The organism is Ensifer meliloti (assembly GCF_030064585.1).
GTDB lineage: Bacteria > Pseudomonadota > Alphaproteobacteria > Rhizobiales > Rhizobiaceae > Sinorhizobium > Sinorhizobium meliloti.
The window spans coordinates 285,323-342,281 of record NZ_CP120366.1 but is presented as its reverse complement, the minus strand read 5'-3'; the positions used below and the strand labels follow the sequence as shown (position 1 = coordinate 342,281).

Sequence of the window (56,959 nt, the reverse complement as noted above, 5' to 3'; positions counted from 1 at the left end):
CTCAACAAACGGGGGAGTTTGATGGGCGGGGCGGGTGGGATGCACCCGGAAGCCGAGCAACCTGGCCCTGGAAATAATATCTCCCAAAACTAAGTCTTTAATAAGTTCGTTCTAAAAAGTAAGCGCTAGCCTCGGTCCTATAACTCTCGATTGCGCAAGCCACAGGACATTATTGCGCTCGTCGTTGACGCGAAAGCCACCGCACGAATATAGAGGGCCGTAGAGCGGCCTTTAAGGAGGCGCTAAACTGCCGGCATGACCCAGCGATACGAATTGCATGACGACAGCAATGGCTTTTGGAGCGTGATTGATCGCTTCACTGGCTGGCCTGCTCGATGGGAAGGCATATCGCAAACCGGCCTCGATTATTTCGATGCGGACGATCTCACCGATTTGCTCAATCTGCTGGACGAACGCAGACGAGCAAAAGGCAAGCCGGAAAGCGGCGAGCTAAAGTGAACGGCTTGCGAATCGTGAAGGGCGGAGAAAGTGAGTGCCCGCACGAGGAAGGGGTGCGGGCACTCTGAACAGGTTGGGGGACCTGGTGCCGCGGCAATGCGCGACGCCGCGGTAACGCGTCTCGTGCAACCTTGTTCCAGGCTTCAGCATTTATTTGCCGGGCTTGGTCTTCCTCGGTGTGGATCAAGGCGGGGCGCGTCGTGTTCATGCCGGCTTCTGAAGGCGACAAACGGCGAGGAGCGGCCTAAGTGCCTGGCAAACGCACGTCGGTGCGTCGCATCCTATGAGGTCATCAAATCGATGATCCGCATGATCGCGACCGAGTTGCTCGTGTTCTGGGTGCCTTCTGTTGTATCGGCTTTGGCGCACGTCCAAACATCACCCTTCTTGACTGTGAATTTTTTTTCGTTCTGAACGACCGAAAGTTCTCCCTCAGTCATGTGGCAAAGCATGTCGTTCGTCATTACGTTGTCCGGCGTCTTCGCACCTGCTTGGATAACGACATCCCGCAGTTTGACCATTTTATAAGCCGGGATGACCGAAGCTCGCTCACCAAGCGCAACAACTCTGACACCGGGACCGATCTCCTCACCCTCATCGGGGCCGTAAGTCTGGGCGGCTGCTGGTGTCACCCAAGCGATCAAAGGTGTGGCGGCCATTGTAAGACCGAGTGCGAGTGTGGATCTACGATTGACGGCTTCCATTGCTTTCCTCCCTAATCAACTTGTTTCTGAATAAGTGGGAAACCGAACAGTGTTGAGCCGCTGCCACCGAGAGTCAATAGGTCCGTCCTATTAGGCATGCCTGCTAGCAGGCTTACCTGTCCTGGATGCATGAACATGACTGTGACTTCCGCGATCCGCCGACCGAGGGTGATACACGGCGAGGGGCCGCGTGAGGACCCGTCGCCTTATTCCATTTGTGCAGCTATTGCTGATGCGCTGTCTCCACTACGTTTAGCCGCCGTGGCAAGAAGAACAGCGAAAACGACCGATAAACCGCCCCCGATCCCCCGCCCGCGCGTGTCGACCCATGCGTTGCAACAATTGTCGACAAGCCGCCGAAGGCGCGCGACTGGGCCTCCAAGGTGAAATGGGATGGATGTCGGATTGCCCTGCATATCGAGTCCACCCGGGTGAGGGTGCTCACGCGCGGCGGCTACGGCTGGACGGAACGTTCCTCGACGATTGTCGACACGCGTGGCGGCTCGTGGCTGCTGCCGCCCAATACAGACATTGCCGTCAGCGGTCCGAACGACGGAACCGGATGATGACGTCCACCTGGAACTTCACGAAGAGAACCATTCCGCGTGCTGGCACATGATAAACGTCCTGCCAAACGTGATCCGCAAAGTTGTCATCGACCTAGAAAACATACGCCTCGATCTCCGGCGATCGTTCCACAACACTCGCCCGGTCGAACCCGTGGCACCTCGTAGCGCGGTTTAGGTCATCGCAAGCGCTTCGACCGATCCGACCGTTACCTTGATTGCCTCGAGATCGTGGTCGCCCAATTTCTCCATGCCTCTATATGCCACTTAGTGGTGGCATTTGACGAGCTCGTATGAGGCTTCTGGACGTGCGCTGGTCTCGCTTCCCGTCAAGGCGAGGGATTCAGAGCCGGCTTTCCGTGTCGCTTGGGCAAGCGCCGATCGTCTCGAGCGGTGGAAGTTAACGCTGGGCTCATCTGCCAGCATGGCACGTTGTGCCGTATGCGGGCGTTCCGGCGTGCCCGGTCGAACTTGCTGATCCAGATAAGACAAAGCTGACGTTGTGATCGCCTATTACCTGCGTGTCGACTGGGAGTCGGCTCAGGGCTTGTCTCAATGTAGCTTGTCGAGCAACTGCCTGGCCTGGGTCAGGTCGCGCGTATTGAACCCTTCGGTGAACGACTCATAGAGCGGCCAGAGCAAATCCCGAGCTTCATCGCCGCGGCCGTGCTCAGCCCAAAGCTTAGCAAGGCCAAGCGCTGCGCGGAGCTCGAACGACTTGGCGCTCTGACGTCGCGCGGTTACCAGTGCCGATTGGAACCTAGCTTCACATTCCACAGTGGAACGCGCACACACCTCGAGCATCTCGGCCTCGATCCGCTCGACTTCGGCATCCCACATGTGCTCGCAGTGGCAAGCGGCTTGATCCTTCGCCTCAGCGACGACGGCCAAGGCAGATTCGGCTGCGCCGGACTTCTGCAATGTTGTTGCAAGCATGCAAAGATACCGGACATGATACCAACTCACACCCAATGCGGATCGAGCCCTCAAATTCTGACGCATAACCGCCAAGCCTTCCTCAACGGACGCGCCCTGGGCGATCGCCCAACCTCGCAGGAACAGGCCGTTCAGTCGCCAGTAGTGCAGACTATGTTGATCTGCCAAAGCAACGATAGCGTCGGCATGCCGGCGCACAGCAGATGTTTCACCAAGAAGCTCATGGAGTCCGGCGCCCGCGTATGTTCTGACGTGGGCGGTGAGGTTCGCCTGCTTCAATTCTTCAGCATACCGAAGCGCTTCGATGGCCAAACCCCGCGCGGTGTCCGATTGCCCGAGAATCCACTTGAGGATCGCCAAGTAGGCAAGCGCTGAAATTTTCGGATCATGGATGTACAGTACTGGTGGCGGACGGTGGCGGTCGGGATCATAGAGGCTCAGGATCATCTCAAACTCGTGGGAAGCCTCTATGAAGGACCCGTCGTACATCGCCGTGATGCCATCCATACGGTGCCCTGCCAACTGAAATGCATCGTCGCCCGTGCGCTCGGCAGTCCGCCGGGCTTCCTTCGTCAACCGCCGCATCATTGCGCGGTCACCACGAACGAAGTGGTAAACGAACTCGCCGCTCAGCGTCGCGTGCAGGGCAGCGGCGTCCCCGAATTTTTGGCAAAGAATGCGTGCGCGAGCGTATGCTGCGCCGGTCTGGGAGGCAGCATATCCGTGCACGGAAATCAGCGCCGTTCCGAGTGCCGTCTGTAGAGCGAGTTCCTTCCAGTCCTTCTCCGACCCTAACGGAAGCGCTTCCAGTGCCTTCAGACCCCTCGAAAAGTGATCGATTGCCTCTAGATTTGCGGAGCGTTGGGCAGCCTGCTTCCCCGCGATGAGCCAGTAGTCGATCGCACGGGCCGCTTGCCCTGCTTTTGCAAAATGATGGGCCAGGACCTCGGGTTCGCGGGCAGCCCGGCCTGGGAATAGCTCTTCCAAAGTCCGAGCGATTTTGCCATGTAACTGTTGCCTGGGACGACGCAGGAGCGTGTTGTAGGCTGCGTCCTGCACAAGGGCATGCTTGAAGAGGTACAATGAATCGGCCGCCGTTCCGCGCCGGAAGACCATCCCGGACGAGGTGAGCTGATCGATGAACGCCCGCAGCTCAGTTGCCGCATACGGTGCCACCGCGGCCAAAAGGTCATGCGAGAACTCCCGCCCGATAACCGCGGCGATCTGTGCCACGTTTTTCGCCGCGCCTAGTCGATCTAGCCGGGCCATGAGGGACGCGTGCAGGGTGGCCGGGATGCCAAGACTCGCCGACGATGCTGTCGACTGCGCGTGGTCTCCCTCCGCGCACATTTCTGCCACTGCTTTCGTGAACTCCTCGAGGTAAAGGGGCACTCCGTCCGTGCGCTCGACGATCCCTTGAATGGCTTCCGCAGGTAAGTCTTGTTGGCCAAGAACATGTTCGACTAGCGCGACTCCGTCGCGCTGTCCCAGGCGGCCAAGTGTCATCATTGACACGTGCGGCTGCCCGGACCAAGGCGGAGTGAACTCGGGCCGGAAAGTCACAACAAGCAGCACGGGCAGCATCCGAATGCGTTCGACAGTTCGATCCAGAAGTTCCAGGCTGGTCGGATCAATCCAATGCACATCCTCGAAGATCATCACGACGGGCTCCCGCCCGGCGAGGGCCTCCAACTGCCGTACGAGTGCCTGCAGGGTTCGCGATTTTCGCTGTTGCGGGCTGAGATCGAATGTCGGGAAGCGCCCGGAGCTGGGCAACGAGAGCAGATCTGAGACGAGGCTGCAATCTTCCGCCGCAGTCGACGTGGCCGCGAGCAGGGTTTCAAGCTTGTCGAGTTTCGTCGAGGTGTCATCATCTGGGCTCATTTCAGCGGCGCGCTCAAGCTGGCGGATGATAGGGTAGAGGGCGCTACCGCTATGATGTGGCGAGCAGAAATAGCAAAGATGCGTCCGCTGCTCGTTCGCAATCTCCTCCAGGACGGCAACAGTGATACGCGATTTGCCGATGCCTGGCTCTCCCACGAGAAGGATCACCTGACCCTCGATGCCCTTTGCGCGCTGCCAGCAGTGGCGCAGCGCTTCGATTTCGTTCTCGCGGCCCACCAGCGGGGTGAGCCGCTCGCCGTGCAATGCCTCGAAACGACTATCCAGAATGCTCGGTCGAAGCACTTGGTAGGCGCGGATGGGCTCGGAATAGCCCTTGACCTCGAGGGTGCCAAGGTCACGAAAATCAAAGAGATGGCCGAGGAGGTGGTGCGTTCTCTCCCCGATCACCACCGTGTCCGGTTCGGCCAAACCCTGCAGTCGCGCAGCAATATTCGGCGTCTCACCGATTACGCCTCGCTCGCGAGCCTCACCAAAACCGACAATGTCTCCGACGACCACGATTCCAGTAGCGATGCCGATACGCACTTGCAGCGGATCTGAGAGTTCAAGCTCATTGACAATGTCGATTAGCGCCAGGCCGGCCCTTACCGCCCGCTCAGCGTCATCTTCATGCGCCTGCGGATAGCCGAAATAGACGAGCACGCCGTCGCCCATATATTTGGCCACGAAGCCGCCGAACCGCTTGATCGTATCGGACACGCATTGCTGATAAGCACCGATAATCTCGCGAAGATCCTCGACGTCGAGGCGCGATGCCAAGGCTGTCGAGCCGACGAGGTCGCAAAACATGACAGTTAACTGCCGACGCTCTGCACCGGCCTCTGGCGAAGCAGCGGTCGGCGCTGGTAGAGGTCGATCCACCGATACGTTGCTTGAACGGGCATCCTCGTCTCGCAAGTCCGCAATCGCATCAATAAGCTTGCGACGGTGTCCGATCGAAGCAACGCCAAGTTCCTTGAGATCCTCGGCTTTCAGGTGCAGGAGAAGTTGTGCGTCAATGTCGTTGTCACGAAACGCCGACGCGTATTCCTCTAATCCCAAACTGCGCAACCAGGCAGCGATGTCCACCGCAGAATCCTCCGGCTTGCTTTGATCTTTTCAACAGCCAGGACGACGGGGCAATTCTACACGATTTGAATGAAACACGATGCGGAATGTCATGCGCGATTTCAGCAGGTGGCGGTACAAAAACGTCGGCTCTTCGTCCCGCTGCAGACGTCCAGGCAAGCCGACACAAAGCTCTGGAATGGTGCTTATTGAAAGGTCTTGGAGCGAGATCTAGACGGCCCTAGGGCAAGGTCATGAGCCATTTCGGGAATGGCCAGCGCCCGAAAGCTTTGTCGGGCGACGAAACTCCGCCGCTGACCCCGCGAAGTTGAGGGTTTTCGGAGACGAACCATGCCTGCGATTGGTACCTGTTTCGATGCACCGATCTTAGCCCTCAGTCAACAAAGGAAAAGGTTCCTACCGTTCGGCGCCGGCAGATCGCTTCTGCCTGTGACTGGGGTCGTCCTCCTAGCAGGGTGTTGAAAAGCCCTAGCGCCCGGGCTCTGGTCATGATTCACTCGCTGTATTGCGATTTGGAGCTGATGGATGCGCGGCGGCGATGTGAGGACAGGCGAACTCTTCAGCTATGTCGATCTTGAGGATCGTGTTCGAAAAGATCATCCTCTACGTGCCATCCGTCAGATCGTGAACGATGCACTCGTCTCGCTGGAACGAGATTTTGCAGCACTCTATTCGCCGATCGGACGGCCTTCGATCGCGCCTGAGAAGCTTCTACGTGCCATGCTTTTGCAAGCCTTCTATTCGATCCGTTCTGAACGGCTTTTAATGGAGCGGCTGGAATACGACCTTCTTTTCCGCTGGTTTGTTGACTTCGGCATTGACGATCCGGCTTGGGACCACTCGGTGTTTTCGAAGAACCGCGACCGGTTGCTTGATGGCGACATCGCTGCGAAGTTCCTGGGTGCAATCCTTTCCCAGCCCAAGGTAAAGCGGCTGCTGTCAACTGACCATTTCTCTGTCGATGGCACACTGGTCGAGGCCTGGGCGTCGATGAAGAGCTTCAAGCCGAAGGACGGCCCAAGGGGCGATAATGGCGAACCACCATCAGATAGCGGCGGTCGGAATGCGGGATCAGACTTCCACGGCGAAAGGCGTTCCAACGAGACGCATGCTTCAACGACCGACCCCGACCGGCCACAAGCGATCACGCTGGGTGCCGACAAAGCATATGACACAAAAGACTCCGTCAAAGATTTGCGATCGATAAAGGTGACACCCCACGTGACGCAGAACATCAACGGTCGCCGTTCGGCCATTGATGGGCGCACGACGCGACATTGCGGCTATAAGGCCAGCTTGCGTATCCGCAAGCGCATCGAAGAGGCGTTCGGCTGGATCAAAACCGTCGCGGGGCAGGATAAGACGAAGTTCCGCGGGCGCGACCGCGTCGGATGGGCCTTCACCTTCGCGGCCGCCGCCTATAATCTGGTGCGGCTGCCGAAGCTCATGACGGAGACAGGCTGATGGCGAGAGTTTCTCCCTTCGCCAAGGCCTTCGCCGGTCGTTGGCGCATCGTCGAGATGGACAACTGGGACAACGACGTCCTCGATCTCGTCGAAGAGGCGCATCTGACATTCCAGGGCACAGCGGACGGCGAAATCGCATTCGTCGCGCTCAAGGGCTTTCTCGATGTTCGCTATGGCGCACGCGATGGATCAGCCTGTGCAGAGTTCTCATGGGAAGGACAAGACGAGAGCGACCCGGTCTGTGGTCGTGGATGGGCAGCTCTCGGCTCCGCTGGACGCCTTGTCGGACACATCTACGTCCATAACGGAGACGATTCCGGTTTCGTGTGCGAACGCGACTGACTTCTTCAACAGCCTGCTAGGAGATGACCTCTTCCGCCTTGAATGTTGCAATCATATTTCAGCTGAAAGGGAGGCTTGCATGAGCAGGCGTATCATCAGGGGCAATGACGTCGAGATCGCCACCGGAGCTTTCGACGGCCGGCACATCCGTCGGTCCTCCTCGTCATGAGGGCACCCATGCCATGGTGGCCCGAGAGATTCTGCAGCCGGATCCCGGACAAGACCGCTATGGCTGAGCTTGTGCGCTCTTACTAACATCGCGCTCAAGTGGTGCATGCCAATCGAGGGCTGCAGTCTGACTCAAGATGTCATCCAGTTTCCTCGGCTCGCGCCAAGCCCTCGTGGCAATCACCGATGCAACTAGATGCTCCGGGATGCCGTCACTCAGCGACCATGTCGATTTTGGTCGTCGCGAAGCGCTTCCGCAACCATGTCGCCGCTGGGCCGCTGGGGCGTTGCTTGTGCCAGACCAGCTCTAACGCCACCGGATGCGCGCCGTCGTCGAATTGAAGCGCGGGGATCGCAAGATCCTGCGCCACCGGGGATCTCGCAAGGATATGCGCAGGGATCAGAGCCCAGCCAATACCCTGCTTTAGAATCTGCAGAATCACCCAATGGCTCTCGACCCACCAGACTTCCGCCGCCACCCGAAGGCGGTGCCGTTCCATACCTTCGGTGCGCACCGTCACCATAATTTGGCGGTGACGCTTGAGATCCTCCCAGCCGACGACCGCATTGGCAAGCGGATGGTTCCTGCCACAGACCAATTTCAACTGCACCCATCCGATCGTGTGAAAGCCCAACTCCGCGGGCAGATCCTCTTGCCGCCACATGACGCCGATATCCGCTTTCCCATCGAGGACCAGCCGGCTGACATCTTCCATCATCGGGAACAGCAGCTCGAGTTCGACGTGAGGAAAATGCACGGCAAACTCGGCAAACAGTTCGCCCAACGCGTGCTCGGGATAGAGTTCGTCGATAGCGACCACCAGACGCTTCTCCACATGCGCTTCAAAGCTGGCCGCCACGCCGATCAGGTGCTCACGCCTGTCGAGGATCAGCCTCGCTTCCGACAACAGGCGTTCGCCGGCGGCAGTGAGGGTCGGATTGCGCCCCTGCCGACTGAACAGCTCCAGTCCGAGATCCTCCTCAAGGTTCGAGACCTGCGTGCTGACGGCCGATTGCGCCTTGCGTAATGCCCGGCCAGCGGCCGAGAACGAGCCGTGTTCGGCCGCCGCAACGAAGGCCTCCAGCTGTTCCATCGAGACAGTCATCCATCTTATTTCCAGATAGGACCTAACTTCATGATCTCGGGAATACAGATATAAAGCGCTCTAATCAACATAACTCAAAAGGAGATGCGTCGTGAAGATGCGCACTTTCCCGGACCGGATTCGGCACGCATTGTTGTTTGAGGCCATTGGCTTGATGATTATCACTCCGGTTGCGGCCTATCTGTTCAACAAGCCCATCATGCATATGGGCGTCGTTGGCATCGGCTCCGCCACAATTGCAACGATCTGGAATTTCGTTTTCAATCTCGGTTTCGATCACGGTATGCGCCGGATGTTCGGGGACACCCCCAAAACCTTCAAAATGCGTCTGGTGCACACGGTGCTGTTCGAGATCGGCCTTTTGGCGATCCTGCTGCCGCCCATCGCCTGGTACCTGAACATGGGGTTGTTCGAAACGCTGCAGCTCGACCTGGCCATTGTAGCCTTCTATCTCGTCTACAATTTCGTCTTCAATGTCGCCTATGACCGCGTTTTCCCCGTCCCGGCGGGGCGGCGAGCCGAATATGCTACCTAGGGACAAAAATGCGCTCTGACAGCCGCCCGCATACATATGCGTTAGGGCATCACGGGTTTTCAGGGGAATGGGCGTCCCTCGGGTTTGTAGTGCATGATCCGTACGGAAGTGAACGGATGGATTTGGCGCTCAAGGGGGTAGATGGGCGCAGTGACCGAACATCATCGAGGACCTCTGACGGTGTTGATCGCGTCGCTGCGGACATCGTTGAAGCCGGTGGCGCGGCGATCGGCATTGTGTGCGAGGTGGGCGAGCTTGACCAGATCACCGCTGCAGTCGACCAGGTCGTCGCCGCTTACGGCCGGATTGACATTCTGGTGAACAACGCAGCCGGTCGCTCCGCAGTCTTGTCAACGATTCTCGACCTGTCGATCGAGCAACTGCAACGGAACTTCGATACCGGGGCGATTGCTTACATCCGTTTCATGCAATCCGGCGGGCTAAGGCTTTTGTGACGTCGCCCGCGAATGGATCGGGACCGGGGAGGCCAGCACGGCGCAGCGTGCTCACCATGCGCCTCCGCTCCCGGATGTTGTCCTTGATCTCCTTGTGGGCCTTCACCCGCTCCGTGATCGCCTCGTCGGAGTGTGGCCCGACATAGCTTCGCTTGTCCTTGCCTTGAGGGGTAGGGAGATCGAAATACCAATAGTCACGATCTTTGACGGTCACGGTCACGAACTATCCCTCTAAGGGGAAGTCCGCCGCGAATTGCGCGTCGAGCGTCCGCTGCGTTAGCTCCGCGAACATCGCTCGGTAGCTGATGTCGATCTCTTTCATCATTAGCGTCTCCTTCGCGAGTACGGCGGCCTCTCGGCGGCAAGTTCGGCCATCACCAGATCGAAGCGACGCTCCCTTCTACTGAACAAATCGTCTCAATCATTTCGCGCCCCTGTTATAAGTCTCTGCCAAAACCTTATAACGGTTTGGCTGTTGAGAAAAAACCTCGGGAGCCGAGATGCTGGGCGCTGTCCTCTGATCAGGATGGCGCAGGAGGGATCAAACCACCGTTCTTGCCGAATCACAGACTCCACCGGCCGCAGCAATCACAACGGAGAATGACTGGCTGTGCCGAAACCTCCGAGGCAGGAGAGTGTTCAGAACAGAAACGCCGACGGTCGACTCCAGACCTCCGTAGGATTGTTTCGAAGTGCTGAAAGCGCTTATCACCAGGCCTGCTGGACATCCGATACCCGCCAGAAAGGCCGTTTGATTTCGACGATTTGGCGGCGGGGATCGCCAGCCTTTGCTCTAGCGCGGATAAGCGCAATGAAGTCAGCTTTAACGGCGGGATTGGACAAGAAGTAGCTATGGCCAATGAAGCCGCCGCCTGGAAACTCGATGAAATCGACTAACTCACCCATCTGAGACCCTGCCCATCTGGACGCCGCTTCGCTCCTGTTTTCGGGAAGCCTGTCGACGGCGAGCTGCCCCAGCCGCAAGGCGCTACCGAAGAGCAGCGTTGATGCCCCCAGCGCTTTGTCCCTTGGAGACGAATAAACCGTGAGATGCAGAGGGCCTTGAGGCGGGACCGTGCTCGGCCTTGGTTTGTTGCCGAAGGCAAGGTCTGGATCCGATACCCACGCGAACATCTTGGAAGAAGCCACGTCGAGATCAATATCAGGCGCGAAAAACACCACGTTCGCGATCTTGTAGCGCTGCCACATTGAGGATTGGCTAACATATGCTTCAATGCTGAGTTGTTGGACCACACTCGCGAGCACATCGGTCCCGCGGCTATGCGCCAAGAGGTGAAGCCGCTCGAGCCCCTGAGTTTCGGCGATGATGCGAATGGCTTTCTTAAGATCCGCGACTGAAAACTCGCTCGACTCGCGGTCGATATTGTAGCCGAAGAAAAAGCCGCCGGAGCCTCCAGCAGGCCATGTCAGGACAATGCAGACAAACTGGTTCTGCAGCGACCTGCAAATCTCGCCTGTGGTGAGCGCGGCGGCGTCGAAGCTGTTGCCATAACCGTGAATGAAGACCACGACTTCTTTTCGATCACTTGTTGAGAGCCGACGAGCGACTTCGGCCTGCAGCGATGCGGCGGCCTGGTCGTGGGCCGTGACCGCCTCCAGCGAGCGGCTTAGCCCGTTTGCGGTCGCCTCAACGCCGTAAGGTGTCGCCGGAAACCGGCCAGTCTCTGAAACCGCGCTGACACGTAACTCATTTTTGCTGGTGAGAGGTTTGCGTGTCGACGCGATCGACACCGACCCGAAGCTCAAGAATATGGCTCTTTCAGCACCATAGGACAACGCGGTGTCCGAAGCGGTTATGGGTGCGCGGTCGGTAATATAGAGGAGGTCGAACGTTCCGGAACTTGGGTGTGACCGAACGGTCTGAGTCCTGTGCAACGCTGCGGACTCAGTGTTGGGCAGCGTTGGAGGCTCCACGTGCTGCGTAGCACAACCAGCTAGGCAAAAAAGCAAGAGGAAGCCTACCGCCGCCCAAAAAAAGTTTAACAATCCGACCTGTTTAATATAGCTGGTGGACGTGCGGCCAAGACCAAGTAAAGCGACGGGATGGCTATTCACCAAATGGTTTCCCCCTCTGAGTTAGTCTTCCGTGATTAGCAGCATGCGTAAATCGCTCCGGCGGAGCACCGATGCTCGCAACGAATTTGACATAGCCTATGGGAGCCTACTTGGCATCCAAATTTGGATTAGGCGATCGCATCAGTGCACACCAAAGTCGATCTTAGAAGTGCGGTGCACATCCTGCTCGTGGCCGTTGCCAGGCAGGGCTGGCCGGCCCGTGGCCGGGGCGTCAGGGCTGGGCTAGTGGCCTGCCGCCGTGTGAATAGCGGTAGCGCGGGTAGTGCTCGTCGCCACTCCCGAGATGGTCCGGCGGATGATCGCGGGCATCATCGCCGGCTCGCGGGAGCCGGAGGCGATCGTGTGAGCGAGCGCCTTCTGCTCATCGCCCTCCTGGCCCTCGGTCCGTTCCGAGCCAGCCAGCGGCATACCGGTCGTCCTGCTCTGCTACGGCGTGGCCCCCAATCGGCCGCCGGCGCGGTCGAGGAGCACTTCATCCAACTCCGCGCTCCGCTGTGGCTGATCACGCTCGGCGGTTTCAGCCACAGAGAGGCTCACGACGCTTGGTTCCGCGCCAAAGTTTTGCGGGCACTCGAGGACACTCGACCCGATGCGGACGACGCCGACGCCGATGCGCACTTTCAAGAGCGCCGCGCCGCAGCTTTGCGCAAGGCTGCGGCGGGTGATCGATGAAGCTCGTCTGGGCGCGATATGCGCTTGACGATCGCGACGCCATCTTCAGCTACATCGAACGAGAGAATCCGAGGGCGGCGGTCCACGTTGACGAGGAGGTCGTCAGCGCTGGTCGTCCGCTGGACTTTCCCGAAATCCGCCGCCCTGGCCGGATTGCCGGAACTCCATGAGCGGACAATAGGCTCTCCCTTGCTTTCCTAAGCCAGCAAGGACGAATGGATAGCTCAACCGGGTTTCGCCACCCGCTGCGTCTTATCTTCGCAAGTTCTAAATCCCCGACCCGTCGAGCTCTCGCTCGTCTTCCCCTTCCCAGGGTGAGGGCATCGAGGTGCGATTGAGATTGGCAGAGGGCATCGGCATCCAGCACTTCAATTCCGGCTCGGCGTATTCGATGATGCGGCCGGGCGAGGAATCAGAGGCGCGCCAGCCATCTGCACCGAACTGATCGCCATTCGACCAAAATACGAGATCAACTTCTGCCGCCCCCTGTTCGGACGGGCGAATCGTGACGAGGATCCGACTGCCGTCTTTCGGCGCGCTTGCCATGTGGCGCCAGGAGTCTGGCTCGGGCATCATTTTTCCTCCCGCCTTGCTGCAGGTTGAGTGTCGCCTCGCTATTTAAAACGGTCAACTCACACTTTGCACAACCCATCTTCTATCACTGTCCGGTCAGGTTGGGCGCTCCGAATTCAGGCGGACCATCGCTCCTCGGCGGCATTTGGTAGCGTGGGTCCGCCAGCACATCAAATGCAACCCAGCAAAACCAGTCGATGTGCGCGGACGACGGGAACGCGGTGTCAGCAGTGTCAGGCGAATCGAGGAATAGGGGGGGTCAGTTCTTCATTTCGCCTCAGCTCCGCCATCGGAGCATACATGACGAGCCGTTCGCCATCACTCATGCGTCTGCTCCCAGAGCTCGACCGGATTACCTTCGGGATCGTGAATGCGGGCAAATCGACCGACTTCCGAATTCCAATCGGCCCGAGTTTCCACCGCGATCCCGCTCGCCCTCAGTTTCGCCATGAGCCCATCGAGATCATCGACGCGGAAGTTGATCATCCACTGCTGTTCTGCTCGTCCAAAATAGTCGGTATTCTCGGAGAACGGCCCGAAAATTGTTGTCCCTGCCTCTTGCTGCCATACCGACTTGTGCAGGTCGTTGATTCCAAGATACTTCTCGTACCACTCGGCGAGCCCAGCCGGGTCCGCCGCCCTGAAGAACACACCACCAATTCCAACGACCTTCGGCATGGGGATTCTCCTCAGTCTAGGAGAGGACAATGCCGGTGTAGGCGCTCACATGCAACTCGAAGATCAAGCTTTGACACGTGCGCTTAGGACTCATTCGGGCCATTCGCGGTGCCGGACACCATGGCGGCAACCGAATTCTGATGCCACGCGACGAACGGCGACTTGCGGCAGAAGCGGTCACCCGGTGCGGTGGCATAGGACGAGACCGTTCCAGGCTTCGCCGGGAGTACGTTACGGGCATGCGCCCACAGGAGCCGGAGCTTGTTCGAAACACTCGATCAGCTCCGGCATGCTTTCACGATCTCGCCGTGGCCGCGCATACGCGTTCGTTATCATCGGCTGCAGGTACGGACCGAACGCGTACTTGGCATGATAGAGATCGTCGATCCTCTCATTTGCCGCCCCGGTCCTGGAGGAATATCCGTCGCCGCGCCTCTGTGGGGACTGACGAGCCGGCAAAAGACAAGGGATGCTCCTTGTCGGGCCGTGTTATGTGTGTTTTCCTGATGCCCCTTGGTTGTTTCCAAAGGACGGAGCCTCGGAACTCGCCGATGCAATTAGCAGACTTGCTACTTAAAACGAGGGACTTCTGGAATGGGTATAATCTGGACCATTATTATTGGCTTTGTCGCCGGTATCGTGGCGAAGCTCATCGTGCCCGGCGAAAACGAGCCGAAAGGCTTCGTCCTGACGACGATCCTGGGCATTGTGGGCGCTTTCGTCGCGTCATATCTGGGGCAGGCATTGGGGTGGTACAACGCCAACGAGGGCGCCGGGTTCATCGGAGCCATCGTCGGTGCCGTGATCGTTTTGCTTCTATGGGGCGCCGTCGCCCGGCGCGCTTAAGGGTTCACCAAGCAGAAAGGAACTGACATGGCCTCATCTCGCAACACCATGCCGTCGCTCGCGGCGCTATTGGGGCTGCTCGCGGTCGCTGGCTACCAGAACCGGGATAAGCTGGGACAGATCTTTCAGGACGCAAAGGGGGGCGCTCAGAACAGCGGTGGCATTCTCGGCGAACTCGGCAAGATGTTCGGCGACCCCGGGGAAGCTTCGCTCAGCAAAGGCCTGGGAGAACTTGTCGATGCGTTCAAGAACGGTGGGAACCGGGAGGCGGCAGACTCCTGGGTAAGCGCCGAAAAGCCGTCTCAGGGCATTTCGGCCGAACAGGTCGAATCGTCGATCGGCAAGGATACCCTTCAGGAACTGGCCGCGAAGACCGGGCTGGATTACAATGAACTGCTGAAGCGCCTTTCGACATCGATCCCGGACGCGGTGGACAAAATGACTCCGAACGGTCATTTGCCGCAGAACGATGAGGAAGTCCTTGGGCGCTCCGTAGGACCCGCTTCCGCATAGCCGGGTCGGCGGAAGGCAACGCGTCTCCCGATTTTGCGACTCCCACGCCTTGGCGCGCCCCTCGCGAACATTGACTGCATGCCGGCAACTATTTCGCATCAGGGCGTGGCAAGGCTTTCGCAAGCAACCTCGGCCGTCGCCGGCGACTTCATGAGCAGCGGATCCCTTGGCACCGTCGCGCCGACCATTGCGGACATCGTCCCATATGCGGGGTTCGGCGCGTTCTAGTTGCTGCGTTCCTCAGTCGAGTTTCTAGTCGCGCTGTATCGCAACGTGGATGCCAGCGTTTCCATGTTGATGGTCCACCGGTGTGGGCAGAAGCAGATCATGAGTTTTGGGTAAGCACACCATGGTACCGACACACGCTTACCTCTTCTTTCACAGTGTCTTCAGCACGTTGCCGAGTGCATCAACCAGCATGTCGGCATTCTCGCGCGAGAAGATGAGGGGAGGGCGGATCTTCAGAACGTTTGCATTCGGTCCCGAGGCGCTGATCAGGATTCGCCGCTCGCGCAGGCCGTTGACGATGCGCGTCGTGAGTGCCGCGTCAGGATGCTTTATGGTCGAGTCGGCGACGATCTCAACGCCGATGAAGAGCCCGGAGCCCCGCACGTCGCCGATTGCCGGATGGATGGCTGAGAGGCTCTTCACCCTTTCCATAATATGGCGACCCACCACCAGCGCATTCTGCTGCAGGCCTTCAGTGCGGATCGTGTCCAGCACGGCTTTGCCGGCGGCGGCAGCGACCGGGTTGCCGCCGAACGTGTTGAAATAGCGCGCCCGAGGACCGAACTCGGCAATGACTTCCGGCCGCAGAACGATGCCGGCCATTGGGTAGCCGTTGCCCATCGGCTTTCCGATCGTCACGATATCGGGCGCGACGCCGTGGCGTTCGAAGCCCCACATGGTCTCGCCCGTGCGGCCGAAGCCGGGCTGTACTTCATCCGCAACGAAGAGACCGCCTGCCTCGTGGATGGCGTCCACCGCCGGCTTCAGAAAACCTCTCGGCCCGTCGAAAATGCCGTCGCTCGAAAAGATCGTGTCGGTGATCAGCATGGCCGGCTTGATGCCGTGGCGCTTCAGGTCGGCAATCGCCGCGCGCACATCGCGGCCGAACTTCTCCATTATCTCTTCGGGGGAATGACGGTAGCTGTCGGGGGCGGACACGGTGCGCACATGCGGCCCAAGCGTCACGGATTCGCCGAGGGAGGGCGAGAATTCCGCCACGGCGCTCGTGAGCCCGTGATAGGCAAGCTCCGTCGCGATGATGCCGGTGCCGCCTGTGACGAAGCGCGCGATGCGCACGGCAAGGTCATTCGCCTCGCTGCCGGTGCATGTGAACATGGCCTGACTGAGTGCCTCCGGGAAGGTGGCCGTTAGCGCCTCGGCATAGTCGACAATTCCCTCGTGCAGATAGCGCGTATGGGTATTAAGCACGGCGGTCTGCCTGGTGATAGCCTCCACCACGCGCGGGTGGCAATGGCCGACCGAGGAGACGTTGTTGTAGGCATCAAGATATCGTTCCCCGGCCGCGTCATAGAGAAAGACACCTTCGCCGCGCACGAGGTGCAGTGGCTTTTCGTAGAAGAGGCGATAGGCGGGACCGAGCACTTTTTCCCGGCGCGCGATCAGCGCCCGTTCGGCCTTGTCGAGCCGTTCGAAATCTTCGCGCGAGAAAGCATTCACCATTGACATGATCAGACCTCGTAAAGGTTGGGAACGAGCTTTTTCAGCCCGGCCGGTGTCAGATCGGATATGTTTTGAAGTCCCCGCCAGGCAGTGGCGTGATTGCGCATGATGTAGTCGCGGTTTTCCGGAAAGCGTGCGGAGCGCCACTCGGCGATGATGAGGGACATCGCCAGCCGCGCCCGGGTCAACACCGGCAGAACCTCGATTTCCCCGGGCTCTAACGCACGTACCGAATGGAACCCCTCCAGGAAGGAGCCGGTGCGCGCCGTCCAGTTTTCCGTCCCCAGATGATAGGAAAGCGCGACGGCAAGGTCGTTGATGAGCGGCGCATGCACCATGTCGCCGAAATCGATGATGCCAACGACCGTGCTGGGTGAGGAGGGATCGAGCAGGACATTGTGCGGGTTGAAGTCGTTGTGGATGATCTGCCGCCGCTTGAGCCCGGTGATTGCGGGAAGCGCTCGCTCGAACTCCGCCAGCACGGCCTCCGCCTGCGCCCGCCGTTCCGGCGCGACATGGTCGACGACGGCGGTGAGATCGAGCGTATGGGAAATGTCCCACATCAGTTTTCCCGCCGGTGGGCGTCCGTGATAGTCCTCAAGGCCAAGCCCGAGTGCCGCAAGCGCCCTGCCGACATTCCGGCTTTGCGCCTCGGAAGCAGGAGTGCGGTACTGCAATTCGCCGCGCAAGAACGTAAGCAGGCGCATGACGCGCGGGCCATCTGCGGTGGAAAGCGTGTGGCTCTGCTCTCCGCTCTTCGTGCGTACGAGGCGCGGTACCGGCACAACGGGGGCGGCAGCCTCCAGATGCAGGAGTGCACCGTCCTGGAATTCCAGCGCGGCCGCGTCCTCGGCTGGATTGGCGATCTTGAGGATGAAGTCCCTTCCATCCGAGCGGGTGAAAAGAAAGGTCTCGTCCCGTTCGCTGGAAAGCCGCCTGACAGTGCCGCCCGCCCCATAGACCCGCATCACCGCGGCCGCGGCATCGGCAAGGGACGTCACATTCCATGTCGCCGACATGGAGTCCGTCTTCTTGGTGGCCGGCGTTGGCTCCGTCATGCTTGTTCCATTGGCGCAGTTTTCCGTCTTGTCTTCAATTGTCGCGTACCGTCTGTTGGCGAAAGGCGCTGGCTGCATTGCCGCGGAAACCGTTTGGCGGACATGATAGTTGAAACACCGCAGAAAAAGATGCATCAAGTATCTTAATATTCCATTTTCCGGACCAGTTCCATGCCTGATTTCGCAACACTGGAACATGAGAACCTCAACAGCGCCGTCTACGGCGCGTTGTGCGATGCCTTGATGCAGGGGCGGTTCCAGCCCGGCGATCGGCTGAAGATTCGCGATCTGGCGGAACAATTCGGCACGAGCGTCACACCAATCCGCGACGCCATCCTCCGGCTTGCCAATGACGAGGCGATCACCTTCCGCTCACCACGCGACATCCGCATTCCCGGCCTGAGCGAAACCCGCTACCGCGAAATCCGGGCAATCCGCGTCCGGCTCGAGGGACTGGCGGCGGAAACGGCCGCCCAGGTAGCGACGAGTAAGGATATTGAGGCGTTGGCGCGAATCCTACGCGAAAACGAACTGGCAATCGAGGCCGGCGACCGGCTGAAGGGCACGCAACTCAATCAGGCCTTCCATTTCATGCTGCCCCAGATCGCTGGGCTCCCAGTGCTGAACGGCATCCTGCGGCGGCTCTGGCTGCAAATGGGGCCGCACATTTCCGATGTCTACATCGAGGGAGGACGAGCGATGATCGACCATCACTACCCGGTCGTCGAAGCCCTGAAACGGCACGATTCCGCCGCGGCCTCCATGGCGATCGTCGACGATATCCTGCTCGGAGGCAAGCCGATCCTCGCGCGTATTGAGCGGGCTACGGAGCGGCAGGCACGTCCAGCCTGATCCCGCTTGGAAGAGGGGCTTGCTTTTCAGCCGCTCCAGATTACGATGTATCAAGCATCAAAAGAGAGCGCCCCGATGACAGAAGAATGCCGTTACATGTTGCTGACGGGGGCGAGCCGCGGCATCGGTCATGCAACTGTAAAGCTCTTCCAGTCGAAAGGCTGGCGCATTCTCACCGTTTCCCGCCAGCCCTTCGCCGAAGAATGCGCCTGGCCCTCCGCACGCGAAAGCCATATCCAGGCCGACCTGGCGGATCTCACCCAAATTGACCGCCTGGCGGCGACCGTGCGCGAACGCCTGCCGAACGGCCGTCTCCACGCGCTCGTCAATAACGCCGGCATTTCGCCAAAGGGGCCGGGCAAGAACCGCCTCGGCGTGCTGGATACGGATGCGGACGTATGGACGCAGGTCCTCAACGTCAATCTTGTCTCAACTGCTTTGATCGCCCGCGCGCTCATGTCGGAACTGGAAGCGGCGAAGGGCTCGATCGTTAATGTTACGTCCATCGCCGGCTCGCGCGTCCACCCCTTTGCCGGCGTGGCCTATGCGGCATCCAAGGCGGCGCTTGCCTCTCTGACACGCGAAATGGCGCACGAATTCGGCCAACGCGGGGTGAGGGCGAACGCCATTGCGCCGGGCGAGATCGAAACGTCTATCCTCTCGCCCGGAACCGATGAGCTGGTGGCGGCGGAAGTGCCGATGCGGAGACTGGGTGAACCGCGCGAAGTCGCGGAGACCATTTATTTCCTTTGCACCGAACCATCGTCCTACATCAACGGCGCGGAAATCCACATCAACGGAGGACAACACGTCTGACGATCGTCAACGAGGGGAAGCCCCGTTGACCGACAAGGACCGGAATGCATCATTCGGTAGAAAAGCGACCGGACAGTAATCATCGCGATACGGCAAGGCGGTGGCGAGTCAGCAGTTGCCTGAGATCGTTATCGGAGGCCGCTGACGTCGGATTCCTTCACAAACGAAGAAAAGGGGAGTGTAATGAAGACTATCTTCAAATCGGGCGTTCTGGTGGCCGCTGTCGCCGTGCTGTCGGCAAGCCCTGCCGCACCGGCATTCGCACGGGATCTGACCGTCGTCTCTTGGGGCGGCAACTATCAGGACGCGCAGCGCGACATTTATTTCAAGCCCTTCGCCGAAAAGTCCGGCAAGCCGGTGCTTGACGAAACCTGGGACGGCGGCATTGGCGTTATCCAGTCGAAGGTCAAGGCCGGCGCGCCGAATTGGGATGCGGTGCAGGTTGAGGCGGAAGAACTGGCGCTCGGCTGTGCCGACGGTCTCTATGAAACGATCGACTGGGACAAAATGGGCGGCAAGGGTAAGTTCCTCGAATCTGCGGTCAATGACTGTGGTGTCGGCGCAATCGTCTGGTCCACGGCGATTGCCTATGACGGCGACAAGCTGAAGGAAGGGCCGGTCTCCTGGGCGGACTTCTGGAACGTCGAAAAATTTCCCGGCAAGCGCTCGCTGCGCAAGGGTCCGAAATATACGCTCGAGTTCGCGCTGCTTGCCGATGGCGTCTCTAAGGACGAACTCTACGACGTGCTCGGGACCGACGAAGGGGTCGAGCGCGCCTTCAAGAAGCTCGGCGAGCTGAAACCGCACATCGTTTGGTGGGAATCGGGCGCCCAACCGCTGCAGTTCCTCGCTTCCGGCGAAGTGGCGATGACGTCGGCCTACAACGGTCGCATCACCGGCATCAACCGCACGGAAGGCAAGAACTTTAAGGTGGTCTGGCCGGGCAGCATTTACGCCGTTGATAGCTGGGTGGTGCTGAAGGATGCGGAAAACAAGGACGCTGCACAGGACTTCATCGCCTTCGCGAGCCTGCCCGAGCATCAGGCGAAGCTGCCGGAATTCGTAGCTTACGGGCTGCCGAACAAGGAAGCCGCAGCGAGGGTTCCGCCCGAATTCGCCAAGGACCTGCCGACCGATCCGGTGAATATGAAAGAGGCGATTTCGCTCAACGTCGACTTCTGGATCGATAATGCCGAAACACTGACTCAGCGCTTCAATGCCTGGCTGGCCCAGTAAGAACATCCGCGGTGAAGGGCGTACCCGATGGGACGCCCTTCTTGCTCGGGCGGATGCGTTCCATGCTCTTCCAGATGACGCATCCTTCGCCTCTAGCGATGGAGTCTTCCGTGGCCGAATTCATTCAATTTGACCGCATCACTAAGTTTTACGGCCCCCTATGTGTGGTTGAAAACCTCGTTCTCGGTATCGGGCAGGGCGAGTTCGTCAGCCTGCTCGGCCCCTCCGGCTCTGGCAAGACGACGCTCCTGATGATGCTGGCGGGTTTCGAGCAGCCGACCTCCGGCAATATCCTGTTGGACGGGACGGCGATCAACGACGTTCCGACCCACAAGCGGGACATGGGCGTCGTCTTTCAGAGTTATGCCCTGTTCCCGCATATGTCGGTCGGCGAGAACGTCGCCTTCCCGTTGCAGATGCGCGGTTTGGGCAAAGCGGAGATTGTCGAGCGCGTGGCGCGGGCGCTGGACATGGTGCAACTGTCGGCCTTCGCGGACCGCCGGCCCTCACAACTCTCCGGTGGGCAGCAACAGCGGGTGGCGCTTTCCCGCGCCCTGGTCTTCGAGCCGCGCGTCGTGCTGATGGACGAGCCGCTCGGCGCGCTCGACAAGCAGTTGCGCGAGCAGATGCAGTTCGACATCCGCGACCTGCACCGCCGCCTTGGCCTGACAATCGTCTTCGTCACACATGACCAGTCGGAGGCGCTGACCATGTCGGACCGCGTCGCCGTCTTTAACAGGGGCAAGATCGAGCAGATCGGTACGCCGCGGCAGGTCTATGACGAACCGGCGACGCGCTTCGTCGCGGAATTCATCGGCGAGACCAATCTGGTCGAAGGTGTCGTCGAGGCCGTGCAGGGGCAGGAGGCGATCGTGCGCCTCCCGTCCGGTGCGCACATCGTTTCAGCCGGTTCCGGCAGCTTGGTCTCGGGCCAGTCCGTTTTTCTCTCCATCCGGCCGGAGCGGGTCGACCTCAGCGAGACGCGCGGCGACGCTCGCAATTGCCTGGAAACGGAAGTGACCGATTCCGTTTACCAAGGTGACCACCTGCGCGTGCAGTTGCAAAACGCCGCCCATCCGCTGATCGCCAAGCTCGGTCGCCGGTCGCGCGAATTTCCGCCTGGCACCAAGGTCTATGCGGCCTTTTCTGCCAACGATTGCCGGGTCATCGCACCATGAGTGCAGTTTCGTCCCGGGCCGGGCGGTCGGTCGCCCTTCTTGCGCCGCTGCTTCTCTTCCTTATAGGTTTCTTCGTCTGGCCGCTGCTCAGTATGATGTCGCAGGCCGTGTCGGATCAGGCCGTGCTGCGCCTGCTTCCGCGCAGCGCCGTCGTGCTGACGGATTGGGACCGAAAGTCGCCGCCAACGGTGCCCATGCAGATGGCGCTGATGGAAGACTTGAAGGCCGTCGATGACGATCAGGCGCTCGGCGATATGGTCCGCCGCCTCAACAGCGCCCGTTCCGGCTTCCGCACGCTGATGTCAAAGACGACGCGAGCGCTCGACGACACGGCGAATCCGCCCGCCAACCTGGTCTCAATCGACAAACGTTGGGAGAAGCCGGAGTTCTGGCTGGCGATCGCCGACGCGCTCTCGCCGCTCACCGACCGGAACCTGCTCGCCGCCGTCGATCTTGGCCGCAATTCCACCGGCGATATCGAGCATTTGCCGGCCGACCAGTCGGTCAACCGCGTTATTCTCGTGCGCACCTTCTGGATTGCCGCGCTCGTCACCTTCGCCTGCGCCGGAATCGGCTTCCCCTATGCAATGATCGCGGCTTCGCTTACCGGCTGGAAGCGCGACCTGATGCTGGCCGCCGTGTTGCTGCCACTCTGGACCTCGCTTCTGGTGCGCACCGCCGCGTGGTTCATCCTGCTGCAAGAAAAAGGGCTGATCAACGACCTTCTGCAAACACTCGGGCTGATCAGCGCGCCGCTGCCGCTGATCTTCAACCGTACAGGGGTCGTTATCGCTATGACGCATGTGCTGCTGCCTTTCATGGTGCTGCCGATCTATTCAGTCCTTATCACGATCCCGAAGAACTTGATGCCGGCGGCCGCCTCGCTCGGGGCTCCGCCATGGCGCGCGTTCCTGCGCGTGCTGCTGCCGTTGAGCCTGCGCGGCATCGCCTCCGGCAGCCTGCTCGTCTTCATCTCGGCAATAGGCTACTACATCACGCCAGCGCTGATCGGCGGGCCGGGCGATCAGATGATCAGCTCGATTATCGCCTTCTACGCCATGGGCTCTGCGAACTGGGGCATGGCCGGGGCGCTTGGCGTCGTGCTGCTTGTCGCGACGCTGCTGCTCTACAGTGTCTATGCGCGGCTCTCCACTGGCGAACCGGGGAGGCGCTAGGTCATGTCGATGAAACTTGCGAAGTTCGCTTTCGCCTCGCTGACGATCCTGTTTCTCGTTGCTCCGCTCATCGCCATCCTGCCGCTCGCCTTCACCTCGAGCGTCATCCTCACCTATCCGATCCCGTCCTGGTCACTGCGCTGGTTCGAGGAACTGTTCACGGCGGATGCCTGGCGACGGGCGATCTTCAACAGCCTGATCATCGGGACGGGCACGACGCTGCTCGCCACCATTCTCGGCACCGCAGCCTCGCTAGGCCTGCGCAACCGCCTCATCTTCTTTCGAGGCTCGATGCGCACGCTCTTCCTACTGCCGATGGTGGTTCCTGCCGTCGTGCTCGGGGTCGGCATGCAGGTGCTCCTTGCAGGTTTCGGCCTAACGAACAGCTATGCCGGCGTGATCATCGCCCACACGGTGGTCGCCGTGCCCTTCGTCGTGGTGAGCGTGATCGGGGCGCTTGACGGCATCGACGAGCGCGTGGAACTCGCTGCACAAAGCCTGGGTGCTTCGCCCGCAACGGTCTTCCACCGCGTGACGCTGCCGCTCGCTCTGCCAGGCGTACTCTCCGGCGCGGTGTTGGCCTTCGCCACCTCGCTCGACGAGGTTGTGCTCACACTTTTCGTCGCCGGCCCCAACCAGCGCACGCTGGCCCGGCAGATGTTCTCTAGTATTCGCGAGAACATCAGCCCAGCGATTGCGGCAGCCGCCTTCCTCTTCATCGCCGCGACGATCTTCTTCGGCCTCGTTGTCGTGCTGTCGCGCTTCATGCTGGCGAAGCGGCGCTAGGATTGGCGCGGGCTTCGTGCGCTAAGCGAACATAGGGGCGATCACACGGTCCCGTCGAGTTCCTGAGCGATTTCATCGAAGGATTGTCTCGGCATTCTTCTGGGCTGGACTCTTGACCGCTTGTCAGCCGCGATGGTTCGTGTCGCGATGGTCACGCGGCCGCCCACTTTACACCAACCTCTCGAGGACTTGTCGGTGCGATGTTCGTTGGCCTGGCTACACACAAGCTGTCGGAGGTGATGGTGGGCGGACGCCCCCGCCGATCGTGATGCAGGTGCCTGCGCCTGGATCGCCATTCGCCATAAACGCAGTCGTTAGAACCGCCGTCTTTGCCGCTGGATTTGGCGCGTGGTCTAGTGGAGCGAGTTAGATTGGGACGCTGTCAGGCCAACTCAAGCTGAGAGTCTTTCGCCGCTTGCGCGAGCAACGGTGCGGGAGCCTTCCTTTGCAGGTGGGAAGCGTTGAGTCGGCGCGCCACGATATCGTGGTTGAGCCACTGGATGGGGCCGGAGGGATCTGAGGACGCGCCAAAAATCAGCTGCCCGGTCGCCTCCACCACGAGAGCACTCAGGAGGTCGCTGATCATTGCCTTGCTGTCCCGATGCATCTGCGTGATCTCGTTGGACGTGCCGATGGTCAGATCGGCCTGCGCTTGGCTGTTCGCCATCGGCCACGCCGAAAAGTCGTAAAACGGGCGCATGACTTCGTTGACCTGCATATCGGCAATTTTCTGGAACACATCCTTCATTGTGAAGCCGTCTGCCAAAAGCTCCTGACATGCCTGCCATTGGTCTTCTGCCCATTGGCCACCGTTCTCTTTCCGCAAGGCGAGTAGCAGCGGTATCAGCGGAAGTTCGATACCCGTGAATACGTCGGAGGAATTGGTCCGGATTTCGGGACAGTTATAGACGGTTGCCTTGACACCCGCGGCCCAGGCTTCTTGCGCGATGCATTCGAGGCGCATCTTGGCGTAACCCTGGGTGTAGTTGGTGTAGGTCTGCCAACGGTAGCTCCCGTCAATCAGGATTGCCGTTCCATGGTAACCGTAGGCGGTGTACCGGACCTGAGCACCAGATGCCTCTACGCGCTCACGGATCCCCGCGCTGAAGTCGATAAGATGTCGAAAGGTGATTGCGGTGACTTCGTCGAAATTCTGCAGGATGAGTTTGCCCATCTCGCTGTCGAGCAGCGCTTGCGAAGACATGTGGCGGGGACCACGTCCCTTGTAGATTCGATTGGCGACCGCCAGGAATACCTTCGCTTTCGGGATGCCGCCGGCCATTGTATGGGCGAAGAAGACATTGCGGCCCTCGGCAATCATGCCGTCGAGAACGGCCATGACCTGTGAAAGCGCATTGGTGAACCGTGAGGTGGCGATGTCCCGGCACTGCTCAATGTAGCCCCAGTCGAGCCTCTCAAGTTCCCAGCTCTCCAGCGTCATTGTTGCGAGGAGATCCGTCGGAGTGGGGCCTCCTGTCGGAGCGTCGAGATCGAACCCGGCCATAAGAGGTATGTTGATAATCCTGCCGCCCAGTCGTTCCTCGGCGGCAGAGAGTTCCTCGGCGTTCAAAGGCCGAAGTGCGTTGTTCTCGTCGCGCCGCCCGACCGTGATGCCCACGATCTCCATTCCAGCGCGCCGGGCTTCGTCGAGCAAGCCGGTCGCATATCCGCGACCGAATAGTTCACCGAAGAGGACGAAAACATCACCTTTACGAAAGACGCTGTTTTCGGCGATGCGGTTCAATGCGACCGGGTTTTCCATACAGTCAGCTCTTTGGTCCGTTGTAGTCGAGCGGTGGCTCAGACATCTATAATCACATGACCGCCCTGACGCGTTATGGGAAGTCATTTTAAGTGACCGTTCATTTCAAAGCGTGAAGTCCCCATCAGGACTTCTCGGCAGTGAGCAGAGAAATCACCCCCAGCTTGTCCCAATTTGAACCAAAGGAGATGCAGCCGGGAATGTTTCTGATCGGGCTGCGTCGACACCCCCCTGACCTTCCTCCGAAACTGTGGTTGGGCAGATCGAGCGTCCATTCCAGCGCTGAGCTCAACGTCAAGATGGTGGAAAGCGTCGCAGGTCTGCTTTATCCGGTTCAGATCTTCAAGCGGGTACCGAGATCCGAACTGCCTTTCAGGTAACTTTTTGATTCCACTTTTGAGCTCCATAGAAGCCCAGCTTGCCAGTTTGCAAATAAAATGAGAATACGAGTCAACTTACTTGGCCTTGAGATGTGGATGGCGCCGAACGACAGTGCAATTTCCCTGCGAGCACCGACATCTGGCACCTTGAAGAGGAAGAACTGATCTACAAATGGGCTTCTGGCATTCCATGTCTTGGAAAACCGAAGGCATTCGGGTCACAGCGCCAGTCCAATGGCGCCAATACGATGGGATGGTCAGCGTCCTGTGGGAGGCGGAAAGTCAAGCCGGTGCCAGTGGCTATTATCTCGCCGACGATCCGCGCATCATGTTTTTCTTCAACGACGTCTCGTCGAGCGTTCGCATTTCGAACCAGGACAATGATCTAGCGAGGAATTCGCGCCCCATGGCGCGTGCCGTGTATGTTCCTGCTGGTGTCCCGTTGTGGACGGGCAGTCGGAAGACGCATAGCTTCAGCCACCTTAACCTGCACCTTCATAAGGATCGGGTGTTGCGGTTTCTGGCTCCATCGGTCGGGAACTCCGCAGCGCAAACGGCATTACGCTGTCCAGTGGAGCTCCAAAACGTGGCGGCAATCGATGCGTTGGCGAAGTTGTTGGCCGACGAAATAAAGAGCCCTACCAAGCATGCAGTCTATGCAGAGAGCCTTATAGGCAGCATCATCGCGGGGCTTCTGGATATTCCTACCGAGAGGGAGGAAAGGGCCGGCGGCAGGTTGACACAGGCACAGATAAACAAACTCGTCTCGCATATTGACGCGCTTGGTGATTATCGTATGTCTGTCGCCGATATGGCTGCCGTCGTTGGCCTGTCCGAAAGCTGGTTTGCAAGCGTTTTCAAGCAAACAATGGGCATCACACCCCTGCAATGGCAACTCGCGAAGCGAGTCGAGCTTACGAAAAAGCTGCTCGGCGAAAGCGACCTCCCAGTTGCCAGCATCGCCGCGCAGCTCGGCTTTGCCGATCAGGCACACCTGACGAAGGTCTTCCGCCAGATCGTTGGCGAAACTCCCGCGGCTTGGCGGCGGATGCGGCAATTCCGGCAATCGTAGAGATCCCACCGCGGCGAGTCGTGGGCGGGCTGACTTGCCTTACCAACTCTGGCGCAGGGTCGCGAGAATGCTGCGCCCGGGATTGTAGTAGACCGCCCCGGAGTCCTTGCTCGCGACGTGTTTCTCGTCGAACAAATTGTTGACGTTCAGCTGGAACGTCGTGTTTTCCTGAATCTTGTAGGTGAAGGCTGCGTCGAAGACGACTGCACTCTCCGACGATGTGGTGTTAGTGATGCTGGTGTAATAGGCGTCCGTGTAGCGAGCCCCGAGCCCGAACAACATGTCGCCCCGCGCGCCGTCGCCCTCCAACGTGTAAGTGCCCCACACCGAGGCCATATTCTTGGGAACACGCATCAGGCGGTTGCCATCATTTGCGCCGCCAGGTTCTTCGATCTTGGAATCGATGTAGCTGTAGGCGGCAATCACGCTGATATTGTTGGTTACTTCCGCCTTGGCTTCGAGTTCGAAACCACGATGTCTGACCTTTTCGACGGTTTGCGGCAGATAGGTGACCTGATCAAAAACGGTAATGTTGCCCTTCGTCAGGTCGTAGACGGACGCAGTGAACATGGCCGGAAAGGCATCCGGACGATATTTGATCCCGACTTCATACTGCTTACCCGTCGTAGGATCGCTACCTGCGGCAGGTGGCGCGGCCGACTCGGCGTAGCTGATGTAGGGCGCCAGTTCCTCGGTAACCTTGTAGCTCGCGCCGATCCGCGTCGTAAATTCCCTGTGGTTGCCAGCCCGCCTGGTGCCTGCAAGGAGATTTGTCTCGCTAAGATCAAGCCAATCATTGCGCAAGCCAAAGCTCACGGTGAGCTTATCGAAGAAGGTCAAGTCCTGCTGCAGATAAATGGCATTGGTCTGCTGGTCGTTGTTCGTGCTGGCATAAGGCGCCATCGCGCCCGGCCCGCCTGAATAGATCGGGTCTTCCCAATCGATTGAAGGCGCAGGCGCGTAAAAGTTGGCACTGTCCGACTCGTATTTGTTGTAGTCGGCACCGAAAAGTGTTCGGCTTTCCACATTGTCGAGACTTGCTTCGTAAACCAGGTGCGCATCGATGACGAATTGGTCGGTCGATTTCTCGTTTCCGAAGAAATAGCGACCCGCCACGGTCGAGCCATCGGTTGGTGTGCTCCCGATATAGGCACTGCCGAACCCGTCGTTCAGGTTGCTGTAGCGGGCGTTGGAACTGAAACTCAAGCCGTTGCCGAAATCGTGGTCGAAAAGGACGCTGTAGCTATTGCGGTTCGTCTCGCTGAAGTAATAGTCCGGTTCCCCAAAAAACTGATCCCTGTCGAAATCAGTCCCGAGCGGGTGGCCACCGCTACCGGGAACTCCGTCCTTGTCGAGGTGGTCGAAGATAAATGTCAGACTCGTCGCGTCAGTGGGGCGCCACGTCACGCCGCCCATGACGAAGTTCTCGTCATCCTGAGAATAATCATATTCCGCATCCGAGCGCTGAAACTTGCCGGTCAAACGGTACGATAGGGTTTCGTCCGCTGTGAGGTTGTCACCGAAATCAAATCCCAGTTCCTTATGTGAAAACGAGCCGCCCGTGCCATAGACTTCACCGAAACGATCGCTCTTCGGTGTTTTCGTGACATAGTTTACCGATCCACCGGGTTCCGCCGCTCCAAAGCCTGAGGAGCTGGCGCCCTTCAACACCTCAATGCGCTCGAAAGCATAGGGCTCTTCCCTGGCCCCTGCAAAGGTCCTGCCGATCGCCAAGCCGTCGCGATACGTATACGGAGTAAAGCCGCGAATATCGAAGTAGTCATAGCGGTCGTCCGAACCATAAAAGTCGGTCACCACCCCTGCCGTGTATTGTACGACTTGCTCGATGGTGTCGGCGGCGCGTTCCTCGATTTCTTTGGAGGTGATGACGGAAACCGAGGCAGGGGCTACCAGGATATCGGTCGGCATCTTGCCGGCGCCGGTCGTTTCGGTGGCGACGATCGACGTTGAATCGGCATCCGTATTGAGAACGCTTCCGCCGCCAGCGCCGCGCGCCACAATCGTCTCCAGCACCGTTGTGTCGCCTTCAGTGACTGCGTCCTGTGCAAACGAGAGAGCAGGCGTTAAAGCAAAAAATGCTGTGCAGCCCAACAGAAATGCGTTTCGTGAACGAAGCGGTATCCTCGTTGGCCAGCGGCCAGTCTGATCGATGTTCATGTTCATGTTCCAATTGACGTAAGTGCTGAAAGCGGGCCTCAAACCCCTTTGAGGTGGCCGAACTGCCTCGCGTCTGGCCGTCCGCTAAGCATGAAAGCTTCGCTCAACCGGCCCCGGCTTGAAGTCGTTGTCCCACGAACCGCTATTAACTGGAGCCGTTTTGTCTAGTATTGTATGTTTCCCCGGTTTTGTACGATTCGCCGGAAATCTCCACGCACTTTCTGGATATCGGCTGCTTTGCCGTTGACGCCGCTTAATTAAGCTGAGACTTGGGGTCAACTTAAACGTTGAATGGAGTGTGGCGATGAGGCTGTTTCGTTTCGCCGTACTGGCAGTCATAGCCCTTCTTTGGGCAGGCCGGCACGACACTATGTTCGCTGCCGAGAGTACTTCGTATCCCATCACCATCAAGCATGCCTTCGGCAACACCATCATCGCACAGAAGCCGGAGCGTGTTGCAACTGTCGCCTGGGCGAACCATGAAGTGCCGCTGGCTCTTGGCATCGTTCCGGTTGGAATGGCGCGCGCCAACTTCGGCGATGACGACGGTGACGGCATTCTGCCATGGGTCGACGCACGGCTCGGTGAACTCAAGGCTGAAAAGCCGGTGCTTTTCGACGAGGGCGATGGCATCGATTTCGAGGCGGTCGCCGCCACGCGACCGGACGTCATCCTTGCTGCCTATTCGGGCCTCAGCCAGGCCGACTATGACACGTTGAGTGATATTGCACCTGTCATCGCCTATCCGCAGGCTCCCTGGTCGACCGACTGGCGGGAGACGATCCGGTTGAACAGCGCCGGCCTCGGGATGGCTGCGGAAGGGGAAGGGCTTATAGCCAGCATCGAGGCTGAGATTGCCCGTACGGTTAATGGACATCCCGAACTCAAGGGCAAATCGGCGATGTTCATTACCCATCTCAGCTCATGGGACCTCAGCGTCGTCAATTTCTACACGACCAACGATACGCGCGTCAGGTTTTTTGGCGATCTCGGGCTCATGTCGCCGAAAAGCGTGGTGCAGGCATCACAACCCGGAAGGTTCTCTGGTTCCGTCAGCGCCGAGCAGATCGATGCTTTCGACGATGTCGATATTCTCGTTACATACGGAGACGGGACGCTTTTCGATGCTTTGAAGGCCAACGCGCTGATGATGCATATGCCTGCCGTCGCTCGAGAATCGATTGTCATGCTAGGCAACAACGCGGTCGGCAATGCCGCAAATCCCACGCCACTGTCTATCAGATGGGTCCTGAAGGACTACGTGAAGCTGCTCAGCGAGGCAGTCAAGAAGACGCAATGACCGCCGGGATTATCAAGACATCGGACGGGCGTTGGTCGCCCGTGTCCCGTTCCAACCGGATGCGGAGTCTTTTGCTTGCAGCGCTTTTCGCGCTCCTGATGGTCTTGCTTGCGGCCTCCGTTACGGTCGGCACGCGCAATGTCGGGTGGGACGATGTCGCCGCGGCACTGGGCGGTGCACAGAATAACATCGATCGCGCCTCGGTTGCTTTGCGCATTCCGCGGACCGTGTTGGCCCTGCTTGCCGGGGGCGCTCTCGGCTTGGCCGGAGCGATCATGCAAGGCGTGACCCGCAATCCGCTTGCGGATCCCGGCATTCTCGGCGTCAACATGGGGGCATCGCTCGCGGTCGTCGTCGGCGTCGCCTGGTTCGGGATGTCGTCGCTGTATGCGTACATCTGGGTGGCGATCCTGGGTGCCGGGTGCGCCGCGATCTTCGTCTACGCCATAGGTTCTCTGGGCAGAGGCGGCGCGACCCCTCTGAAAATGGCGCTCGCAGGTGCGGCAACGTCGGTCGCATTTGCGTCGATGGTTATCGCCGTCGTGCTGCCGCGTGGCGATATTGCAGGTGGTATTCATTCCTGGCAGATCGGTGGTGTTGGCGGCGCGACTTACGAGCGCATCCTTCCCGCATTGCCGTTTCTGCTTGTAGGATTCGTGATCAGCCTGTCGTCGGCCAGAAAACTGAACTCGCTTGCACTCGGTGACGAGCTTGCGACCGGGCTCGGCGAAAGCGTCGCAACCGCGCGCGCCGTTGCTTCCCTCGGCGCCATCCTTCTCTGTGGTGCGACGACCGCCATATGCGGGCCAATCGGCTTTCTCGGGCTGGTCGTACCACATCTCTGCCGCCTGTTGATTGGCGTGGACCATCGGTGGCTGCTGCCTTTTTCGACGCTCGCAGGCGCGTGTCTCCTGCTCGCGGCGGACGTTCTCGGGCGAATCGTCGCGCGCCCCGCAGAGATCGACGTCGGCATCGTCACCGCGATGATCGGTGCGCCATTCTTCATCTGGATCGTCCGGCGCCAGCGTGTGAGGGACCTGTGACAGCTCCCTCGTCCACTCTTGATGTCGTGATCGCACACCGTCGCAAAAGCGCGCGCAGGCACGCTGCCATTCTCGCAACGTTGCTGACCCTGGTCGCAGTGACCTTCGCCGTCACCTTGTCGATTGGGCAATCCATTACGCCGCCGAGCGATGTTCTGCGTGTGCTCCTCGGTGAACCGGTGTCGGGCGCATCCTTCACGGTGGGACAACTGAGATTGCCGCGCGCCGTGCTGTCGATCCTGACAGGATTATGCTTTGGACTGGGCGGCGTGGCGTTTCAGGTCATGTTACGCAATCCGCTCGCCAGTCCCGATATCATCGGGATTACCTCCGGCGCTGGGGCGGCTGCCGTTTTCGCCATTGTAGTCCTGTCCATGACCGGTCCGATGGTTTCGGTTATCGCTGTTGTAGCGGGGCTTGGCGTGGCGCTGCTCGTCTATGGCCTTTCCTTCCGCAACGGGGTCGCCGGCACCAGGTTGATCCTTGTCGGTATTGGCGTTTCCGCCATGCTGCAAAGTGTTATCGCCTATATCCTTCAATCGGCGCCTGCCTGGAATTTGCAGGAAGCGACGCGTTGGCTTACTGGCAGCGTCAACGGCGCTCAGCTTGGCCAGGCGCTGCCGCTTCTGTTTGCCCTCATGTTCTTCGGCGGGCTACTGCTCGGTCGCGGTCGCGATCTCGAGACACTGCGGCTGGGCGACGATACGGCGGCCGCCCTTGGAACGAGAGTCTCGCATACAAGGATGCTGGTGATTGTAGCGGCGGTTGGACTGATCGCATCGGCGACCGCGGCAACGGGACCGATCGCCTTCGTCGCTTTCCTGTCGGGACCAATCGCCGGCCGGATCGTACGAAACAATGGCTCGGTGCTGATCCCGTCTGCACTGACTGGCGCCGTTCTCGTGCTTGCCGCCGATTACGTCGGGCAGCACCTTCTGCCGAGCCGCTACCCTGTAGGCGTCGTAACCGGGGCGCTTGGCGCACCCTACCTGATATACCTCATCGTTCGCATCAATCGGATCGGAGGGTCGTTATGACCGATCATCTGCTCGTCGCCAGCGGATTGACGGCCGGCTACGACAAAACCGAAATCCTGCATGCGCTCGACCTCACCATTCCCCCGGGCAAGATCACGGTGATCGTCGGCGCAAATGCCTGTGGCAAGTCCACGTTTCTTCGCGCGCTCTCGCGGTTGATCGCGCCCAGCAAGGGACAAGTTCTCCTCGACGGCAAATCCATCCACCGGACGCCGCCGCGAGACCTCGCCCGGACGCTGGGTCTGCTGCCGCAATCGCCTATCGCGCCGGAAGGGATTACCGTGGTCGACCTCGTCAGCAGGGGACGGCATCCGCATCAAAGCTTGTTTTCTCGCTGGACGCGACAAGACGACGAGGCGGTCGACAGTGCGCTTACGGCGACCAAGACATTCGACCTTGCCGAACGGCCGATCGACGAGCTCTCCGGCGGCCAGCGGCAGCGGGTCTGGATCGCCATGGCACTCGCGCAGCAGACTGAGATCCTGCTGCTCGACGAGCCGACGACCTTTCTCGACATCAACCATCAGATCGAGGTGCTCGATCTGCTGACCGATCTCAACAGCACGCGTGGAACGACCGTCGTCATGGTGCTGCACGATCTCAACCTTGCTGCCCGCTATGCCGACCATCTCGTGGCGATTGCCGGTGGGCGCGTGCACATTTCAGGCACTCCGGAAGAGGTGCTCACTGAAGAGACCGTGCGGCATGTTTTCGGCCTCGATAGTCGCGTCATCAGCGATCCCACGTCGGGCCGGCCAATCATGTTGCCGATCGGGCGACACCGGATGGCCGTCATCGACGACATGGGCGATGCACCACAAAAGGAGAGGAGCGCATGAACGCAGTTCATTCTTTCAAGCTGTCCGGCGTAGCCGTCCCCGGCAGCGCCGCTGACATGCTCGACGAGATCTGCGAGCATTTTGTTGAACACGCCGAGGTCGAACGGATAGACGACCTGGCGGTGCTGCAGAGCGAGCTCGGTGTCGCGCGCATCAGCATCGAAAACGCGCGCTTGTTGATCGAGCTCGACTGCCCGACGCGTGAAATGCTGCACATGAGCCGCACGATCCTGGCGGAACATCTTTTCTATTTTGCCGACGGCCAGCCTTTCGAATTGACCTGGTCGGAACCGACGTCCTTGTCGGTGCTGCCGAACCTTCATGAGGTGACAGTCGTCTCGGCGCACGACGTCACTCCGCACATGCGACGCGTGATCTTTTCCTGCGTCGATGTAACGCCCTTTGTGGGAAGCGACATGCATGTCCGACTGCTGGTGCCGCCGAAGGGCAAGCCGCCGGTCTGGCCCGGCTACCGGGAAGACGGCCGCATCGCGTGGCCGGAAGGCGAGAACGAGCTTCTGGTTCGTGTCTATACCATCCGCGCCGTCGATTTGGATCGGAGCGAGTTGTGGATCGATTTCTTGCAGCATCCCGCTCCTGGCGTACCGACTCCGGGTGCAGACTTTGCGCGCGATGCGCAGCCCGGAGACGTGGCCGCCCTGCTAGGTCCAGGCGCAGGCGGTCTGCCAGCGGAGCGATCGATTTTACTAATCGGCGACGAGAGCGCCCTACCAGCCATAGCACGGATTGCGGCCGAAGCTCCGGCGGAAACGCATATACGTGCCATCATTGAGGTTGAGAACAAGGCGGAAGAGCAGCCGCTTCTGACTGATGGCGTGCTCGACGTGCGTTGGTTGCACAGGGGGAGCTACCCGGGAGATGCTGCCGATATTCTCGTGTCCGAGGCGAAAGCAGCGATATCGGCCGTCGATGACGAAACGTTTGTTTGGGTTGCGTGCGAAAGAAGTGACATACGAGCTATCAGGACCTTCCTCAAAGCTCGGCAACATGATCGCAGGAAGATGTATGTCGCTTGGTACTGGGAAAGAGACGTGAAAATCGCATAATGTATGACCCGGAAGGCGAACAGCTGCGTCTTCGAGATTCCGAGCCACTTCGTCACTCGTCTCGCTATCTCGATTTGTCCGATCGATCGTCGACGGAACGACGGGCTCCAGCTTAGCCTGTTTGGCTCAGTTCTTGGTTCAAGAGGTTGAGTGAGCCAAATGGGAATCACAGCATTTCAAAGATTTATGGCGATCATTGTGTCGGTTTGGCGCAAGATTTTGGCCATGATTACTGGACAGGCTTCTGTTTGCGCCAAACCAAGGGAGTCTGTTGCGTGTACCACTCCGAACACCCTCCGGCTTCAATCTTCCATGGTAGTGTGCTGAAGGTTCTGCAAATTCACTGAGAGAGGCGGTCATGGCAGGCTGGTGATGTTGACGTCACCTGATTCCCTGGAAGGAACGCCACCATGACCAAGACTGAAGGTAAGACAGCCAGCGCCGCCGTCAAAGACATTTTGCTTTCGAACCCCGATGGGCTGCGCGAGGTGATCCGCACGGTGATGCAGGAGGTGCTGGAAGCGGAGATGGACGAGGCGCTGGGAGCTGCGAAAGGCGAGCGCACGCCGGAGCGGCTCGGCTACCGTTCGGGCCACTATGGCCGCACGCTGATCACGCGGGTGGGCAAGCTCGAGCTGCGGGTGCCGCAGGATCGCTCGGGGCACTTCTCCACCGAATTGTTCGAACGCTATCAGCGCTCCGAGCGGGCGCTGGTGGCAACCTTGGCGGAGATGTATGTGCAAGGGGTGTCGACGCGGAAGGTCAAGGCGATCACCGAGGAGCTGTGCGGCCATGCCTTCTCGGCGTCATCGATCTCGGCGATCAACAAGCGGCTGGACGAGAGCCTGAAGGCCTTTGCCGAGCGCTCGCTTCAAGAGCCGTTTGCCTACCTGATTCTCGATGCCCGTTATGAGAAGGTGCGCGAGGCCGGTGTGGTGATGAGCCAGGCGGTGTTGATCGCTGTCGGCATCGACTGGGACGGACGGCGGCAGATCCTGTCGGTCGAGATGGCCGGCCGTGAAAGCCGTTCCGCCTGGAAGGACTTCCTCGTCAGGCTGAAAGGGCGCGGTTTGAAGGGCGTCGAACTGGTGGTCTCCGACGACCATGCCGGTCTCGTCGCGGCAATTGGCGAGGTGATCCCGGAAGCTGCCTGGCAGCGCTGTTACGTGCATTTCCTCAGGAACGCCCTCGATCACCTGCCGCGCAAACATGGCGACGATTGCCTGCAGGAGCTTCGATGGCTCTATGATCGCCGCGACCTTGATGAGGCGAAGGCCGATCTCGCCGCGTGGCTGGGAAAATGGTCGGTCCGCTATCCGCGCCTGACCTCCTGGGTTGAGGAAACCATCGAGCAGACGCTGACCTTCTTTCGTCTGCCGCGCCAGCATCACAAGCACCTCAAGAGCACCAACATGCTGGAACGCCTCAACGAGGAAATCCGCCGCAGAACCTACGTCGTGCGCATCTTTCCCAACACCGAGAGCTGCCTACGCCTCGTCCGCGCGCTCGCCGTCGAAACCCACGAAAACTGGATGGAGGCCAATCGCTACATCAACATGGACGACCTGCGAGAGCACAAGAAACTCGCACTCCGTCAAGCCGCATGACCAGCACGCATGACCGCCCAATTTTGCAGAACTTGACGCACACAACCTCTTCCATTCCTAGCCAACTGTTCGACGCTTCTTCGGATCCGGGACGTGAGATTTCCAGCCCAACCTATTTGTGAATGTCTCCAATCCTTGACCAGGGCATTGACCAACGTTCGCGCACCACCACTTCATCAAAGGCCGGCACATTCTGGCGAAACAGGTCCATCGGGTAGCTCGTGTCTTTGAAATCAGTATGTCCTGCCGAACGGTGCCCTGAATGCCTACCTTTAAGGCTTGGCTACCGAGAAGCGTGGCGGCGGAGAACGCTTCCCGAGTTGTTCTTTATACTTGGGCAGTCCCCACAGAGACTCTCCAAAGGGCATTGCGCAGGGTGAAAGACGCGGCTCAAATCGGCTATCCCCTGTACCAGACGAGGCCAACCACGATGAAGGCCGCAAGAAATACGGTTGCCAGCAATGCGAGCGTGACGTGTGACGGTCTGATGCTAGCGAACTCCTTTACGGACGTTTTCAAGCCGACGGCTCCCAGCGCGGTTAGAAGTAACCAACGCGAAAGATCGTTAGCGACGTCGCCCGCTGCTGCCGGCAGAAATCCCATCGATTTGAGGGCTGCGAGGAATGCAAATCCGAGGACGAAACCGGGTATCACCTGACCCGATTTTTGTGGCTTCTGACCGGCGCCTGCTCCCAACACTGTGACCAAGATCGATACGGCAATTATCGTTGGCGCAAGCAGGCTTATGCGGACAATCTTGACCAGTGTCGCAATCTGACCAGTCTCATCCGACATCGCGAAGCCGGCACCTACGACCTGAGCAACATCGTGGATCGTTCCACCGATGAACACGCCGGACTCTTTGGCGTCGAACTGCAGATGGGACGCGAGCACTGGATAGAGCACCATCGCTGATGTCGACAGGAGCGTTATTGCCACAATCGTCAAGGCGAGATCCCGGTCGCTGTTCTGTCGCGGGGGAAGGACGGCATTCAAAGCCACGGCCGCCGAAGCTCCGCAAATTGCGACGGCACCTCCCGTTAAAAGTGACAGTCGCCAATCTATATGGGCGATTTTGCCAACGACAATGGCGAACAAAATTGTGGACGCAAGCGCGGCTATTACCAGACAGAGCAGACTTGGCCCCAGGTCGCTCAAAACCCCCAACGATAACCGCGCACCCAGCAATGCCACACCGAAACGAAGCACGACACGACCAGTCAAATGAATGCCCGGGGCTGTCCTGGTACCACTTTCCGACAAAAAACTGAGAGACATGCCCAACAGAAGAGCCATCAACGTTGCCGGCGCCCCATAGTGATCGGAAAGAAACTGCGCCGAAATCGCGATCAGTACCGCCACGGCAAAGCCTGGAAAATGCGCAGCTGCGAACTTCCTCAAGCTTTGGCTAAGCGTAGTCGCTGGGGCGAGCTGTTCCGTTTGATTAAGCATCCGTCAAATCGCAGCCCGGACACACACGAAGTCAAAATCGATGCTGAACATAAATCCCCCGAAAACGACCGAGCTCAATGCCGGCGCAATCCAAGATGACAACATTTTTTCGATGTGATAAACGCGGTCGCAGCTTACTTATCAATCGCGATCTCCGATCGAAAATGAATCTGGATCTCATCGACACTTTCCTTGACCTGCTAGCGACCGGCAATTTCAATCGCACCGCGGAGCGGTTGGAAACGACGCAGTCCACCATCAGCGGTCGCGTCAAGGCGCTCGAACAGGCTGTCGGGGCGAAGCTTTTCCAGCGCGGGCGGGCGGGTGCGATACCGACACCGTCCGGTCTTCGGTTTGAACAGCATGCGCGGGCGCTGAAGGCTGGCTGGGCGCACGCACGCCGGGACATCGGAGGGCTGGAGCGCTACGAAGGCTCGTTAAGGGTCTCCGGTCAGTTCAGCTTGATGCGCACCCTCTTTCTGGACTGGATCGGCGAACTGCACGCGATCAACAAGCACGTCGCGCTGCACCTGGAGGCGGATTATTCGATGCAGATCATCGCTGATCTGACCAATGGCGCGACCGATATCGGAGTCGTGTTCGCTCCTAAATTCCTTCCTGACCTCAGCATCGAGGAGATTGGTGCCCAGCGGCTGGTGATGGTATCCACCGAATTCGCGAACGTGGCCGATGTCACCGCCGACCGATATATCCGCGCATGCTACACAGCCTATATCGAGCGTGCACACGCCGAACTCCTGCCCCACCTCGCCCATCCGGCTTTAACGGTGGGCTTCGAAGAATTGGCCATCGGCATCATGAAGCGCTTCGGCGGTACGACCTACCTCCCGGAGCATGCCCTCGACTATCTCGCAAGTTCCGGTGTCTCGGCCACGGTCGTTGAGGATGCTCCCGACATCCATCAGCCGGTCTATGTGGCGACGCAGAGGCGTCGCAAACACGATCCGTTGGTGCACCGCGCGATCCTTGCGCTGAAAAGCGTTGCAGATCGCCATTTCAAGATTTCGAACGTGAAGGATGCCTGAGACCGGCTTCAGATCCTCAAACGCTGCCGCCGGCGTCCGTTCTCATGCGTCGATGGATACGGAGCCCACTGGGCGGCTGCAGCAGGCTAGGACGTATCCTTCAGACCTATCGCACCCGGGCAAACCGCCAAGATCCTGCATGTCCACTTCTCCCTGCGTCAATTTCACCTTGCAGCTTCCACAAACGCCTTGGTGACAGGAACTCTCGATCCAGATACCAGCGTTCAGTGCGGCTTCCAAAATTGTTTCCCCTGGCGCGCAGGTTCCGTGTTTGCCAGAGAGTGAGAAGTAAACTTCGCCACCTAACTTGTCCGGTTCTTCGATCGGAATCCTCTCGCCGAAGCTTTCCTCGTGTAGTGCCCGGATCGGCACCTCTGCCGCCATGGCGCGAGCGGCTTTCATAAAGCCTTCCGGTCCGCACATGAAAATCTCGCGTTGCGGAAGGTCCGGAACAAGCGACTGCATTAAAGAGGCACTTATCTTTCCCATCCTCCCACGGAAGCAAGTTTCTTCGCCGGTGTCGCCCACCACCATATGAACCTTGATGTTGGAAAAACGCCTGGCGATGAATTCGAGCTGATCTCGAAAAATAATGTCTTTCGGGGTCCGTGCGAAATGGACGAACTCAACGTCGGTCTGATCGACGACGTCGGTGATGTATTGCAGCATCGACATCACCGGTGTCACGCCCGAGCCGCCGGAGAGTAAAAGCGGCTTCCGGGAGGGAATATCGAAATAGTTGAAGCGGCCGGCTATGTCGGCAATTTCGACGGACATACCGGGGCGCATGTGGTCGTTCAGCCAGTTAGACACCAGCCCGCCAGGCACGCGCTTGACGGTAATCTGGACGTTGTGAGGACGGGTAGGCGTTGAACAGATGGAATAGGCACGGGGGGAGAGCTTACCTTCGATCTCGAATTTGAAGCTGATATATTGCCCGGGTTTGAAATCGAAGCTCCTGCTCTGGCTGTCTTCAAGCACGAACGTTTTGCTATCATGCGTCTCGTCGATCACGGCTTTGCACACCAATGTTGCCGAACCTCCGCGGTAGCATGGTTGCTGGTTGGCTGCGGAAAGGGAGAAGGGAAAGCTTGTTTCCATAAGCATAAAGGGCACCTCTGACTCTGTGCCACAGTTATATCAAGCTCCGCAAAGTGGATTGAGCGGGGCAAAACCCTCTTTTCAATCGTAAAATGCGATCATCAGGGGTTTAATTGCACCGCAAACGTCCCCAGGCACTGCCCGCGTCGACATCACAATGAAATACGACTGCCCGGAAAGAAGCGCCAGGCCGTCGGAACGCTCCCCCCGTGAGCTGTCGTGAGGTCTTACGGGATTTCTGCAGCGTCTTGCCCACGAAAAGGCCGACAGAGAGAGCCCAATCACGCGTCCCAGGAACGCTCCCGTAGTTCGATCGCAGTTTACGATCAATAACCCTAGTTTGTCGCCGTTTATCGATTGAGCAATTTGTTGTCCTATGTCGCTGCGTCATTCACGCGCATCGAGTTTCGACCCACTTGGGGAGGGAAAATATCTTGTTCATCGTCGATAGCGATTGCCATAACTACTGGTGCAGCGCGACCGTCCTGGAGCCGTACATGGATGGCTTCTTCAAGGACATGTTCGTTCGCGGCGAAAAGACCGGCCCACGCGGCGCATTTCCGCACGGCCACCGCCCCTGGTTTCACCCAGAGGGATTTTCGCGGCATGACGTCAACCCGGTCGAGGAAGACGACAATTACGCGCTCATGAAGGAAAAACACCTCGATAAGTACAATATCGATGTGGCGATCCTGACCGGCGACGAGCCGATCGAAGCGTCTACCTTGGCAAACGCCCACTACGCCAATGCGCTCTGTAGGGCGTACAACGACTACATGATCGATTACTGGCTACCGAAGGACAGTCGGTTCTGGGGGTCGATCATTGTTGCCCCGCAGGACCCAAAACTGGCAGCTGAGGAAATCCGACGTCTCGGCTCGCATCCGAGAATTGTCCAGGTTCTGGTAAGCCATGGCGCCCAGCGGCCCTACGGCGACCCATTCTACCATCCCATTTACGAGGCTTGCGCCGAAATGGGGCTTCCGTTCGCCATGCACCTTGGTGGTCAGGGTGGTGTGAACTCGACGCCTATCGGAGCAGGACCGTCGACGTTCTTCTGGGAAACCCATGCGATACTTCCGCAGTCCGCAATGACGCATATGGCTTCGCTGATCGCCCAAGGCGTCTTTGAGAAATGGCCAAGCCTCAAGGTCGTGATCATCGAGTGCGGGGTGGCATGGGTGCCGTCGGTGCTATGGAGACTGGATGCTAACTATAAGGCACTGCGCAAGGAAACACCTTGGCTGAAGCGGTTGCCCTCGGAGTATTTCAAATCGAACATTCGCATGTCGACCCAACCTCTCGAGCAGCCGGAAAATGTGCAGCACCTTTGGGCAACCCTGGAGGCGATGGACGGGGAAAACACACTGCTGTTCGCGTCCGACTATCCGCATTGGGATTATGACGACGTCACGAAGCTGCACATTCCCCCTGCCTGGCGCGAGAAGGTACTCGGCCTGAACGCGCTCGACGTTTACCGGCGCATTCCGCGGCCGGCCGCGATCGCAGCAGAGTAAGGAGACGGGTAATGGCTTCAAAACAGTTTGCATGCAAGGCTTCGGAGGTTCCTGCCGATGCTGCCAAGATCATCAAACTCGGGAATTTGTCGCTTGGTATCTTCAGGGTTGGGGACGGATATCACGCGCTTCTGAACGTGTGCCCCCACAAGGGAGCAGCGCTTTGCCAAGGACCCGTTTGCGGAACCACGAAACAGACGGACAAGGCTGAGTTTGTTTATGAGCGGGCAGGTGAGTTGGTCCGTTGCGCTTGGCACGGATGGGAATTCGATATCCGGACGGGCGAGTTCCTGGTCGATCCCCGTGTGAAAGCCCGCACATTCCCGGTTTCCCTCGAAAGCGAAGACATCTTCGTTCACGTTTAGCGATAAAGGGCGTCGCCTATGCAAAGTTATCAAACTCGCGAAATGGCGACGCCGCTCTGTCAGCCGGCCGCTTCACATTTTATCGACGGCACCTTCATGGAGGATCGCACCGGTCCTGAGATCCTCTCCATCAATCCGGTGGATGGTGAGATCATTGCCAGGTTGCACGGCGCGACGTCCGGCATCATCGAGAAGGCAATTGGCTCGGCGAAACGGGCGCAGAAAGAATGGGCTCGGAAAGACCCGGCGGAGCGGGGTCGCGTCCTCCGTCGCGCCGCTGACATCCTGCGGACGCGAAACAGGGAACTGTCGGTTCTCGAAACGCACGATACAGGCAAGCCAATTTCTGAAACCCTGGTGGCGGACGCTGCCAGCGGTGCCGATTGCCTCGAGTATTTTGGCGCAATCGCGGCGACACTTTCGGGAGACAGCATCCAGTTCGGCGAAGATTGGGTCTACACTCGGCGGGAGCCGCTTGGGGTCTGTCTCGGAATAGGCGCCTGGAACTACCCCATCCAGATTGCGGCCTGGAAGGCAGCCCCCGCGCTTGCTTGCGGGAATGCCATGATATTCAAGCCGTCGGAAGTGACCCCATTGTCAGCGCTCAAGCTCGCGGAAATTCTGACTGAAGCGGGGCTTCCTCCCGGCGTTTTCAATGTTGTGCAAGGCGCCGGTGATGTTGGGGCTGAGCTCGCCGTCCATCCGGCGATCGCCAAAGTCTCTCTCACAGGCTCGGTCAACACTGGCGCGAGGGTCGCCTCGGCCGCTATGGCCGGCATCCGGCCAGTAACGATGGAGCTTGGTGGAAAGTCTGCGCTGATCGTCTTCGACGATGCAGATGTTGAGGCAGCCGTCAGCGGCGCAATTCTCGGGAATTTTTATTCGGCCGGCCAGATCTGCTCCAACGGTACGCGCGTCTTCCTGCAGCGCGGGATAAGGGAAGCGTTCCTTGCGCGCTTGCTGGAGCGGGTCGCGGCTTTGAAGATTGGTAATCCGATGGACGAGGATACCGACATCGGGCCGCTAGTCAGCGCCGCCCATCGCAACCGGGTTGCCGCCTACGTCGCCCGCGCCGAGGTTGAGGGAGCATATCAAGTGACGCCTCCGCGCAAGCTTCCACGAGGGGATGCCTGGCACGAGCCCGTGGTCTTCACGAATGTTACGGATTGGATGACGATTGCTCGGCAAGAAATCTTCGGTCCGGTCATGGCCGTCCTGGACTTCGATGACGAGGAAGATGTCGTCTCAAGAGCCAATGCAACGGACTTCGGGTTGGCGGCAGGCATTTTCACGAGAGACCTCGTTCGTGCCCATAGATTGGCGGCTGAGCTCGAAGCCGGAACCGTATGGATCAACGCGTACAACTTGACGCCCGCCGGCATGGCGTTCGGCGGAATTAAGCGATCAGGCATCGGGCGCGAAAACGGGCGTGCCGCGATCGACCACTATACCCAGCTCAAATCTGTGTTCGTCAGCATGCAGACATAACACGAGAATTGACACGGTCGGCGGGCCAGAACCTCAGCCAATCGGCCGTTTTCTCATATACGCGAATAGGGCCCGGCGTTCGAGCAGTCTCCCGAAGGGAAGGGAGGGTTCGTCAGGGTCCTTATTACGGCCACAGCGGCTGCGGTCACGCTGTGAGGCCGAACCGAGGAGAGGCCGCAGTTCAAGGGGAACCAGAATGTTTGGGAAATTGCTCGCATCTGCCTGTTTTGCCGTTGGCCTTGCCAGCCTGACACAGGGTGCTTTCGCGGAGGAATGTGGCGAGGTCGTTATCGCCAATATGAATTGGCAGTCGATCGATGTCCTGGCGAACCTCGACAAGATCATTCTTGAAAACGGATATGGGTGTTCGGCGGAAATCACCATCGGCGACACCGTTTCGATCATGACGTCGATGATTGAAAAGGGAGAGCCCGACATTGCGCCGGAGGCGTGGCTCAATGCTTTGCCTGAGATTGTCTCGAGAGGCGTTGCCGAAGGGAAGCTGATATCGGCTGGCAACGCGCTGAGCGATGGCGGAATCCAGGGCTGGTATATCCCAAAGTACGTTGCCGACGCCCATCCGGAGATCAAGACGGTTTCCGACGCGCTGAGGCACCCGGAACTCTTCCCGGCTCCAGAGGACAGTTCGAAAGGCGCAGTCGTCAATGGTCCATCGGGCTGGGGCGCATCGACTACAACCAGCCAGCTCTACAAGGCTTACGAAGGGGACGCGAAAGGTTTCGTGCTGGTTGATCCTGGTTCGGCGGCGGGTCTGGACGGTTCAATCGCCAAGAACTACGAACGGAAGATCGGCTGGTTCGGCTACTACTGGTCACCCACTTCGTTGCTCGGCAAATACCCAATGGTCAAGCTTGATTTTGACGCCCCACACAACGCAGCGGAATGGACGCGTTGCAACACGGTGGTCGATTGCGAAGATCCGAAGGTAAACGATTGGCCGACCGATAAGGTGGAGACACTCGTCACTCGCGAGTTCAAAGAGCGTGCCGGTGCGGCGATGGATTACCTGAAGACGCGGCGCTGGAACAACGCAACGCTGAACAGCCTGTTAGCCTGGATGACCGACAACCAGGCGACCGGCGAAGATGCTGCAAGATACTTCCTGGAGAAGAACCCCGAGATTTGGACAAAGTGGCTTTCTCCCGAAATCGCGGAGAAGGTGAGATCGTCGCTCTGACTCGTAAAACTATGATCCGCCGGCGGTTGTCGGCGGATTACCCTTTTTGTCAGTCTCCAAACCCGCCGACCGCCACGACACCAAGCTGCAGCTTTACGACGATGAGGCGAGCTTTTGGTGATCTCGGCGCTCCGCCGAGATCATTTCACTTCCGACTTTTCCCTTAACGGCGTAACCTCGTTCGAATGTCACTCCGACAGGAATGAATTGATTAGTTCGGCGGCCTTTTCGGGCCGCTCCCAAAACATATTGTGACCAGCGCTCGGGAAGGTTTCAAAGCGAGCTTCCGGAAACGCCGCCTTTAGCTTCGCTTGCTGCGGCGCGTCCATCAACTGGTCTTGATCCCCCCAGAAAATCATGACGGGCGCTTTGATCAAAGACGATATCTTCCTGAGATCACCTGTCGTCGTACCCCACAGGACGCCCTTCCAAACGTGGATGGGCACGGCAGCGCTCTCTTCACGCTCAGGCTTGATGAACCTCTCGTCAACCGGGTTCGGGTTCCAGTACCAGTCCGTCATAAACTTGCCGTTTGGATCGATAGGCGGCTGGAGCGGCTTGATATTATCCCAAAGCCAAGTGCCAGGCCCGCCGCCCGTGTTGAGTGTCGAAGAGATCAAAACGACCTTTCTGACCTTCTCGGGGTGCTGCGCCGCCAGCATCTGAACGGTCAGCGATCCGAGCGAATGCCCGACCACGTCGGCCTGCTCAATCTTCATCGCCTCCAAAAAGAGGAACGCGTCGTTTGCGAAATCGAGATACGTGTAGCAGCACTCCGGGGCGCTCGATTTCCCATGGCCGCGAAGGTCGATGGCGTAAATATGATGGTTCTTCAGATACGGGGCGACCAATGACCAGCTTCGCGAATTATCAGTATAGCCGTGAATGAGCAGTAGGGGCGTCCCTTCTACGTTGCCCATTTCGGAGTATGCCAGCTTGATGCCGTTTGGCAGGTCTACGGTCTTCTTGGCCGCCGCCCATTCCGTCTGCGTCGGAACGGGAATTTCCGTCGCGAATCCAGGCCCGGCCGCGACCAGCAAACCGATTGCCAATGCCAATTTCAGGATGGTGTTTGTCATCGTTCTCCCTCATATTTTACCCATCGGTCTACATACTGACCAATAGGACAACACTTGAACTCGGCGCTCGATTTGTCAATAACGGTTCAGGAGCATGTGATGGCACTTACAAAAATCAGCGATATCCGGAGGCGGGAACTGCGGCGTGCCGCCGTGGAAGTCATGAGGCGTGAGGGCGCCGCCGGGACGACGTTGGAAAAAGTGGCTCAAGAAGCCGGAGCCTCGAAAGGTATTGTCCTCCACTATTTCCGAAACAAGCAGGAGCTGTTCGAAGAGGCGATGCGCGAGGCAAATGCGGGCCTGAGGGATGACGTCGTGAGACGGCTAAAGAAGGCCCGCTCGCCTATCGAACGCATCTGGGCAATCGTCGAAGCAAACCTTGGTGAAGACGTTTTCAAACCGCCGCACGGGCACGCGTGGCTGTCGCTATGCGCTGAGGCTCCGCGAGAGCCCCAACTGGCAAGGTTGCAGAGTATTTTCCATGCGCGGATGCATTCGAACCTGATGTCGGGGTTTCGTTCATTGGTTCCACACTCGCAAGCCGAGCGACTATCCTTGTCAATGTCTGCCCTCATCGATGGCCTCTGGGTCCGGCTGGGCATTGGCGATCGGACTGTGACATCGTCAACAGCTACTTCACTCGCCCGCGACCTCTTGACCAACGCTCTCCCGACTATTGCTATTCCGCCGTGACCAAAAGCGAGCAATGGAAATACCCCCGCTGAGAGGTTTCAGCAATCCGAGCATAACTGCCCCTCCGATATGCAGCCAATGATCATCATCGCGGCTGTTGCTCGGATCGACCGAGAAGCGGATTGTGCTGATGGGACGGCGTCGACTGCGCCCTGACAACATCAAGTTCCAGGTGACAATTGATGCGAAGCAAAACGCTGACGATACTCGGCAGGGGTTAGCCCAATGATACGGGTGAAGATTTTCCGAAAGGAGCTCGGATCACTGTAGTGTACTTTCCAGGCGATGGCATCGACAGGATCGCGCGTAAACTGGAGCAGGTCGCGTGCCTTATTGATACGCAAACGCTGGACATACTCGCCGGCCGTATGACCGGTTGCCTTTTGGAATCGCCGCATGAAGGTTCGCGGTTCCAACCCTGCATGCTCTGCCAGCACGGCAAGGCCCGTGTCCTTCCCGCCGGTGGCCTGAAGCCAGTGTTGAACCTTCAAGATCGCATCGTCACCGTGATTGAGACGGGGAGAGAAGGCGCTGTAGTAGCTTTGTTCCCTGCCGGGCGGGTCGACAAGGAAGGCTCTTGCTGTTTCGACCATGATCGTCGGGCCGAGAAAACGCTCGATCAGTATCAGGCTGAGGTCGATCCATGCCATTACGCCGCCGGCGGTCAGGATGTCGCCGTCATCGATGATCAGACGGTCCGTGTCTACATTGATGTCGGGAAAACGCGAGACAAGGTGCTCCTCATAGCTCCAGTGGGTGGTCACCGTGCGCCCCGCAAGGAGTCCTGTCTCTCCCAACAAAAAGGCGCCTTTGCAGATTGAGCACAGGCCCGCGCCCTTCGAATGTTCAGAGCGAAGCCAGTCTGCATAGTACCTCGCCTCCCTCTCCGGTAGCGGATCGCCGAGGCCCGGAGGGATGACAATAACAGTCGGACGGTCACCTAGCGATACCGGATCGGACGAGAAAACCCGTTCAGGCGCGCGTTTACCGGTTGCTCGCGTCCAATGACTTACGCGAAGAGGATGACTGACGCCGTGCCGCTGGCGAGCGATGCCTGCGGCGGCGGTCAGAAGATCAGTCATGCCCAATACAGCCGCGGCTTGAGCGCCGTCGTAACGGAGGATTCCGATCTCCAATGTATCTTCCATGCTGTCCATACCGCCCCTGTATTTGTCAATTATGCCACTCATATGGTCGAGCGCGATCTGTTAATTCAAGACATAGTCTGGAAAGGATATCCTATGAGCAAGCGTGCGATCATCGTCGTTGACCTGCAGAACGACTACCTGGCAACAGGCAAATTTCCCTTGGTGGGCATTGACACAGCACTTGAAAACGCAGCACGCGTCGTCGACGCGGCTCGTCGGTCCGGTGATCTCGTCGTCAATATCCGCCACGAGAGCCCAGCCGATGCACCGTTCTTCGTGTCGGGCACGGAGGGAGCGGAGATAATTCCCAGCATCGCTCCGCAGCATGGTGAAGCGGTTGTCACCAAACGATACCCCAATTCATTTCGCGAAACCGAGTTGGCCGACCTGCTGTCTTCTGCCGGTGTCGATGAAGTGACAGTCATTGGCGCGATGAGCCACATGTGCATCGATGCGACCGCCAGAGCAGCCTCCGATCTCGGCTACAAGACGACGGTCGTTGAAGACGCCTGCGCTACGCGCGACCTCGAGTTCCAAGGCGAGGTCGTGCCGGCCGCGAAGGTCCATGCTGCATATATGTCCGCTCTGGCCTTCGGGTACGGACAGGTGGTTTCGACCAGTGACTATCTGGCAAAGTGATCAATGTTTGACAGCGGTTGAGGTATCCGCTGTCAACTGAAGCCATGCAGCTTAGGCTGGACAGTAGACGGCGAAGCCTCCTTTGGTGTCATTTCGCACTCTGCCGGAGCCGACCCTTTGTGCTCGCCAGGGGAAACATCCGATATCGACGAGAGACGTCGTCGGGTCTGGCTTGCCTATCGGGCGAGCCGGTCTCGTCTGGCTTCTCCAGGTGCTCGGGCGAGCGGACTGCGACGCCGAGAGCTCGCTATAGCGAATTGCTTGTGTCCGTCGTTGCCTTCCGCAAGTGGTGCCTACGGTGGGACGCCGCTCGGGCGCATCTCGGCTACGCAGGATTGACACAAGCTCCGGGTGTCCTGAGAGTCGACCCGCGGGCTTTCTCAGTCAGTGACCGGGATCTTTTCGCATGGGGCGTGCCCAGGCCGAGTCCCGTCGCCGATGCGAATACCGACATTGACGCGCCAAGGCGACGTCGGAGGTCCTTTTTGCCGCTTGGAGACAATGGTGTGGGCGGCATCGGTCGCCTTGGGAGCGAGCAATGCTGATCCCGCCGCTCGACATTTAAAGCTATTCGCGCGCGATCTTCTCGACGAAATAGCGCGGGATCTGGTCCCGTTCGCGTCGGCGGTAGAACTCCATGCAAAACCTCACAAAGGCCTTGAATCGGCGAGAAACGTGCCGGCGCCGCGAATAGATAAGGTTGATTGCCGTTTCGCGCGACCGCCATTCCGAAAGGACGGGCACCAAAAGCCCGCTCTGGCACTCCGTTTCGACAAAGAAGCCCGGAAGATAGGCGATGCCTTGTCCGGCGACGGCAAAATATTTGAGGGTCCAGTAGTCGTTCGCTGTCAGCGCGGCAGTAAGCAGGATTTCCGTCTCCGACCCGCCCGGTCGCGAAAGGTACCACGGCTGCAACCTCGTCGTGCTGCGAAAGATGAGACCCCGGTGCAGCGCCAGTTCGTCTTCGTTTGCCGGTTGATCGTGTTGTGCCAAATAATCAGGGCTGGCATAGAGGCCGTAGGAAGCCGTTGCCAGCCGGCGGCTGACGTAATCAACGTCGGATGGCTCGCCCCAATGGAAGATACCATCCAGCGCCATGTCGGAAACGTCGGTAAACGGCTGGCGGGCGGAGAGGAACACGACGTCGAGGATGACCTGCGGATAGGTCTTCTGGAAGGCGTAAAGCAATTCGGAGGTGACGGTCGTGCCGAACTCGCCCGTTGAGCCGACGCGCAGCGTCCCCGCCACCTCCTTATGCATCTCGGCCATTGCGGTGGCGGCATCGTCGCAGCTCGTCCGGATCTTCCGCGCATGGCGCAGGAGTTCCGAGCCGGCATCGGTCAGGTGCAGCTGGTGGCCCTCGCGTACGAACAGCTCGACACCGAATTGGTCTTCCAGTTGACGGATGCGATGGCTAAGGGTCGACTTCGGCAAGCGATGAAGGCGCGACGCTGCCGAAATAGACCTTGCATCCGCTACCTTCACGAAACAATCGATTACTGAAAGGTCCATTGTTCGTTTCCGTTTGTACAAGATGTTGGACGATACGTTCGATTATAGGGCTCGTTCGGCCAGTTGTTCAAACGTAAACCGACTGGAATACTCCCGTCTGACAAGGGAGGTCTGAATGTCCGACATTCGAGAATTCATCCGCGCCGCTTCGGGCGGGGAGTCCAAGGCGACCGTGGCTGTTTGCGGCGGCCGACTGGTCAATGTTGTTTCGGAAGAGATCTATCAGGCTGACGTCGCTATCTACCGCGATCGCATCATTGCGGTCGGCGATATCAGTGAATATATCGGGCTGCAGACGGAGATTATCGACGCGGCGGACAGATATCTCACTCCCGGCATGATCGACGGCCATCTTCACGTCGAATGCTCGAAACTGTCGCTGACGAGCTTTGCCAAGGCAGTTCTGCCGCTTGGCACGACGTCGATCGTCTCCGGCCTCGACCAGATCATCGTCGTTGGTGGTCCGGACGCCGCGCGTGAATTCCTCGATGAGATCAGGCAGACCCCGCTCAAAGTGTTTTGGGGGGCGCCGTGCAAGACCCCCTACACCATGCCGCGCTCCACCGTAGGCCACTATTTCAGCCCGCAGGACCACCGCGACACGCACCACTGGCCGGAATGCGTCGGGATATGGGAGACTGTGCGCGAATTCATCCAGGAGGAGGACGAGGACGTCCTGCAGGCCATAGAGATCGGTCAGGCGAATCGCCTGCCTGTGCTCGGCTGCTGTCCGATGACCCGCGGCGCGCGCCTCAACGGATACATGCAGTCGGGCGTGCGTGCCGATCACGAGAGCTACACCCCCGAGGAAATGCTGGAGAAGCTGCGCGCTGGCATGCACGTCGTCGTGCGGGAATCCTCGATCTCTCACTTTTTGTCCGACAATCTGCGGATCGTCACGGAGATGGGGGTAAAGGCGCTGCGCCGCATCAGCTTCTGCACGGACGATGTGGTAGCCAGCGACATTCTTTCGCGCGGACATCTCGACAACATGGTCCGCATGGCGATCGCTATGGGCATTTCGCCGATGGCCGCCATTCAGATGGCGACGATCAACTGTGCGGAAGCGCTGCGCATCGACCACAAGGTCGGTTCGATCTCTCCGGGCCGCACGGCCGACATCCTGATCGTCAACGACCTGCGCGACTTCCGCGTCGAGATGGTAATGGCAAACGGCACTCTGGCGGCCCGCGACGGGCGTATGACGGTGGAGTTGGTCCCGCCGCCGCGCAGCGCCGGCCTGTTGCGGTCGGTCAAGGCTACGCCGGTCACGCCCGCAGATATCGTCGTCCCCTTCTCCGACAAGACGTCGTTCGCCGAGGTGCTCGCGATTGCGGTGACGCCGGAGAAGGTTTTCGTGCGTACCCGCCGGGACGTGACGCTGCCGGTCGTCGATGGAAAGATCCTCGCCGATGCGGGCCAGAACGTACAATACGTGACGGTCGTCGAGCGCTATGGCAAGACGGAGAACCGCCCCGTCGCCTTCGTGTCGGGCTTCAACTTGACATCCGGCGCCATCGCCAGTTCCACTGCCCCGGACGACAACAACATCATTTGCATCGGTGCCGATCCCGAGGACATGGCAATCGCCATCAACCACCTGATCACCAACAATGGCGGTCAAGTCGTGGTCGATAACGGCGAGGTCGTCGAATTCCTGCACTTGCCGATCGGCGGCATCGTGTCCGACATCGATCACGCGCAGATGGCGGCGTTCGAATTGCGCCTGGACGAGGCGGCGCGCAGTCTCGGTTGCGATCTGCCTTGGCCGTTTATGTATATGTTCGTGCTGCAGATCACCGCCATACCCGACTATGCCATGACCGATTTTGGCGTCGTCGATTGCGTCAATCTGCGGATTATTTCGCCGCTGGACCCGGATAGGCTCGCCAAGGCGAACACGCTTGCGGCGGAGTAGGAGAACCGTCAAGTGACTCGATGAAGTTCAAAATGGGGAGGAACAGTATGAACTATCAGCCGAATGTCGCGGCAGATCCCGCCAGCACAGGGAAATCCGGGCTCAGCGGTGCCATCGACCGCCTGTTTGAGGTCACCCGCAGCGGATCGACGATCCGCACGGAAATCATCGCCGCCCTGACGACGTTCCTGGCGGCGTCCTATGTCATCGTGGTCAATCCCGCAATTCTCCAGAATGCGGGCATTCCGTTTTCCGGAGGGGTCACGGCCACGGTCCTGGTCAGCTTCATCGGCAGCTGCGCCATGGGGCTTTATGCGCGCAGTCCCATTCTCGTCGCGCCCGGCATGGGCATCAACGCCCTGTTTGCCTACACGATGGTGATGGGGGCGAAAGTGCCGCTGGAGATCGCTCTCGGCTGCGTGTTCTGGGCCGGCGTTCTCTTCACTATCCTCGCCATACTCAACCTGCGCACGGCTGTCATCGAGGCGGTCCCGAAGGACCTGCGCTACGGAATTGCTTGCGGCATCGGTCTGTTCATTGCACTGATTGGCCTGGAGAATGCCAAGTTCATCGTCGCCAGCCCAGATACGATCGTCGCCCTAACCCAGTTCACGCCGGTCACGCTCACCTTCATCGCCGGCTTCATCATCACGGCTGCCCTGGTCGTGCGCCGCATACCAGGCGCAATGATGACTGGCATGATCATCACCACCGTGCTTGCGATACCGATCGGTCGCCTGTGGGGAGACGGCAGCGCCTTTGCGGGTGGGACGCCGGATGTCCAGACGCTCGTCAACTGGAGCGGCCTGTTTGCCGCGCCCGATTTCAGTTTCGTCGGCAGGATCGATCTTCTTGGTGCCCTTCAGGTCGCCTATGCACCGTTCATCTTCGTCTTCCTCTTCACCAACTTCGTGGAGGCGCTGTCGACTTTCTTGGGGCTCGCGGAAGCGGCCAACCTGAAGGACGAGAGTGGGATGCCACGCAACATCAAGGAATCGATGCATGTCGACGCCGTCGCGGCGCTGATATCCGCCCCGCTCGGCACTAGCCCGGCAACGGTCTACCTGGAATCGGGCGCCGGCATCGCGCAGGGTGGGCGGACTGGCCTCGTCGCCTTTATTGCGGGGCTCCTATTCCTGCCGTTCCTGTTCCTCTCGCCGCTCCTTTCGCTGGTGCCGACGATTGCCACGGCGCCCGTCCTCATCCTCACGGGCCTCTTCATGTCGGCGCCGATGGGGCAGATCAACTGGGCGGACATGGAAGACGCCATCCCGGCCTTTCTCGCAATCGTGCTCATTCCGCTGACGTTTTCGATAACTCTCGGCCTGTCGCTTGCCATCATCGCCTTCGTTATGATGAAGCTTGCTCTCGGAAAGGTTTCCGAGGTCAAGCCCGTCATGTGGTTCGTCGCCGTGCTTGCCGCGATGCTGGTGATGCAGGTTCAATGATCTCATCCGGTGGTGTCGCGTAGCGGCGCCGCCGGTTCGTATCGGTGCTTGGATTAGGAAGGATCGGCAGAAATGCTGCAGCCATGGTCTGAAATCGCACCACGCCTCGTAGATGTCGCTATGGGGCGGAAGCCAGCGGATTTGGTCGTCCGCAACGGCAGGTGGGTGAACGTCTATTCCGGGGAAATCGTGCCGGGCGCCGATGTCGCGATCGTCGGGGGCCGCTTCGCTTATGTCGGTCCCGACGCCGGCCACACAATCGGGGAGGGGACCAAGATCGTCGATGCGGCCGGCCGCTACCTCGTCCCCGGTCTCTGCGACGGGCACATGCATGTCGAAAGCGGGCTGGTAACGGTGACCGAGTTCGCCCGCGCCGTCATTCCGCACGGCACGACGACCATGTTCGTGGACCCTCACGAGATCGCCAACGTGCTCGGCATCGCCGGCGTGAAGCTGATGAACGACGAGGCGCAGACCCTGCCCGTCAACATCTTCGTGCAGGTTCCGAGCTGCGTCCCCAGCGCGCCGGGGCTAGAGAATGCCGGCGCGACGCTGAGCGCCGCGGACGTGCGCGAAGCCCTTGCCTGGCCCAACATTATCGGGCTCGGCGAGATGATGAACTTCCCCGGGGTTGCTGCGAACGATTCCAAGATGGTTGCCGAAATCGCCGCAACGCGGGCCGCAGGCCTGACGGTCGGCGGTCACTATGCCTCCCCGGACCTGGGCCGCGCCTTCCATGCCTATGCCGCCGGCGGCCCGGCAGACGACCACGAGGGAACCACCGTCGAAGACGCGATCGCGCGCGTTCGGCAGGGCATGCGGGCCATGCTTCGTCTCGGCTCGGCCTGGTTCGACGTGGCCGCACAGGTCAAGGCTATTACCGAACGGGGCATCGATCCACGCAATTTCGTGCTCTGCACGGATGACAGCCACTCCGGCACACTGGTCAGCGATGGCCACATGAACCGCGTGGTGCGCCACGCCATCTCCCAGGGCCTGAAGCCGATCACCGCGATCCAGATGGCGACACTCAACACCGCGCAGCACTTTGGCCTGGAGAGGGATCTGGGCTCGATTGCCCCGGGACGCCGCGCCGATCTCATCGTGACCTCCGATCTGACCGCCTTGCCGATAGAGATGGTGTTCGTCCGCGGTCGGCTTTTGGCGGAGAAGGGCGTGCTGGTTGCCGACATTCCCGCCTACGACTATCCAGCGAGCGCCAAAAACACGGTGAAACTCGGCAAGAGGCTTGCCCCAACCGACTTCGACATTTGTGCGGCCGGATCGTCGGAAGTCGAGGTGCGGGTGATCGGCGTCATCGAAAACCAGGCCCCCACCAAAGCCTTGCAGCGCCGACTGCCGGTAGAATGCGGCGTAGTGCAGATGGATCGCGCCAGCGACGTGTGCCAGATCGCGCTGGTGGAGCGCCATCGGGCGACCGGCGGCGTGATCAACGCCTTCGTCTCCGGCTTTGGTTACGACACCCATTGCGCCATGGCCTCAACGGTCGCCCATGACAGCCACCATATGATCGTCGTTGGCACGAATAAGGCTGACATGGCGCAGGCCGCGAACCGACTGCAGGAGGTGGGCGGCGGTATTGTGCTCATTGCCGGCGGGCGTGAACTCGCTCTTGTCGAACTGCCAGTCGCCGGGCTCATGTCGGACCAGCGCGCGGAAATCGTGGCGGAAAAGGCAAGTCGTCTCGTGGAAGCCATGCGCGCCTGCGGCTGCAAACTTAATAATGCCTACATGCAGCATTCTCTGCTGGCGTTGGTGGTGATTCCGGAACTACGTATCTCCGACGTCGGCCTAATCGATGTCACCCGTTTCGAGACGACCGAGGTGATCGTTCGTTAGTGCGCTACCTCCCATTCGGCGTAGGGTGGTCATTCTCCAGGAACTCTTGTTCCAGAAACCGTTGTCATAAAGGTATGCGCGGAGGAGGGGCGTGAGCGCTGAATGACCGGCTAGTTCGCTGTACGGGCTAAGCAGGCGGTAGCAGCGAATGATCTCTTTGGGTCGAGGCACAGTCGTTGCTGCTCACGCTAGGAAGGCAGTGGTTGATGCGCAAAGGTAGCAGGCCAGGATGCCGGCCCCACGCGCGTGCGACATCCCGGATAAGATAGCGGTGGAAAGCCTCGGCCGATATTTGCTCCCGCTCTTGGAACAAAGCAGAGCACGAAAGTTGGCACTGGGGGAGGACCCCGCATGGCGGACCATCAATGAGCGTTCGGCCGTTGGGAGCCGACAGTAGCGCACCGATGCGGCCGATGGAGTTGTGTGCGTCGTGGGGAATGCCCTCCTTTGGGAGCGGATTGCTGCTGAATGCGATCAAGTCGGCTTCCGACCAGAAGAGCGCGTGTCTCATGCCCTGAGGTTGAGCCGCCTCCAGCGCATCAAATGAGACGGACTGAAAGGCGCAGCACTGCCACGGGCCCGGAGCGACGGCGAACATACTCTCATGTACGTCGCGCCAGTAGGCCTCGCACACTTCCGGCGGGATATCGGCGCGCCACCAGCAAGACGCCGTCACCGCGAGTTCGGCAGCGTTCTCACGTTTGGCCTGTCCATCACAGCAAGCGATTGTCTGGTCTCGATCACAGCTCTGCACCCCCTTCGGCTCGATTTTTCGGAGCTGTGAGAAAACGAGAAAACGAACAGGGGCGCAAAATGTTGCGCAGCGTCAAACGCCATCTGCTGCGCCGGAAAGCAGACGTTGCTCGCCGTGTTCAGGACGCTGCTGTTCCGAGCGCTGCGGCCAGTACGTCGGCCAGGTCGCGCCCGGCGCTGCCGTCCTCATCAAGGCGCGGGTTGTAGATGGTGATCTCGATGCCGACTGCCTTGCCACTCGCCAAGGCAACCCGAAGCGCGGCCCCTAGCTCGTCGCACGACAACCCGCCCGCCATGCGGAAATCGACAGCCGGCATGATGGCGTCGTCGAGGCAATCGGCGTCGAGATGGATGAAGAAGCCGTCCAGTTCCTCTCGCGTCAGGTGGTCGACCGCTTCGCGCGCGGCGGCCTCAATGCCCACTGCGCGCACGGCGGGAAGCTCAATCGCCTTGAGCTCGTTAGGGAGCGGCTGGCTTCCGTACTCCTCCTGATCCTTATGATCGCGATACGCGAACGCGACAGCGTCTTCGGGACGGACCAGAGGACCGCGACCTTCAATGTCGGTCAGGTGCGACGGGCCGTAGCCGGTGACCAGAGCAAGGTCCATGGAGGCGCCCTCACCATTAGGTTCCGCCTCGGGCTGGAAGAAATCGGCGTTACCGTCGATGAAGAACAGGCCGTAGCGGCCGCGCCGGCGAAACGCGAGCATCGAGCCCAGAACGATCGTGCAATCGCCGCCCAGCACCACCGGAAATTCGCCCCCGGCAAGCACCGCTTCCACCGCGTCGGCGAGCTTGGGCGACCAAGCCGCAATTGCCCTGGCATTCAGGATGCCAGTCTCGGGATCTGGCGTAGGCTCCTTCGGAGGCACCGCCAGCCGCTCGGCGTGGCGCGCATGGATGCGCTCCGCAAGACCGAGATGCAGGAGTTGGTCGGGCAGGCGCTCCACTCCGTGGGTCGCCAGTCCCAACGTGGAAGGGGCTTCGAGAATTGCATAAGGAAGGGTCGGCATGGGCGCCTCCGTGAGCGACTACTTTGCGGAGTAGATTGCTGCCTCGATTTTGTAACTATCTGTATCGCGGACGAACGCCCCATAATAGTTGGCATCGTAGTTCGGCCGCAGCCCCAGAGCGCCATCGTTGCTGCCACTATATCTTAATGCTGCGTAAAATTGATTGACTATCGAACGGTCCTCGACGGCAAGGCGACATGAGTGCCATTGCCCACGGTCGGTGGTTTTCCATCAATCGGAACCTGAACGCTGAAAGTGAAACGTGCCGCTTCCATAGCCTAGTCCACCTCGTCCTCTGCCATCGGCACAAGGCCGACGATGGGCAAAAACGGCATCGTAGAAGCGCTTCGAACGCCCAACATCATTCGTCCCTACCGAGACATGGTGGATCACAACTACCTGCGCTCCAGCTTTGTCCCTAACGGCAGCTTCTGGTCATTGTTTCCTCAAAGCCGACTGTCGTTTGTTCACCACAAGATACAGCCTTGCTTTCATGTTGAACGGTAATTTATGTTGTGTTCAACACACGGAGGCTAGCATGCGTGCCCAAATCCGTTCCGCTGCA

The 56,959-nt window shown here is 59.3% G+C and carries 50 protein-coding genes and 3 pseudogenes (1 of these 53 only partly in view); 34 read left to right on the top strand and 19 right to left on the bottom strand.

Going from position 1 to position 56,959, the window contains the following annotated elements; genetic code table 11:
* Nucleotides 1-255: 255 nt before the first annotated feature.
* Entirely contained in the window at nucleotides 256-459 is a 204-nt protein-coding gene (locus PZL22_RS26010; protein WP_014531379.1) for a hypothetical protein, read from the top strand.
* A 281-nt stretch (nucleotides 460-740) separates the two neighbouring features.
* Here the strand turns inward: PZL22_RS26010 and PZL22_RS26005 are convergent, their stop codons facing one another.
* On the bottom strand, nucleotides 741-1,163 hold the full coding sequence (locus PZL22_RS26005; protein ID WP_010967949.1) for a hypothetical protein: 423 nt from the start codon (nucleotides 1,161-1,163) through the stop codon (nucleotides 741-743).
* A 431-nt stretch (nucleotides 1,164-1,594) separates the two neighbouring features.
* Here PZL22_RS26005 and PZL22_RS31450 point away from each other — a divergent pair, with 431 nt between their 5' ends.
* Nucleotides 1,595-1,729, top strand: a complete 135-nt coding sequence (locus PZL22_RS31450; RefSeq protein ID WP_017267317.1) for a hypothetical protein — start codon at nucleotides 1,595-1,597, stop codon at nucleotides 1,727-1,729.
* Here PZL22_RS31450 and PZL22_RS25995 read toward each other — a convergent pair.
* Nucleotides 1,701-1,778: a hypothetical protein gene (locus tag PZL22_RS25995; RefSeq protein WP_234705654.1), complete on the bottom strand. Its 78-nt coding sequence runs from the start codon at nucleotides 1,776-1,778 to the stop codon at nucleotides 1,701-1,703. The genes PZL22_RS31450 and PZL22_RS25995 overlap by 29 nt on opposite strands.
* A 503-nt stretch (nucleotides 1,779-2,281) precedes the next feature.
* The gene (locus tag PZL22_RS25990; protein ID WP_127700854.1) at nucleotides 2,282-5,638 is read right to left on the bottom strand and encodes an AAA family ATPase; all 3,357 of its coding nucleotides are present in this window, start codon (nucleotides 5,636-5,638) and stop codon (nucleotides 2,282-2,284) included.
* 525 nt (nucleotides 5,639-6,163) lie between these two features.
* Here PZL22_RS25990 and PZL22_RS25985 point away from each other — a divergent pair.
* Nucleotides 6,164-7,102, top strand: coding sequence for a transposase (locus PZL22_RS25985; RefSeq protein WP_284718777.1), 939 nt, complete (start codon nucleotides 6,164-6,166; stop codon nucleotides 7,100-7,102).
* Nucleotides 7,102-7,446, top strand: coding sequence for a hypothetical protein (locus tag PZL22_RS25980; protein WP_013845644.1), 345 nt, complete (start codon nucleotides 7,102-7,104; stop codon nucleotides 7,444-7,446). The genes PZL22_RS25985 and PZL22_RS25980 overlap by 1 nt, the downstream gene beginning before the upstream one ends.
* A 380-nt stretch (nucleotides 7,447-7,826) precedes the next feature.
* On the opposite strand, the gene PZL22_RS25975 is transcribed toward PZL22_RS25980, so the two are convergent.
* On the bottom strand, nucleotides 7,827-8,720 hold the full coding sequence (locus PZL22_RS25975; protein ID WP_010967943.1) for a LysR family transcriptional regulator: 894 nt from the start codon (nucleotides 8,718-8,720) through the stop codon (nucleotides 7,827-7,829).
* 91 nt (nucleotides 8,721-8,811) lie between these two features.
* Here PZL22_RS25975 and PZL22_RS25970 point away from each other — a divergent pair, with 91 nt between their 5' ends.
* Nucleotides 8,812-9,255: a PACE efflux transporter gene (locus PZL22_RS25970; protein ID WP_127700858.1), complete on the top strand. Its 444-nt coding sequence runs from the start codon at nucleotides 8,812-8,814 to the stop codon at nucleotides 9,253-9,255.
* Between the two features lie 161 nt (nucleotides 9,256-9,416).
* A pseudogene (locus PZL22_RS25965) lies at nucleotides 9,417-9,689 on the top strand (SDR family NAD(P)-dependent oxidoreductase); the annotation flags it as partial.
* Nucleotides 9,690-9,693: 4 nt separating this feature from the next.
* Here the strand turns inward: PZL22_RS25965 and PZL22_RS25960 are convergent.
* The 3 genes and pseudogenes from PZL22_RS25960 to PZL22_RS25950 form a co-directional block, all read right to left on the bottom strand.
* A pseudogene (locus PZL22_RS25960) lies at nucleotides 9,694-10,035 on the bottom strand (nucleotidyltransferase family protein); the annotation flags it as partial.
* A 383-nt stretch (nucleotides 10,036-10,418) separates the two neighbouring features.
* Nucleotides 10,419-11,789: an alpha/beta hydrolase gene (locus PZL22_RS25955; protein ID WP_013845640.1), complete on the bottom strand. Its 1,371-nt coding sequence runs from the start codon at nucleotides 11,787-11,789 to the stop codon at nucleotides 10,419-10,421.
* A 240-nt stretch (nucleotides 11,790-12,029) separates the two neighbouring features.
* A complete protein-coding gene (locus PZL22_RS25950) occupies nucleotides 12,030-12,215 on the bottom strand; it encodes a hypothetical protein (protein ID WP_013845639.1) in 186 nt (61 codons plus the stop codon).
* Between PZL22_RS25950 and PZL22_RS25945 the strand changes: the two genes are divergently transcribed.
* A complete protein-coding gene (locus tag PZL22_RS25945; RefSeq protein WP_017268224.1) occupies nucleotides 12,150-12,479 on the top strand; it encodes a hypothetical protein in 330 nt (109 codons plus the stop codon). The two genes, PZL22_RS25950 and PZL22_RS25945, sit on opposite strands and share 66 nt — an antisense overlap.
* Nucleotides 12,476-12,643 (top strand): annotated as a pseudogene (locus PZL22_RS25940) (type II toxin-antitoxin system RelE/ParE family toxin); the annotation flags it as partial. The gene PZL22_RS25945 and the pseudogene PZL22_RS25940, both read left to right, overlap by 4 nt.
* A 103-nt stretch (nucleotides 12,644-12,746) precedes the next feature.
* Here PZL22_RS25940 and PZL22_RS25935 read toward each other — a convergent pair.
* Together PZL22_RS25935 and PZL22_RS25930 are read right to left on the bottom strand one after the other, a co-directional pair.
* The gene (locus tag PZL22_RS25935) at nucleotides 12,747-13,052 is read right to left on the bottom strand and encodes a hypothetical protein (protein WP_013845638.1); all 306 of its coding nucleotides are present in this window, start codon (nucleotides 13,050-13,052) and stop codon (nucleotides 12,747-12,749) included.
* A gap of 318 nt (nucleotides 13,053-13,370) precedes the next feature.
* On the bottom strand, nucleotides 13,371-13,730 hold the full coding sequence (locus PZL22_RS25930) for a VOC family protein (protein WP_013845635.1): 360 nt from the start codon (nucleotides 13,728-13,730) through the stop codon (nucleotides 13,371-13,373).
* A gap of 594 nt (nucleotides 13,731-14,324) precedes the next feature.
* Here PZL22_RS25930 and PZL22_RS25925 point away from each other — a divergent pair.
* Nucleotides 14,325-14,576 carry a GlsB/YeaQ/YmgE family stress response membrane protein gene (locus PZL22_RS25925; RefSeq protein WP_003534243.1) on the top strand — a complete coding sequence of 84 codons (252 nt, stop codon included), beginning with the start codon at nucleotides 14,325-14,327 and terminating at the stop codon, nucleotides 14,574-14,576.
* Between the two features lie 27 nt (nucleotides 14,577-14,603).
* A complete protein-coding gene (locus PZL22_RS25920) occupies nucleotides 14,604-15,089 on the top strand; it encodes a YidB family protein (RefSeq protein ID WP_010967936.1) in 486 nt (161 codons plus the stop codon).
* Between the two features lie 378 nt (nucleotides 15,090-15,467).
* On the opposite strand, the gene PZL22_RS25915 is transcribed toward PZL22_RS25920, so the two are convergent.
* Together PZL22_RS25915 and PZL22_RS25910 are read right to left on the bottom strand one after the other, a co-directional pair.
* The gene (locus PZL22_RS25915) at nucleotides 15,468-16,784 is read right to left on the bottom strand and encodes an aspartate aminotransferase family protein (protein WP_127700862.1); all 1,317 of its coding nucleotides are present in this window, start codon (nucleotides 16,782-16,784) and stop codon (nucleotides 15,468-15,470) included.
* A 2-nt stretch (nucleotides 16,785-16,786) separates the two neighbouring features.
* Complete coding sequence (locus PZL22_RS25910) at nucleotides 16,787-17,836, bottom strand: phosphotransferase (RefSeq protein ID WP_164843023.1); 1,050 nt, start codon at nucleotides 17,834-17,836, stop codon at nucleotides 16,787-16,789.
* Between the two features lie 171 nt (nucleotides 17,837-18,007).
* Between PZL22_RS25910 and PZL22_RS25905 the strand changes: the two genes are divergently transcribed.
* The 6 genes from PZL22_RS25905 (at nucleotide 18,008) to PZL22_RS25880 (ending at nucleotide 23,879) form a co-directional block, all read left to right on the top strand.
* A complete protein-coding gene (locus PZL22_RS25905; protein WP_010967933.1) occupies nucleotides 18,008-18,688 on the top strand; it encodes a GntR family transcriptional regulator in 681 nt (226 codons plus the stop codon).
* Between the two features lie 75 nt (nucleotides 18,689-18,763).
* Nucleotides 18,764-19,504, top strand: a complete 741-nt coding sequence (locus tag PZL22_RS25900) for an SDR family NAD(P)-dependent oxidoreductase (protein ID WP_013845631.1) — start codon at nucleotides 18,764-18,766, stop codon at nucleotides 19,502-19,504.
* Between the two features lie 183 nt (nucleotides 19,505-19,687).
* Nucleotides 19,688-20,740 carry an ABC transporter substrate-binding protein gene (locus PZL22_RS25895; protein WP_014528878.1) on the top strand — a complete coding sequence of 351 codons (1,053 nt, stop codon included), beginning with the start codon at nucleotides 19,688-19,690 and terminating at the stop codon, nucleotides 20,738-20,740.
* A 62-nt stretch (nucleotides 20,741-20,802) separates the two neighbouring features.
* A complete protein-coding gene (locus tag PZL22_RS25890; protein ID WP_013845629.1) occupies nucleotides 20,803-21,918 on the top strand; it encodes an ABC transporter ATP-binding protein in 1,116 nt (371 codons plus the stop codon).
* Nucleotides 21,915-23,093: an ABC transporter permease gene (locus PZL22_RS25885; RefSeq protein WP_095919098.1), complete on the top strand. Its 1,179-nt coding sequence runs from the start codon at nucleotides 21,915-21,917 to the stop codon at nucleotides 23,091-23,093. Before PZL22_RS25890 ends, PZL22_RS25885 begins: the two co-directional genes overlap by 4 nt.
* 3 nt (nucleotides 23,094-23,096) lie before the next feature.
* Nucleotides 23,097-23,879 (top strand): ABC transporter permease, encoded by a 783-nt coding sequence (locus PZL22_RS25880; RefSeq protein ID WP_014990212.1) that lies wholly within the window; start codon nucleotides 23,097-23,099, stop codon nucleotides 23,877-23,879.
* A 382-nt stretch (nucleotides 23,880-24,261) separates the two neighbouring features.
* On the opposite strand, the gene PZL22_RS25875 is transcribed toward PZL22_RS25880, so the two are convergent.
* Nucleotides 24,262-25,641, bottom strand: coding sequence for an enoyl ACP reductase FabMG family protein (locus tag PZL22_RS25875; RefSeq protein WP_010967927.1), 1,380 nt, complete (start codon nucleotides 25,639-25,641; stop codon nucleotides 24,262-24,264).
* 552 nt (nucleotides 25,642-26,193) lie between these two features.
* Between PZL22_RS25875 and PZL22_RS25870 the strand changes: the two genes are divergently transcribed.
* Complete coding sequence (locus PZL22_RS25870) at nucleotides 26,194-27,093, top strand: helix-turn-helix domain-containing protein (protein WP_010967926.1); 900 nt, start codon at nucleotides 26,194-26,196, stop codon at nucleotides 27,091-27,093.
* A gap of 39 nt (nucleotides 27,094-27,132) precedes the next feature.
* On the opposite strand, the gene PZL22_RS25865 is transcribed toward PZL22_RS25870, so the two are convergent.
* Nucleotides 27,133-29,271 (bottom strand): TonB-dependent siderophore receptor, encoded by a 2,139-nt coding sequence (locus PZL22_RS25865; protein ID WP_284718776.1) that lies wholly within the window; start codon nucleotides 29,269-29,271, stop codon nucleotides 27,133-27,135.
* Nucleotides 29,272-29,575: 304 nt separating this feature from the next.
* Between PZL22_RS25865 and PZL22_RS25860 the strand changes: the two genes are divergently transcribed.
* From PZL22_RS25860 to PZL22_RS25835, 6 genes are all read left to right on the top strand, one after another.
* Complete coding sequence (locus PZL22_RS25860) at nucleotides 29,576-30,571, top strand: iron-siderophore ABC transporter substrate-binding protein (protein ID WP_153491764.1); 996 nt, start codon at nucleotides 29,576-29,578, stop codon at nucleotides 30,569-30,571.
* The gene (locus tag PZL22_RS25855; RefSeq protein ID WP_164820638.1) at nucleotides 30,568-31,614 is read left to right on the top strand and encodes a FecCD family ABC transporter permease; all 1,047 of its coding nucleotides are present in this window, start codon (nucleotides 30,568-30,570) and stop codon (nucleotides 31,612-31,614) included. The genes PZL22_RS25860 and PZL22_RS25855 overlap by 4 nt, the downstream gene beginning before the upstream one ends.
* Nucleotides 31,611-32,651, top strand: a complete 1,041-nt coding sequence (locus PZL22_RS25850) for a FecCD family ABC transporter permease (RefSeq protein ID WP_088198357.1) — start codon at nucleotides 31,611-31,613, stop codon at nucleotides 32,649-32,651. Before PZL22_RS25855 ends, PZL22_RS25850 begins: the two co-directional genes overlap by 4 nt.
* Entirely contained in the window at nucleotides 32,648-33,490 is an 843-nt protein-coding gene (locus PZL22_RS25845) for an ABC transporter ATP-binding protein (protein WP_088198356.1), read from the top strand. The genes PZL22_RS25850 and PZL22_RS25845 overlap by 4 nt, the downstream gene beginning before the upstream one ends.
* Nucleotides 33,487-34,557 (top strand): DUF2218 domain-containing protein, encoded by a 1,071-nt coding sequence (locus PZL22_RS25840; protein WP_127525039.1) that lies wholly within the window; start codon nucleotides 33,487-33,489, stop codon nucleotides 34,555-34,557. Before PZL22_RS25845 ends, PZL22_RS25840 begins: the two co-directional genes overlap by 4 nt.
* Before the next feature lie 410 nt (nucleotides 34,558-34,967).
* Entirely contained in the window at nucleotides 34,968-36,164 is a 1,197-nt protein-coding gene (locus PZL22_RS25835; protein WP_088197378.1) for an IS256-like element ISRm5 family transposase, read from the top strand.
* A gap of 399 nt (nucleotides 36,165-36,563) precedes the next feature.
* Here PZL22_RS25835 and PZL22_RS25830 read toward each other — a convergent pair whose 3' ends face one another.
* The gene (locus tag PZL22_RS25830; protein ID WP_088198354.1) at nucleotides 36,564-37,616 is read right to left on the bottom strand and encodes a YeiH family protein; all 1,053 of its coding nucleotides are present in this window, start codon (nucleotides 37,614-37,616) and stop codon (nucleotides 36,564-36,566) included.
* Between the two features lie 164 nt (nucleotides 37,617-37,780).
* Here PZL22_RS25830 and PZL22_RS25825 point away from each other — a divergent pair, with 164 nt between their 5' ends.
* Nucleotides 37,781-38,662, top strand: coding sequence for a LysR family transcriptional regulator (locus tag PZL22_RS25825; RefSeq protein WP_088198465.1), 882 nt, complete (start codon nucleotides 37,781-37,783; stop codon nucleotides 38,660-38,662).
* A gap of 42 nt (nucleotides 38,663-38,704) precedes the next feature.
* On the opposite strand, the gene PZL22_RS25820 is transcribed toward PZL22_RS25825, so the two are convergent.
* Nucleotides 38,705-39,769, bottom strand: coding sequence for an FAD-binding oxidoreductase (locus PZL22_RS25820; RefSeq protein WP_088198353.1), 1,065 nt, complete (start codon nucleotides 39,767-39,769; stop codon nucleotides 38,705-38,707).
* 428 nt (nucleotides 39,770-40,197) lie between these two features.
* Between PZL22_RS25820 and PZL22_RS25815 the strand changes: the two genes are divergently transcribed.
* The 4 genes from PZL22_RS25815 (at nucleotide 40,198) to PZL22_RS25800 (ending at nucleotide 44,331) form a co-directional block, all read left to right on the top strand.
* The gene (locus PZL22_RS25815) at nucleotides 40,198-41,280 is read left to right on the top strand and encodes an amidohydrolase family protein (RefSeq protein WP_284718775.1); all 1,083 of its coding nucleotides are present in this window, start codon (nucleotides 40,198-40,200) and stop codon (nucleotides 41,278-41,280) included.
* Nucleotides 41,281-41,291: 11 nt separating this feature from the next.
* Complete coding sequence (locus tag PZL22_RS25810; protein WP_088198351.1) at nucleotides 41,292-41,645, top strand: Rieske (2Fe-2S) protein; 354 nt, start codon at nucleotides 41,292-41,294, stop codon at nucleotides 41,643-41,645.
* An 18-nt stretch (nucleotides 41,646-41,663) separates the two neighbouring features.
* Nucleotides 41,664-43,133, top strand: a complete 1,470-nt coding sequence (gene betB, locus PZL22_RS25805) for a betaine-aldehyde dehydrogenase (protein ID WP_088198350.1) — start codon at nucleotides 41,664-41,666, stop codon at nucleotides 43,131-43,133.
* 196 nt (nucleotides 43,134-43,329) lie between these two features.
* Nucleotides 43,330-44,331 (top strand): ABC transporter substrate-binding protein, encoded by a 1,002-nt coding sequence (locus PZL22_RS25800; protein WP_088198349.1) that lies wholly within the window; start codon nucleotides 43,330-43,332, stop codon nucleotides 44,329-44,331.
* Between the two features lie 188 nt (nucleotides 44,332-44,519).
* Here the strand turns inward: PZL22_RS25800 and PZL22_RS25795 are convergent, their stop codons facing one another.
* Nucleotides 44,520-45,410: an alpha/beta fold hydrolase gene (locus PZL22_RS25795; protein ID WP_088198348.1), complete on the bottom strand. Its 891-nt coding sequence runs from the start codon at nucleotides 45,408-45,410 to the stop codon at nucleotides 44,520-44,522.
* Nucleotides 45,411-45,509: 99 nt separating this feature from the next.
* On the opposite strand from PZL22_RS25795, the gene betI reads away from it, so the two are divergent.
* Nucleotides 45,510-46,103, top strand: a complete 594-nt coding sequence (gene betI / locus PZL22_RS25790) for a choline-binding transcriptional repressor BetI (protein WP_088198347.1) — start codon at nucleotides 45,510-45,512, stop codon at nucleotides 46,101-46,103.
* A 161-nt stretch (nucleotides 46,104-46,264) separates the two neighbouring features.
* On the opposite strand, the gene PZL22_RS25785 is transcribed toward betI, so the two are convergent.
* On the bottom strand, nucleotides 46,265-47,293 hold the full coding sequence (locus PZL22_RS25785; protein ID WP_164820639.1) for a GlxA family transcriptional regulator: 1,029 nt from the start codon (nucleotides 47,291-47,293) through the stop codon (nucleotides 46,265-46,267).
* 51 nt (nucleotides 47,294-47,344) lie between these two features.
* On the opposite strand from PZL22_RS25785, the gene PZL22_RS25780 reads away from it, so the two are divergent.
* Nucleotides 47,345-47,890, top strand: coding sequence for a cysteine hydrolase family protein (locus tag PZL22_RS25780; protein ID WP_088198346.1), 546 nt, complete (start codon nucleotides 47,345-47,347; stop codon nucleotides 47,888-47,890).
* A 567-nt stretch (nucleotides 47,891-48,457) separates the two neighbouring features.
* Here PZL22_RS25780 and PZL22_RS25775 read toward each other — a convergent pair.
* Nucleotides 48,458-49,402: a LysR family transcriptional regulator gene (locus PZL22_RS25775; protein ID WP_088198345.1), complete on the bottom strand. Its 945-nt coding sequence runs from the start codon at nucleotides 49,400-49,402 to the stop codon at nucleotides 48,458-48,460.
* A gap of 115 nt (nucleotides 49,403-49,517) precedes the next feature.
* Between PZL22_RS25775 and PZL22_RS25770 the strand changes: the two genes are divergently transcribed.
* From PZL22_RS25770 to ade, 3 genes are all read left to right on the top strand, one after another.
* On the top strand, nucleotides 49,518-51,320 hold the full coding sequence (locus tag PZL22_RS25770) for an adenine deaminase (RefSeq protein ID WP_284718774.1): 1,803 nt from the start codon (nucleotides 49,518-49,520) through the stop codon (nucleotides 51,318-51,320).
* Between the two features lie 47 nt (nucleotides 51,321-51,367).
* A complete protein-coding gene (locus PZL22_RS25765) occupies nucleotides 51,368-52,768 on the top strand; it encodes an NCS2 family permease (protein WP_088198343.1) in 1,401 nt (466 codons plus the stop codon).
* Between the two features lie 72 nt (nucleotides 52,769-52,840).
* On the top strand, nucleotides 52,841-54,628 hold the full coding sequence (gene ade, locus PZL22_RS25760) for an adenine deaminase (protein ID WP_088198342.1): 1,788 nt from the start codon (nucleotides 52,841-52,843) through the stop codon (nucleotides 54,626-54,628).
* An 872-nt stretch (nucleotides 54,629-55,500) separates the two neighbouring features.
* Here ade and PZL22_RS25755 read toward each other — a convergent pair.
* The gene (locus tag PZL22_RS25755) at nucleotides 55,501-56,394 is read right to left on the bottom strand and encodes an arginase family protein (protein ID WP_127621483.1); all 894 of its coding nucleotides are present in this window, start codon (nucleotides 56,392-56,394) and stop codon (nucleotides 55,501-55,503) included.
* A gap of 538 nt (nucleotides 56,395-56,932) precedes the next feature.
* On the opposite strand from PZL22_RS25755, the gene PZL22_RS25750 reads away from it, so the two are divergent.
* Nucleotides 56,933-56,959, top strand: partial view of a hypothetical protein gene (locus tag PZL22_RS25750; protein ID WP_164820640.1) — the 5' portion only. Its footprint extends 270 nt past the window's final position; only the first 27 of its 297 coding nucleotides appear in the window; its start codon is at nucleotides 56,933-56,935; the stop codon falls past the right edge of the window.

Coding starts and splice junctions, on each gene's coding strand:
- PZL22_RS26010 (WP_014531379.1), top strand. CDS start 256: ATGACCCAGCGATACGAATTGCATGACGACAGCAATGGCTTTTGGAGC.
- PZL22_RS26005 (WP_010967949.1), bottom strand. CDS start 1,163: ATGGAAGCCGTCAATCGTAGATCCACACTCGCACTCGGTCTTACAATG.
- PZL22_RS25985 (WP_284718777.1), top strand. CDS start 6,164: ATGCGCGGCGGCGATGTGAGGACAGGCGAACTCTTCAGCTATGTCGAT.
- PZL22_RS25980 (WP_013845644.1), top strand. CDS start 7,102: ATGGCGAGAGTTTCTCCCTTCGCCAAGGCCTTCGCCGGTCGTTGGCGC.
- PZL22_RS25975 (WP_010967943.1), bottom strand. CDS start 8,720: ATGACTGTCTCGATGGAACAGCTGGAGGCCTTCGTTGCGGCGGCCGAA.
- PZL22_RS25950 (WP_013845639.1), bottom strand. CDS start 12,215: ATGCCGCTGGCTGGCTCGGAACGGACCGAGGGCCAGGAGGGCGATGAG.
- PZL22_RS25935 (WP_013845638.1), bottom strand. CDS start 13,052: ATGCCCGAGCCAGACTCCTGGCGCCACATGGCAAGCGCGCCGAAAGAC.
- PZL22_RS25930 (WP_013845635.1), bottom strand. CDS start 13,730: ATGCCGAAGGTCGTTGGAATTGGTGGTGTGTTCTTCAGGGCGGCGGAC.
- PZL22_RS25925 (WP_003534243.1), top strand. CDS start 14,325: ATGGGTATAATCTGGACCATTATTATTGGCTTTGTCGCCGGTATCGTG.
- PZL22_RS25920 (WP_010967936.1), top strand. CDS start 14,604: ATGGCCTCATCTCGCAACACCATGCCGTCGCTCGCGGCGCTATTGGGG.
- PZL22_RS25915 (WP_127700862.1), bottom strand. CDS start 16,784: ATGTCAATGGTGAATGCTTTCTCGCGCGAAGATTTCGAACGGCTCGAC.
- PZL22_RS25910 (WP_164843023.1), bottom strand. CDS start 17,836: ATGACGGAGCCAACGCCGGCCACCAAGAAGACGGACTCCATGTCGGCG.
- PZL22_RS25905 (WP_010967933.1), top strand. CDS start 18,008: ATGCCTGATTTCGCAACACTGGAACATGAGAACCTCAACAGCGCCGTC.
- PZL22_RS25900 (WP_013845631.1), top strand. CDS start 18,764: ATGACAGAAGAATGCCGTTACATGTTGCTGACGGGGGCGAGCCGCGGC.
- PZL22_RS25895 (WP_014528878.1), top strand. CDS start 19,688: ATGAAGACTATCTTCAAATCGGGCGTTCTGGTGGCCGCTGTCGCCGTG.
- PZL22_RS25890 (WP_013845629.1), top strand. CDS start 20,803: ATGCTCTTCCAGATGACGCATCCTTCGCCTCTAGCGATGGAGTCTTCC.
- PZL22_RS25885 (WP_095919098.1), top strand. CDS start 21,915: ATGAGTGCAGTTTCGTCCCGGGCCGGGCGGTCGGTCGCCCTTCTTGCG.
- PZL22_RS25880 (WP_014990212.1), top strand. CDS start 23,097: ATGTCGATGAAACTTGCGAAGTTCGCTTTCGCCTCGCTGACGATCCTG.
- PZL22_RS25875 (WP_010967927.1), bottom strand. CDS start 25,641: ATGGAAAACCCGGTCGCATTGAACCGCATCGCCGAAAACAGCGTCTTT.
- PZL22_RS25870 (WP_010967926.1), top strand. CDS start 26,194: ATGGGCTTCTGGCATTCCATGTCTTGGAAAACCGAAGGCATTCGGGTC.
- PZL22_RS25865 (WP_284718776.1), bottom strand. CDS start 29,271: ATGAACATCGATCAGACTGGCCGCTGGCCAACGAGGATACCGCTTCGT.
- PZL22_RS25860 (WP_153491764.1), top strand. CDS start 29,576: ATGAGGCTGTTTCGTTTCGCCGTACTGGCAGTCATAGCCCTTCTTTGG.
- PZL22_RS25855 (WP_164820638.1), top strand. CDS start 30,568: ATGACCGCCGGGATTATCAAGACATCGGACGGGCGTTGGTCGCCCGTG.
- PZL22_RS25845 (WP_088198356.1), top strand. CDS start 32,648: ATGACCGATCATCTGCTCGTCGCCAGCGGATTGACGGCCGGCTACGAC.
- PZL22_RS25840 (WP_127525039.1), top strand. CDS start 33,487: ATGAACGCAGTTCATTCTTTCAAGCTGTCCGGCGTAGCCGTCCCCGGC.
- PZL22_RS25835 (WP_088197378.1), top strand. CDS start 34,968: ATGACCAAGACTGAAGGTAAGACAGCCAGCGCCGCCGTCAAAGACATT.
- PZL22_RS25830 (WP_088198354.1), bottom strand. CDS start 37,616: ATGCTTAATCAAACGGAACAGCTCGCCCCAGCGACTACGCTTAGCCAA.
- PZL22_RS25825 (WP_088198465.1), top strand. CDS start 37,781: ATGAATCTGGATCTCATCGACACTTTCCTTGACCTGCTAGCGACCGGC.
- PZL22_RS25820 (WP_088198353.1), bottom strand. CDS start 39,769: ATGCTTATGGAAACAAGCTTTCCCTTCTCCCTTTCCGCAGCCAACCAG.
- PZL22_RS25810 (WP_088198351.1), top strand. CDS start 41,292: ATGGCTTCAAAACAGTTTGCATGCAAGGCTTCGGAGGTTCCTGCCGAT.
- betB (WP_088198350.1), top strand. CDS start 41,664: ATGCAAAGTTATCAAACTCGCGAAATGGCGACGCCGCTCTGTCAGCCG.
- PZL22_RS25800 (WP_088198349.1), top strand. CDS start 43,330: ATGTTTGGGAAATTGCTCGCATCTGCCTGTTTTGCCGTTGGCCTTGCC.
- PZL22_RS25795 (WP_088198348.1), bottom strand. CDS start 45,410: ATGACAAACACCATCCTGAAATTGGCATTGGCAATCGGTTTGCTGGTC.
- betI (WP_088198347.1), top strand. CDS start 45,510: ATGGCACTTACAAAAATCAGCGATATCCGGAGGCGGGAACTGCGGCGT.
- PZL22_RS25785 (WP_164820639.1), bottom strand. CDS start 47,293: ATGAGTGGCATAATTGACAAATACAGGGGCGGTATGGACAGCATGGAA.
- PZL22_RS25780 (WP_088198346.1), top strand. CDS start 47,345: ATGAGCAAGCGTGCGATCATCGTCGTTGACCTGCAGAACGACTACCTG.
- PZL22_RS25775 (WP_088198345.1), bottom strand. CDS start 49,402: ATGGACCTTTCAGTAATCGATTGTTTCGTGAAGGTAGCGGATGCAAGG.
- PZL22_RS25770 (WP_284718774.1), top strand. CDS start 49,518: ATGTCCGACATTCGAGAATTCATCCGCGCCGCTTCGGGCGGGGAGTCC.
- PZL22_RS25765 (WP_088198343.1), top strand. CDS start 51,368: ATGAACTATCAGCCGAATGTCGCGGCAGATCCCGCCAGCACAGGGAAA.
- ade (WP_088198342.1), top strand. CDS start 52,841: ATGCTGCAGCCATGGTCTGAAATCGCACCACGCCTCGTAGATGTCGCT.
- PZL22_RS25755 (WP_127621483.1), bottom strand. CDS start 56,394: ATGCCGACCCTTCCTTATGCAATTCTCGAAGCCCCTTCCACGTTGGGA.